The organism is Streptomyces sp. NPDC051976 (assembly GCF_040680795.1).
Lineage (GTDB): Bacteria > Actinomycetota > Actinomycetes > Streptomycetales > Streptomycetaceae > Actinacidiphila.
The window spans coordinates 1-53,124 of the sequence record NZ_JBFAXL010000060.1; the positions used below are offsets into that span (position 1 = coordinate 1).

47 protein-coding genes and 2 pseudogenes are annotated in these 53,124 nt (G+C 71.5%); 14 read left to right on the forward strand and 35 right to left on the reverse strand.

The window, feature by feature from the left end:
- Positions 1-205: 205 nt before the first annotated feature.
- From AB0M29_RS37070 to AB0M29_RS37080, 3 genes are read right to left on the reverse strand one after another with little or no spacing between them, the layout of a single operon-like run.
- Positions 206-1,396, reverse strand: coding sequence for a bifunctional RNase H/acid phosphatase (locus AB0M29_RS37070; protein WP_365391084.1), 1,191 nt, complete (start codon positions 1,394-1,396; stop codon positions 206-208).
- Positions 1,396-2,139 carry a C4-type zinc ribbon domain-containing protein gene (locus AB0M29_RS37075; RefSeq protein WP_365391166.1) on the reverse strand — a complete coding sequence of 248 codons (744 nt, stop codon included), beginning with the start codon at positions 2,137-2,139 and terminating at the stop codon, positions 1,396-1,398. The genes AB0M29_RS37070 and AB0M29_RS37075 overlap by 1 nt, the downstream gene beginning before the upstream one ends.
- Before the next feature lie 35 nt (positions 2,140-2,174).
- Entirely contained in the window at positions 2,175-3,017 is an 843-nt protein-coding gene (locus AB0M29_RS37080; protein ID WP_365391086.1) for a Nif3-like dinuclear metal center hexameric protein, read from the reverse strand.
- Between the two features lie 223 nt (positions 3,018-3,240).
- Here AB0M29_RS37080 and AB0M29_RS37085 point away from each other — a divergent pair, with 223 nt between their 5' ends.
- The 3 genes from AB0M29_RS37085 (at position 3,241) to AB0M29_RS37095 (ending at position 6,877) form a co-directional block, all read left to right on the forward strand.
- Positions 3,241-4,497: a hypothetical protein gene (locus tag AB0M29_RS37085; RefSeq protein WP_365391088.1), complete on the forward strand. Its 1,257-nt coding sequence runs from the start codon at positions 3,241-3,243 to the stop codon at positions 4,495-4,497.
- Between the two features lie 182 nt (positions 4,498-4,679).
- The gene (locus AB0M29_RS37090; protein ID WP_365391090.1) at positions 4,680-4,805 is read left to right on the forward strand and encodes a hypothetical protein; all 126 of its coding nucleotides are present in this window, start codon (positions 4,680-4,682) and stop codon (positions 4,803-4,805) included.
- A 251-nt stretch (positions 4,806-5,056) separates the two neighbouring features.
- Complete coding sequence (locus AB0M29_RS37095; RefSeq protein ID WP_365391092.1) at positions 5,057-6,877, forward strand: hypothetical protein; 1,821 nt, start codon at positions 5,057-5,059, stop codon at positions 6,875-6,877.
- A 39-nt stretch (positions 6,878-6,916) separates the two neighbouring features.
- Here the strand turns inward: AB0M29_RS37095 and AB0M29_RS37100 are convergent, their stop codons facing one another.
- From AB0M29_RS37100 to AB0M29_RS37110, 3 genes are all read right to left on the reverse strand, one after another.
- Positions 6,917-7,867, reverse strand: coding sequence for a 3-oxoacyl-ACP reductase (locus tag AB0M29_RS37100; RefSeq protein ID WP_365391094.1), 951 nt, complete (start codon positions 7,865-7,867; stop codon positions 6,917-6,919).
- A gap of 86 nt (positions 7,868-7,953) precedes the next feature.
- Positions 7,954-9,030, reverse strand: a complete 1,077-nt coding sequence (locus AB0M29_RS37105; RefSeq protein ID WP_365391096.1) for an alcohol dehydrogenase catalytic domain-containing protein — start codon at positions 9,028-9,030, stop codon at positions 7,954-7,956.
- 75 nt (positions 9,031-9,105) lie between these two features.
- Entirely contained in the window at positions 9,106-10,002 is an 897-nt protein-coding gene (locus AB0M29_RS37110; protein ID WP_365391098.1) for a MaoC/PaaZ C-terminal domain-containing protein, read from the reverse strand.
- A gap of 447 nt (positions 10,003-10,449) precedes the next feature.
- On the opposite strand from AB0M29_RS37110, the gene AB0M29_RS37115 reads away from it, so the two are divergent.
- Positions 10,450-11,655 (forward strand): sensor histidine kinase, encoded by a 1,206-nt coding sequence (locus AB0M29_RS37115; protein WP_365391099.1) that lies wholly within the window; start codon positions 10,450-10,452, stop codon positions 11,653-11,655.
- A 59-nt stretch (positions 11,656-11,714) separates the two neighbouring features.
- Here AB0M29_RS37115 and AB0M29_RS37120 read toward each other — a convergent pair whose 3' ends face one another.
- The 9 genes from AB0M29_RS37120 to AB0M29_RS37160 all read right to left on the reverse strand — a co-directional run bounded on the left by AB0M29_RS37120 (position 11,715) and on the right by AB0M29_RS37160 (position 17,116).
- On the reverse strand, positions 11,715-11,987 hold the full coding sequence (locus AB0M29_RS37120; protein WP_365391100.1) for a GlsB/YeaQ/YmgE family stress response membrane protein: 273 nt from the start codon (positions 11,985-11,987) through the stop codon (positions 11,715-11,717).
- Positions 11,988-12,046: 59 nt separating this feature from the next.
- On the reverse strand, positions 12,047-12,367 hold the full coding sequence (locus AB0M29_RS37125) for a YkvA family protein (RefSeq protein WP_365391101.1): 321 nt from the start codon (positions 12,365-12,367) through the stop codon (positions 12,047-12,049).
- Positions 12,368-12,595: 228 nt separating this feature from the next.
- Positions 12,596-13,426 carry a hypothetical protein gene (locus AB0M29_RS37130; RefSeq protein ID WP_365391103.1) on the reverse strand — a complete coding sequence of 277 codons (831 nt, stop codon included), beginning with the start codon at positions 13,424-13,426 and terminating at the stop codon, positions 12,596-12,598.
- 240 nt (positions 13,427-13,666) lie between these two features.
- Positions 13,667-14,362, reverse strand: a complete 696-nt coding sequence (locus AB0M29_RS37135; RefSeq protein ID WP_365391104.1) for a hypothetical protein — start codon at positions 14,360-14,362, stop codon at positions 13,667-13,669.
- Positions 14,362-15,231, reverse strand: coding sequence for an ABC transporter ATP-binding protein (locus tag AB0M29_RS37140; protein ID WP_365391106.1), 870 nt, complete (start codon positions 15,229-15,231; stop codon positions 14,362-14,364). The genes AB0M29_RS37135 and AB0M29_RS37140 overlap by 1 nt, the downstream gene beginning before the upstream one ends.
- A gap of 5 nt (positions 15,232-15,236) precedes the next feature.
- Complete coding sequence (locus AB0M29_RS37145; RefSeq protein ID WP_365391107.1) at positions 15,237-15,599, reverse strand: GntR family transcriptional regulator; 363 nt, start codon at positions 15,597-15,599, stop codon at positions 15,237-15,239.
- A 158-nt stretch (positions 15,600-15,757) separates the two neighbouring features.
- A complete protein-coding gene (locus AB0M29_RS37150; protein ID WP_365391109.1) occupies positions 15,758-15,976 on the reverse strand; it encodes a DUF397 domain-containing protein in 219 nt (72 codons plus the stop codon).
- Between the two features lie 22 nt (positions 15,977-15,998).
- Positions 15,999-16,217 (reverse strand): DUF397 domain-containing protein, encoded by a 219-nt coding sequence (locus AB0M29_RS37155; protein WP_365391111.1) that lies wholly within the window; start codon positions 16,215-16,217, stop codon positions 15,999-16,001.
- Positions 16,218-16,222: 5 nt separating this feature from the next.
- Positions 16,223-17,116: a helix-turn-helix transcriptional regulator gene (locus tag AB0M29_RS37160; protein WP_365391113.1), complete on the reverse strand. Its 894-nt coding sequence runs from the start codon at positions 17,114-17,116 to the stop codon at positions 16,223-16,225.
- 277 nt (positions 17,117-17,393) lie between these two features.
- On the opposite strand from AB0M29_RS37160, the pseudogene AB0M29_RS37165 reads away from it, so the two are divergent.
- Positions 17,394-17,669, forward strand: a pseudogene (locus AB0M29_RS37165) (ATP-binding protein); the annotation flags it as partial.
- A 117-nt stretch (positions 17,670-17,786) separates the two neighbouring features.
- Here the strand turns inward: AB0M29_RS37165 and AB0M29_RS37170 are convergent.
- Entirely contained in the window at positions 17,787-19,052 is a 1,266-nt protein-coding gene (locus AB0M29_RS37170; RefSeq protein ID WP_365391115.1) for an MFS transporter, read from the reverse strand.
- A gap of 145 nt (positions 19,053-19,197) precedes the next feature.
- On the opposite strand from AB0M29_RS37170, the gene AB0M29_RS37175 reads away from it, so the two are divergent.
- Positions 19,198-20,142, forward strand: a complete 945-nt coding sequence (locus AB0M29_RS37175) for a LysR family transcriptional regulator (RefSeq protein ID WP_365391117.1) — start codon at positions 19,198-19,200, stop codon at positions 20,140-20,142.
- Here the strand turns inward: AB0M29_RS37175 and AB0M29_RS37180 are convergent.
- A complete protein-coding gene (locus AB0M29_RS37180; protein WP_365391119.1) occupies positions 20,139-20,678 on the reverse strand; it encodes a hypothetical protein in 540 nt (179 codons plus the stop codon). The two genes, AB0M29_RS37175 and AB0M29_RS37180, sit on opposite strands and share 4 nt — an antisense overlap.
- A gap of 174 nt (positions 20,679-20,852) precedes the next feature.
- Here AB0M29_RS37180 and AB0M29_RS37185 point away from each other — a divergent pair, with 174 nt between their 5' ends.
- Entirely contained in the window at positions 20,853-21,488 is a 636-nt protein-coding gene (locus AB0M29_RS37185) for a response regulator transcription factor (protein WP_365391121.1), read from the forward strand.
- Positions 21,489-21,655: 167 nt separating this feature from the next.
- Here AB0M29_RS37185 and AB0M29_RS37190 read toward each other — a convergent pair whose 3' ends face one another.
- The gene (locus AB0M29_RS37190; protein WP_365391123.1) at positions 21,656-23,095 is read right to left on the reverse strand and encodes an MFS transporter; all 1,440 of its coding nucleotides are present in this window, start codon (positions 23,093-23,095) and stop codon (positions 21,656-21,658) included.
- 89 nt (positions 23,096-23,184) lie between these two features.
- A complete protein-coding gene (locus tag AB0M29_RS37195) occupies positions 23,185-24,384 on the reverse strand; it encodes a beta-ketoacyl synthase N-terminal-like domain-containing protein (RefSeq protein WP_365391125.1) in 1,200 nt (399 codons plus the stop codon).
- A 74-nt stretch (positions 24,385-24,458) separates the two neighbouring features.
- Here AB0M29_RS37195 and AB0M29_RS37200 point away from each other — a divergent pair, with 74 nt between their 5' ends.
- The 4 genes from AB0M29_RS37200 to AB0M29_RS37215 all read left to right on the forward strand — a co-directional run bounded on the left by AB0M29_RS37200 (position 24,459) and on the right by AB0M29_RS37215 (position 28,360).
- Complete coding sequence (locus AB0M29_RS37200; protein WP_365391127.1) at positions 24,459-25,094, forward strand: class I SAM-dependent methyltransferase; 636 nt, start codon at positions 24,459-24,461, stop codon at positions 25,092-25,094.
- Positions 25,095-25,156: 62 nt separating this feature from the next.
- Positions 25,157-26,149 (forward strand): N-acetylmuramoyl-L-alanine amidase, encoded by a 993-nt coding sequence (locus AB0M29_RS37205; protein WP_365391129.1) that lies wholly within the window; start codon positions 25,157-25,159, stop codon positions 26,147-26,149.
- A 167-nt stretch (positions 26,150-26,316) separates the two neighbouring features.
- Positions 26,317-27,186 carry a hypothetical protein gene (locus tag AB0M29_RS37210; protein WP_365391131.1) on the forward strand — a complete coding sequence of 290 codons (870 nt, stop codon included), beginning with the start codon at positions 26,317-26,319 and terminating at the stop codon, positions 27,184-27,186.
- Positions 27,187-27,349: 163 nt separating this feature from the next.
- Positions 27,350-28,360, forward strand: coding sequence for an LLM class F420-dependent oxidoreductase (locus AB0M29_RS37215; protein ID WP_365391133.1), 1,011 nt, complete (start codon positions 27,350-27,352; stop codon positions 28,358-28,360).
- A gap of 31 nt (positions 28,361-28,391) precedes the next feature.
- On the opposite strand, the gene AB0M29_RS37220 is transcribed toward AB0M29_RS37215, so the two are convergent.
- From AB0M29_RS37220 to AB0M29_RS37240, 5 genes are all read right to left on the reverse strand, one after another.
- Positions 28,392-30,926, reverse strand: a complete 2,535-nt coding sequence (locus AB0M29_RS37220; protein ID WP_365391135.1) for a PQQ-dependent sugar dehydrogenase — start codon at positions 30,924-30,926, stop codon at positions 28,392-28,394.
- Between the two features lie 13 nt (positions 30,927-30,939).
- A complete protein-coding gene (locus AB0M29_RS37225; RefSeq protein WP_365391137.1) occupies positions 30,940-32,697 on the reverse strand; it encodes an alpha-galactosidase in 1,758 nt (585 codons plus the stop codon).
- A complete protein-coding gene (locus AB0M29_RS37230) occupies positions 32,694-34,865 on the reverse strand; it encodes a discoidin domain-containing protein (RefSeq protein WP_365391139.1) in 2,172 nt (723 codons plus the stop codon). Before AB0M29_RS37230 ends, AB0M29_RS37225 begins: the two co-directional genes overlap by 4 nt.
- On the reverse strand, positions 34,862-37,585 hold the full coding sequence (locus AB0M29_RS37235) for a glycoside hydrolase family 88 protein (RefSeq protein ID WP_365391140.1): 2,724 nt from the start codon (positions 37,583-37,585) through the stop codon (positions 34,862-34,864). The genes AB0M29_RS37230 and AB0M29_RS37235 overlap by 4 nt, the downstream gene beginning before the upstream one ends.
- 233 nt (positions 37,586-37,818) lie before the next feature.
- Positions 37,819-38,619 carry a maleylpyruvate isomerase family mycothiol-dependent enzyme gene (locus AB0M29_RS37240; RefSeq protein ID WP_365391142.1) on the reverse strand — a complete coding sequence of 267 codons (801 nt, stop codon included), beginning with the start codon at positions 38,617-38,619 and terminating at the stop codon, positions 37,819-37,821.
- An 82-nt stretch (positions 38,620-38,701) separates the two neighbouring features.
- On the opposite strand from AB0M29_RS37240, the gene AB0M29_RS37245 reads away from it, so the two are divergent.
- Positions 38,702-38,989 (forward strand): hypothetical protein, encoded by a 288-nt coding sequence (locus AB0M29_RS37245; RefSeq protein WP_365391144.1) that lies wholly within the window; start codon positions 38,702-38,704, stop codon positions 38,987-38,989.
- Positions 38,990-38,992: 3 nt separating this feature from the next.
- Here AB0M29_RS37245 and AB0M29_RS37250 read toward each other — a convergent pair whose 3' ends face one another.
- From AB0M29_RS37250 to AB0M29_RS37260, 3 genes are read right to left on the reverse strand one after another with little or no spacing between them, the layout of a single operon-like run.
- Positions 38,993-40,105: a prenyltransferase gene (locus tag AB0M29_RS37250; RefSeq protein WP_365391146.1), complete on the reverse strand. Its 1,113-nt coding sequence runs from the start codon at positions 40,103-40,105 to the stop codon at positions 38,993-38,995.
- Positions 40,102-40,836 (reverse strand): class I SAM-dependent methyltransferase, encoded by a 735-nt coding sequence (locus tag AB0M29_RS37255; protein WP_365391148.1) that lies wholly within the window; start codon positions 40,834-40,836, stop codon positions 40,102-40,104. The genes AB0M29_RS37250 and AB0M29_RS37255 overlap by 4 nt, the downstream gene beginning before the upstream one ends.
- A complete protein-coding gene (locus AB0M29_RS37260) occupies positions 40,836-42,377 on the reverse strand; it encodes a glycosyltransferase family 4 protein (RefSeq protein ID WP_365391150.1) in 1,542 nt (513 codons plus the stop codon). The genes AB0M29_RS37255 and AB0M29_RS37260 overlap by 1 nt, the downstream gene beginning before the upstream one ends.
- Before the next feature lie 221 nt (positions 42,378-42,598).
- On the opposite strand from AB0M29_RS37260, the gene AB0M29_RS37265 reads away from it, so the two are divergent.
- On the forward strand, positions 42,599-43,213 hold the full coding sequence (locus tag AB0M29_RS37265) for a TetR family transcriptional regulator (protein ID WP_365391151.1): 615 nt from the start codon (positions 42,599-42,601) through the stop codon (positions 43,211-43,213).
- Positions 43,214-43,254: 41 nt separating this feature from the next.
- Here the strand turns inward: AB0M29_RS37265 and AB0M29_RS37270 are convergent, their stop codons facing one another.
- The 4 genes from AB0M29_RS37270 to AB0M29_RS37285 all read right to left on the reverse strand — a co-directional run bounded on the left by AB0M29_RS37270 (position 43,255) and on the right by AB0M29_RS37285 (position 45,318).
- Complete coding sequence (locus tag AB0M29_RS37270) at positions 43,255-43,629, reverse strand: hypothetical protein (protein ID WP_365391153.1); 375 nt, start codon at positions 43,627-43,629, stop codon at positions 43,255-43,257.
- Positions 43,630-43,718: 89 nt separating this feature from the next.
- Positions 43,719-44,111, reverse strand: coding sequence for a roadblock/LC7 domain-containing protein (locus AB0M29_RS37275; protein WP_365391155.1), 393 nt, complete (start codon positions 44,109-44,111; stop codon positions 43,719-43,721).
- Positions 44,112-44,152: 41 nt separating this feature from the next.
- Entirely contained in the window at positions 44,153-44,896 is a 744-nt protein-coding gene (locus tag AB0M29_RS37280; RefSeq protein ID WP_365391168.1) for a transcriptional regulator, read from the reverse strand.
- A 35-nt stretch (positions 44,897-44,931) separates the two neighbouring features.
- Positions 44,932-45,318, reverse strand: a complete 387-nt coding sequence (locus AB0M29_RS37285) for a hypothetical protein (RefSeq protein WP_365391157.1) — start codon at positions 45,316-45,318, stop codon at positions 44,932-44,934.
- Positions 45,319-45,840: 522 nt separating this feature from the next.
- On the opposite strand from AB0M29_RS37285, the pseudogene AB0M29_RS37290 reads away from it, so the two are divergent.
- A pseudogene (locus AB0M29_RS37290) lies at positions 45,841-46,233 on the forward strand (LuxR C-terminal-related transcriptional regulator); the annotation flags it as partial.
- Here the strand turns inward: AB0M29_RS37290 and AB0M29_RS37295 are convergent.
- The 4 genes from AB0M29_RS37295 to lanKC all read right to left on the reverse strand — a co-directional run bounded on the left by AB0M29_RS37295 (position 46,159) and on the right by lanKC (position 52,853).
- Positions 46,159-47,985, reverse strand: a complete 1,827-nt coding sequence (locus AB0M29_RS37295; RefSeq protein ID WP_365391158.1) for an ABC transporter ATP-binding protein — start codon at positions 47,983-47,985, stop codon at positions 46,159-46,161. The pseudogene AB0M29_RS37290 and the gene AB0M29_RS37295 sit on opposite strands and share 75 nt — an antisense overlap.
- Entirely contained in the window at positions 47,978-49,771 is a 1,794-nt protein-coding gene (locus AB0M29_RS37300; RefSeq protein WP_365391160.1) for an ABC transporter ATP-binding protein, read from the reverse strand. Before AB0M29_RS37300 ends, AB0M29_RS37295 begins: the two co-directional genes overlap by 8 nt.
- 231 nt (positions 49,772-50,002) lie before the next feature.
- Positions 50,003-50,128 (reverse strand): SapB/AmfS family lanthipeptide, encoded by a 126-nt coding sequence (locus tag AB0M29_RS37305; protein ID WP_365391162.1) that lies wholly within the window; start codon positions 50,126-50,128, stop codon positions 50,003-50,005.
- A 13-nt stretch (positions 50,129-50,141) separates the two neighbouring features.
- Positions 50,142-52,853, reverse strand: a complete 2,712-nt coding sequence (gene lanKC / locus AB0M29_RS37310) for a class III lanthionine synthetase LanKC (protein ID WP_365391164.1) — start codon at positions 52,851-52,853, stop codon at positions 50,142-50,144.
- Between the last annotated feature and the right edge of the window lie 271 nt (positions 52,854-53,124).

The following is a 53,124-nucleotide window of genomic DNA, read 5'->3' on the forward strand; positions in this document are numbered from 1 at the left end:
AACCGCGAACTCGGCGACGTCACCACCCTCACCGACTCCACCGTCATGGACCTCATCCAAAGCAAACTGCCCTCCGCACCCACCGAGGACTGACCCCAGCCAACCCGCCGGGCGGACCCACGGGGGCCCGCCCGGCGGGTTGACCAGAAACGAGTCACACGGAGCGGCAGCCCCACCACCAACGTCAGCCGTCAGCCGTCAGCCGTCAGCGCAAATGCCCGGTGTCGTTGAACACCCGCAAGGACGCGTTCCCGTCCGCGTAATAGGCGATGGCGGTCAGCGACGCCGCGGACAGCCCCATGCGGAAGAGCGACTCGGAAGGAGCGCCGAGCGCGAGCTGGACCAGCGTCTTGACGGGCGTGACGTGGGTGACCACCAGCACCGTACGCCCCGGGTAACGCGCCAGCAGGTCGTCACGCGCGCGCCCGACCCGCCCCGCCACCGCCTCGAAGCTCTCGCCGCCTGGCGGCGCGACTTCCGGAGAGGCGAGCCACGCGTCCAGCTCGGCGGGATACCGCTCCCGCACCTCGCCGAAGGTCAGCCCCTCCCACGCCCCGAAGTCCGTCTCGCGCAGCCCTTCGTCGACCCGCACCTCAAGGCCGAGCCGATCGGCGACGGCGCCCGCGGTCTGCCGACAGCGGGCCAGTGGTGAGCTGACGACGTCCTGCACGGTGCCGCGCGCGGCCAGCGCGGCCGCGACCCGCTGCGCCTGGAGGAGCCCCGTCTCGGACAGTTCGGGATCGGACCCACCGCTCCCGGAGAAGCGCTTCTGCGGCGTAAGGGCGGTCTCACCGTGCCGCAACAGCACCAGCGTGGTGGGCGCCCCCATGTCCGCGCTCCACCCGGCGCCACCCGAACCCGGGGCGGGCACAGAATCCGGAGCGGACGCGGAAGCCGGAACGGACACGGAAGCCGTCGGCTCCCACACCCTCCCGGCCAGCCCCGCGTCCATCGCCTCATTGGCCAGCCGGTCCGCGTGCTTGTTCTTCTCGCGCGGAATCCACTCGTAACTGACCCGCCCCGCGGGGAAGATCGTCCGCGCCTCGGCCGCCAGCGGCCGCATGTCGGGGTGCTTGATCTTCCAGCGCCCCGACATCTGCTCGACGACGAGCTTGGAGTCCATCCGGACCCGCACCTCGGCCCCGGGATCGAGCGCGTGGGCGGCGCGCAGCCCGGCGATCAGCCCGCGGTACTCGGCGACGTTGTTGGTGACGCGGCCGAGGTACTCGGCGGTCTCGGCGAGCGTCTCACCGGTGACCGGATCGAGCACGCAGGCACCGTAACCGGCGGGCCCGGGATTGCCCCGGGACCCACCGTCGGCCTCGACGACAAGGGACCGCGGCCCGTCGGAGGCCGAAGCCGACGCCGAACCCGAAGCCGACGCCGAGCCCGCCACTACAGCCCGGACTCGGCCGTACGCACCAGGATGCGCAAGCAGTTCTCGCAGCGCACGACCGTGTCGGCCGACGCCGCGCGGACGGCGTTCAGCTCAGTGATGTTCAGCTCCAGGCGGCAGCCCTCGCACCGCTTCTGGTAGAGCCGGGCGGCGCCGACGCCGCCCTGCTGCGCGCGCAGCTTGTCGTAGAGCTTCATGAGGTCGGCGGGGATCACGCCGGCGATGATCTCCCGCTCCTTGGCCGCGGTGAAGCCCTCCGCGTCGATGCCTTCGAGCGCGGCGGACTTGCGCGCCTCGGCCTCGGTGACCTTGGTCTGGACGGACTCGACCCGGCCGGTCAGCTCGGTGGCCCGCTGCTGGGCGTTCTCACGGCGCTCCATGACCTCGAGGACGACGTCCTCCAGGTCGCTCTGCCGCTTGGCCAGCGAGGTGATCTCGCGCTGGAGGTTCTCCAGGTCCTTGGGCGAGGTGACCACACCGGCGTCGAGGCGCTGCTGGTCGCGGGTGGCGCGCTGGCGGACCTGGTCGACGTCCTGCTCGGCCTTGGTCTGCTCGCGGGCGGTGTCGCTCTCCTCGGTCTGCGCGGCCACCAGCAGGTCGCGCAGCTGCGTGAGGTCGGCGCCCAGGCGCTCCAGCTCCGCGTGCTCCGGCAGGTTCCTGCTCTTGTGGTCGAGCTGCGCGATACGCGAGTCGAGTGCCTGGACTTCGAGGAGACGGATCTGGTCTGCGGGCTCGGCGTTCAGCGGGGGCTCCTGTGCTGCTGGAAGGGACGGGAGGACTAGGGGACAAGGGTGACAGCGTGCGCTGTCCACGGGTCGGTGACCGCGTACGAGACATGGGTGCGCAGCGCCCAGCCGTGCCGGTCGGAGATCTCGTCGAGCTGGCCCGCCGCCTGCTCGCACCAGGGCCACTCGGTGGCCCAGTGGGCGGCGTCCACGAGCGCGGGGCCGCCGGTCTGCTGCGCCTCGGAGGCCGGGTGGTGCCGCAGGTCGGCGGTGAGGTAGACGTCGACCCCGGCGGCGCGGACCTCGTCGAAGAGGCTGTCGCCGGAGCCGCCGCAGACCGCGACGGTACGGACCACGAGGTCCGGGTCGCCGGCGACCCGCAGCCCGGTGGCGGTACGGGGCAGCCCGCGGGCCGCCCGGTCGGCGAACTCGCCCAGGGTCAGTGGTACGTCCAGCTCGCCGATCCGGCCGAGGCCGCGGCGTCCCGCGGGGTCGGTCGGGTCGGGGACGAGGGGGCCGGTGATCCGCAGGCCCACCGCGCCCGCCAGCGCGTCGGAGACGCCGGGGTCGGCGCGGTCGGCGTTGGTGTGGGCCACGTGCAGCGCGATGCCGTTCCTGATCAGGTCGTGCACGACGCGGCCCTTGAAACCGGCGGGGCCCGTCGGTGCCACCGTCGTCGTACCGCGCAGGTAGAGCGGGTGGTGGGTGACCAGCAGGTCGGCGCCGATCCGTACCGCTTCGTCGACGACCTCGCGGACCGGGTCGACGGCGAACAGCACCCGGCTGACCTGGGCGTCCGGCTCACCGCAGACCAGGCCCACCGCGTCCCACCCCTCGGCCCGCTCCGGGGGCCAGAGAGCGTCGAGTGCGGCGAGGACATCGGACAGTGTGGGCACGCATGAAGGTTACCTGGCCGGTGGCGGCGGGCGGGATGCGGCGGGAGGGCGGTGGCCGGGACCGGACGGCCGCGGGCGGCGGCCCGGCGGGTGTGGAGCACAACTGCCCCACGGGCGGAGCCAAACGGGAAAACCGGCACCCTTACGTGTGAAACGTATCGAGCTTCGTTGATCGTCCGGAAGTACGAAAACTACGGTCCTGTGCCGGAGGTGGACATCCCACATGACCGTCAGCGCCATGGACATCCCCCCGGCCGCTCGCGTACTGCGCAGGTCGGGCTTCACGATCGCCGCCGACGGGTCGTACGCGGCCTGCCTGGCCGAGGCCGCGCCGGAGGAGACCTCAGCGGCGCAGGCCGCACCGGAAGGAGCCGGGGAGGCCGTCCCGGACAAGGGCGGGGTAGGAGCCCGGCCGTCGGGCCGCTGGTTCCCCGAGCGCTGGGCCCTCGACGGTCCCGAGCCGTACGCGGTGCCGCTGCCCGGCACCCAGCCGGAGGAGCCGGGCACCCAGGTGGTGCCGCTGTCCGACGGCCGGGTGCTGATCAGGCGCCGCGTCGCCGACCGCCACGACCTGGCGCTCCTCTACCCCACCGGGCCCGGCACCGGCGAGCTGCCGCTCGGCTCGCTCACCGGCTCCGAGGTGACCCTGCTGCCGCCCTCCCCCGCGCCCGGCACCGGCTTCGCGCTGGTGTACGTCAAGGACGGCGAGGCGGGCCCGGGCGCCGGCGGCACCTCCGCGGTGTGGCAGGTGCACGGTACGGGCGACGGGGCGCCGCGGCTGCTGATGACGGTGGCCGGGCGCTGCACGGGCGGGGTGTGGCTGGACCGTACGGGGCGGCTGCTGGCGCTCGACCGCGAGCTGGCGGGCCGTACCAAGGCGGTCGCCGTCGACCTGCGGGCCGGGGAGACCAGCCCGCTGCTGCAGCTCACCGAGGACAGCGACGACCGGCTGCTGCTGGCCGAGCCGGACAGCGGTCTGCTGCTGCTGCGCAGTGACGCCACGGGTGAGGCCCGGCTCGGCTGGGGCGTGCTGGGCAGCAGGCGGCCGGTACGGTTCCCCGACGCGCTGCGGGTGGCGGGCGCGCTGCTGACGCCGGTCGCGGCGCAGCCCGGTCAGATCCTGATGCCGGAGGCGTCGGTGGTCGCGCTGCGGGCGGAGGTGCCCGGCGGGGCGGAGTCGCTGGCGCTGTGGCGGCCGGGCGAGCGGCGGTTGCACTGGCGGGCGTCGCCCGCGGGCTGGCTGGGCGCGACCGGGATGTGGCTGCCGGGTGAGAACCTGCGCCTTCCGTGTGCGGCGCCGCAGTGGGCCTGCGGGCTCGCGGAGTACGCCGCGCCGGAGGCGGCGCCCGCGGACGCCGGGCGGATCGCGTTACCGGATCGGGCGGCGGCGCCGCTCGCCCGCGGGGGCGCGCGGGGCCGTCGGCGCTGGTCGGTACTGCCCCTGCAACAGGCTCCTCTTGGTGCTGTAACAGTCGTGTGACGACACGCGCCCCCATGATCCGCGGCGTTGGCCCGCCGCTAGTATCGACCGCAGTCGCGCGCCGGGGGGGCGCCTACCGTGACCGACGCCAATCGGCGTACCCAGCTCACGGATTCACTCTTCTCGCGCGCAACCGGCCCTGGCCGGTACGTCATTCCACGGGGATCACGGGGAGCACACAGATGTCTGACGCACGTTCGATCGACCACTCCGCCGAGGGGCCGGAGGGCCGCCACCGCGGGCCCGCGTCCTCCGACGACGCGGAGTCGGCACCGCGCGGCAAGCACCGGCGGCCGTCCGAGGACTGACCGCCACCGGGCGGCGGGGGCCCGTTCTCAGGCGGCGGTGGGGGCCGCTTCGCCCGAGGGCCGGGCCCCGCATACGTAGCGACCGTGGTCCCGCTACGTAGCTCCACGGATGCGGGCGGGGACGGAGCGCACCCAGACTCGGGTGCGTCGGCGATCGGCTGACCGGTCCGCGCGGCCGACGTCCGGCGCCGTGCGGCAGCACCCCTCCCTCCGCACTGGAGAGTGCCTTGCGACCACGATCGGCCTCCCGCGTGTCCTGGCGTACCAGCCGTACGAGATACGCGATCGCGCTCGCCGCCGCGGCGGCGCTGACCGGGGTGCTGGCAGCCCCGACACCCAGTGGTGCCGTCACGCCCGACGACGTGGTGGGCAGCCACTGGATCGGCTTCGGCTACAACCAGAACCCCCAACCGCCCAACGGCACCACCTGGTCCGGCGACGACTGGACCCTGATGACCAAGCGCGCCGGCTACCTCCAGCCCGGTGTGGTCCGGGTGATGTTCGATCTGCCGTGGTTCTGGACGGGCAGCGACACCTCGGACCACTACGACTTCACCAGCGACGCGTTCCAGAGCGCCGAGAAGGTGGTCAAGTACTACGTCGCCCAGGGCATTCCGGTGGTCAGCGGGCTCTTCGGCATCGGCGACCTGACGTACACGCTGCCGCACACCGCCACCGTCCAGGCGACGCTCGCCAAGCGCCTGCAGGACGACGGCGCCACCCCGACGTACTGGGTGGGCCTCAACGAGCCGAACGTGGCGACGGACACGAAGTCGTACTCCTACGCGGACTGGCTGACGGCGACGGGCAACCTGGCCGGCGCGTTCGCCACCGCGGGCGTCGACACCGCGAAGACCACGATCTCCGGCGCGGACACCGCCGAGGCCGGGATCTCCGGTTACGCGGGCGACCTGGGCCACGAGAGCGCGCCGACGTGCGGTGGCGGCGGATGCAACGCCGCGCTGGTGTGGAAGCTGGCGGCGCTCAACTCCTTCACCACGCAGGTGTACTCGGGCAGCGGCACCGACACGGCGGTCACCTTCCAGACCTCGCCCGACGGCGTCAACTGGAACAAGATCGGCGTGCCCGCGCCGGTGCCGGTCCAGATGGTCACCGGGGCGAACGGCGACGACTCGTACCGCTACACGTACACGGCCTCCGGGCTCACGAACGCCAAGTACCTGCGGCTGTCGGTGGCTTCGTCGAATCTTGAGCACACGGTCGGCTCGATGAGCGTCTCCAACAGCTCCACCACGCTCCTCGACCCGCTCGACGACCTGTCGAAGACGCAGAGCTCCCTGGACACCGGCGCCTGGAACGACAACAACAACTGGTGGCTGCGCTCCGCCCAGAGCGGTCTGCTGGGTGCCAGCGAGGCGCACTACTACGACCAGGAGCTGTACGGCGCGGCGCCGGAGTACGTGGAGCCGGTGCTGACCGAGGCCGTGTCGCAGCTCCGCGCCGCCCTGCCCGGCCGTCCGATCCTGCTCGGCGAGACGGGCATGAAGGCGCTCCAGGACGCGCACGGGAACAAGAACTACGACTTCGCGCTGGACACCACGCAGCCGCTGCGGATGGCCGACCTCGCCGTCCAAGAGGCGCGCGCCGGGATCGACGGCGCCGCGGCCTGGTGCCTGGACGGCTACGCCACGCAGACCTACTGCGGGATGTGGGGACGCGGCAGCGAGGATCCCTCCAAGGTGTCGGCGCACTCCACCGCGCTGCGGCCGTGGTTCTACACCTGGAGCCTGCTGAGCCGCTACCTGCCGCCGCGCGCGACGATCCACGCCCCCGCCGAACCCACCGGCGTCCGGGTGCTGGCCGCCCAACTGCCCGGAGGCGGCTGGACCTTCGTCCTGGTCAACCGCACCGACAGTACGCAGACGGTGTCGCTGACCGAGCCGACGGGACCGGTGGTCCTCAACAAGTACCTGTACAGCAGGGACACGCCCCCGGCCGTCGACGGCAACGGGTTCCCGAAGAAGGTCGGCACCCTGTCGGCGGACTTCACGGGCGGCCGCAACCTGACGATCGCCGCGAACTCCGTACAGGTGTTCACCACGGCCACCTGAGCGCCGCCTCCCCCCAGCCCGGAGCGACCCCCGGACGCGCTACTCGTGTGCCAGCCGCAGCACTTCGGCCGCCGCGAAGCCCGTCCGGGGGTCGCGGTCGGCGAAGTAGGGGGTGAGGAGGGCGTCGAGTTCGGGGTAGCCGAAGGCGTCCTTGGCGGTGTCGAACTTGGCGGCCACCTTGGGGCGTTCGAGGAGGGCCGCCATGCCGCCGTGGACGACGAAGACCTGGCCGGTGACGCGTTCGGCCGCCGGTGAGGCGAGATAGCCGACCAGCGGGGAGACATGGCCGGGGTCGAGCGGGTCGAGCCCGTCGGCCGGGACGGCGAACCCCGCGAAGACGTCGTCCGTCATACGGGTCCTGGCCCGCGGGCAGATGGCGTTGACGGTCACCCCGTAGCGCCGCAGGGCCTCGGCCGTCGACGTGGTCAGGCCGACGATGCCGCCTTTGGCGGCGGCGTAGTTGGGCTGGCCCGCGGAACCGGCGAGGAACGCCTCGGAGGAGGTGTTGACGATCCGGCCGAAGACCGGCCCGCCCGCCGCCTTGGAACGCTCGCGCCAGTGGGCGGCGGCGAAGCGGGTGGTGTTGAAGTGGCCCTTGAGGTGGACCCGGATCACCGAGTCCCACTCGTCCTCCGACATCGAGAAGACCATCCGGTCGCGCAGGATCCCGGCGTTGTTGACCAGGATGTCGAGCCGCCCGTAGCGGGCGACGGCCGACTCGACCAGCTCACGGGCCTGTTCGTGGTCGGCGACGTCACCGTGGTGGGCCACCGCGTCCCCGCCGGAGGCGGTGATCTCGTCCACCACCTCCTGTGCGGGAGTCGCGGACGCCTCGCCCGTACCGTCGCGGCCCGGCTGCCCGAAGTCGTTGACGACGACGTGCGCGCCGAGCCCGGCCAGTTCCAGCGCCTCGGCCCGGCCCAGGCCGCGCCCCGCGCCGGTGACGATCGCGGTCAGCCCGGACAGCGGCTGACTCTGCAACTCCCGCATGGATGTCCCCTCGGATGGTTCGGTCGGTGGGCCTCGGACGGCTCAGGTGGCTCGGACGGCTCCGTGGCTCAGGTGGCTGAGGTGGCTCAGATCGTGATCGAGGTGCGCAGCGCCACCCCCGTCCGCATCTGGTCGATGGCCTCGTTGATCTCCTCCAGGCGCACCCGGTGGGTGATCAGGCCCTCCAGGTCGATCCGCCCGGCCCGCCACAGCTTGATCACGCGGTCGTACGAGCGCAGGACGTCGCCGCCGCCGTAGAGGGACGGCAGGATCCGCTTCTCGTCGAAGAACAGCTCGAACATGTTGATCTGCAGGTTGTCGTCCATGGCGCCCGCGCCGACGACGCACAGGGTGCCGCCGCGGCGGGTGGTCTCGTACGCGGTGCGCGCGGTGGCGGACTTGCCGACGACCTCGAAGACGTAGTCGAAGCCCTCGCCCGCGGTGAGCCGGTTCTTTGCGTCGGCCAGCGCGTCGGGGGCGAGGGCCTCGGTGGCACCGAAGCGGAGGGCGGCCTCGCGGCGGGACTCGACCGGGTCGACGGCGACGATCTCGGCGGCGCCCAGCGCGCGGGCGCCCTGGATCACGCTGATGCCGACGCCGCCGCAGCCGATCACCACCACCGACGAACCGGCCTCCACCCGGGCGGTGTTGATCGCGGCGCCGATGCCGGTGGTGACGCCGCAGCCGATGAGCGCGGCGATCTCGTACGGCACGTCGTCGGGGATCGGTACGGCGCAGAGCGAGTCGACGACGACTTCCTCGGCGAAGGTGCCGGTACCGGCGAAGCCGAACACATCGCCGCCGGGGCGGCGGTAGTTGGGGGTTCCGGCATTGAGGAACCCGGCGATGCAGAGCTGGGTCTGGCCGCGTTTGCAGGAGGGGCACTGGCCGCAGGCGGGCAGCCAGCAGACCAGTACCCGGTCGCCCGCCTTGACGTTGGTGACGCCCTCGCCGACCTCGACGACCTCGCCCGCGCCCTCGTGGCCGGGGACGAACGGCGCGGGCTGCGGCAGCACGCCGTTCATCGCGGACAGGTCGGAGTGGCACAGTCCGGTGGCCTTGACGCGGATGCGCACCTTGCCGGGACCGAAGCCCGCGGCCTCGATGTCGTCGACCACTTCGAGCTTGTCCTGGCCGGTCTCCTGCTGGATGGCTGCGCGCACGGTACGGCTCCCCTCGGGTGGTTCAGTGCGTGGTGGGTGCGGTGGTTGGTGCTGTGCTGTCGGTTGTCGTGAGCGTTACGGGGTCGGCGGGCCGGGCGGGTTGACCTCGACGACCGTGTCGGCGAGGACCGGGGCGTCGTCCCGCTCCACCGCAGTCACCGCGACCCTGATCGCGGTGCCGGTGCCTTCCGTGTCGTCGGCGCCCGTCCACATGCGGACGCGCAGCGTCTCGCCGGGGAAGACGACCCCGGCGAAGCGGGTGCTGTAGGCCCTGATCCGGCCGACGTCGCCGCCGAGCAGCGTGTCGGTGACGCTCTTGAGCGCGATGCCGTACGAGCAGAGCCCGTGCAGGATCGGCCGGTCGAAGCCCGCGCGGGCGGCGAACTCGGGGTCGGCGTGCAGCGGGTTCCAGTCCCCGGACAGCCGGTAGAGCAGCGCCTGGTCCTCACGGGTGGGTACGTCGACGGTCTTGTCCGGGGCGCCGGACGGGGGTGTGCTGCGCTGCGACGGCCCGCGGTCGCCGCCGAAGCCGCCTTCGCCGCGTACGAAGATCTGTGTGTCGGAGGACCACAACGGCCCGTCGTCGTCGGCGACTTCGCCGCGCAGCACGATGACGGCCGCCTTGCCCTTGTCGTACACGGCGGCGACCCGGCTGGTCTGTACGGCCCGGCCGCGTACCGGCAGCGGGCGGTGCGGTTCGAGGCGCTGGCCGCCGTGCAGCACCGCGGCGAGGTCGACCTCGATACCGGGCGCGGTCAGTCCGCCCGCGGCGGCGAGGCCGCCTCCGGCGACGGTGGCGAAGGTGGGCAGCACATGGAGGCGGCTCTCCAGGGTGTAGCGCAGTTCGTCGGCCCCGGTGGCGGGCCGGCCGGCGCCGATGCCGAGGTGGTAGAGGAGAACGTCCTTGTGGTCCCAGGCGAGTTCGGTGCTGCGCGGCGGGGCGGCGAGCGCCTTCGCGACATCGATGGGCATGGTCCTCCTGGCTCTCCTGCGCGGGGTGGACGGGCCGACGGTTGGCGGGACCCCGGCGCGACTGTCCGCACCGTCGGCCGCGCCGGGGTCGCTCTCGGGTCTCCGACACCGGATAGAACGTGTTCTAGAGATGGCCCATGTATAACGCAAAGCCCGGGAGCTGAGAAGAGCTGAGCTGACACATCGTCAGACTTTGGTCGTGTGACATTTGTACCGGCCGCTCGCGGACATTCCCCTCTGCCGCCGCCGCGGGCCCGCTCGTACCGTCGTGACCATGGAGAACACCCCCGCTCCCACCGCCTCCCCGGCCGCCCCGGCGCTCACCGGAGGGCCGCTGACCTCCGCCGGTTACGCTGTGCTCTCGCACCGCCGTGGCGCGCACACCGCGTGAACGCCATGACACACGCGGTGCCGCGCGACCTGACGGGGACGGGGACGGGGACCGGCATGGGAATGACCAAGGACGTCGACGAGGACTGCCGCGGAGCGTGGTGGCGGCGGGAGCCCAAGGACTTCGCCGAGGAGATCGAGCATCTCAAGGGCCCGGACGGGGGCGCGCTGGTCCCCTGGCTGCTGATGGCCGTCGGCCCCGGCACCGACATCATCAAGGGCCAGATCCACCCGGCGTGGGCCGCCGCGACCGGCCTTGCGGTCTTCTGCGTGCTGTACGTGTGCACGGTCCGCTCGGCGTTCAGTGACCGGTGGCGCAACGGGCCGGTGCCGTTCCGGCTGCTGGGCGCGCTCGCCGCCACCACCGTCGCGCTGGCGATCGGCTTCGGGGACAACTTCCTGCTGCTGTTCGTGCTGGTCTCGCTCTGCGTGGGCAGCGTCGCCACCAGCCGCCGCCATCTGGGCGTGATGCTGATGCCGCTGAGCGCCACGGCGGGCACGATCGCCGGGGTGCAGCACCAGGGCTTCTGGAGCACCGCGAGCCTGGCCTACGGCACCTTCCTGTCCGGCCTGGTCGTCTCGGTGATCATCACCCTCTTCCACGCGGTCACCCAGCTCAAGGCGACCCGGCAGGAACTGGCGCGCAGCGCCGTGGCCGAGGAGCGGATGCGGTTCTCACGCGACCTGCACGATCTGCTCGGGCACACCATGTCGGTGATCGTCGTGAAGTCCGAGGCCGCGCGCAGGCTCGCCCCGCGCAACCTCGACGCGGCGCTGGCGCAGGTCGCGGACATCGAGGCGGTCGGCCGCCAGGCCCTCACCGAGATCCGCGAGGCCGTCACCGGCTACCGCGAGGGCAGCCTGTCCACCGAGCTGGACCGGGCCCGTTCCGCCCTGGCCGCCTCCGACATCGAGGTCGTCGTCCAGGAGACCGGCCCCCCGCTCCCCCCGCAGACCGAGGCCCTCCTCGGCTGGGTCGTCCGCGAGGGCGTCACCAACGTCGTCCGCCACAGCGGCGCGTCCCTCGCCCGTATCGAACTCCGCACCGACGGCGACCACGCCCACCTCACCATCACCGACAACGGCTCCGGCCCCCCACCCGCCTCCCCTACCTCCCCTTCCCCCCACCGCCTCGGCACCGGCCTCCGCGGCCTCACCGAACGCCTCGCCGCCGCCGGCGGCTCCCTCTCCTCCGGCCCCGCCCAAGGCGGCGGCTTCCGCGTCACCGCCACCCTCCCTGTGGAGGAGGACGCGATCGCCTGAAGCCGCCGCCGAGCGGTCCTCCGACGTCGGGGGCAGGTGGGATTCGTGGCCGGGCCGGGTCAACGCCGGGCGCGTGAGTCACCGAACAGCAGCCGGTAGAAGATCAGCAGCACCAGTGAGCCGCCGATCGCCGCCAGCCAGGTCTTGCCGTCGAAGAAGTCGTGCGGTATCGGCTTGTCCAGCAGCTTGGCGGACAGCCATCCGCCGAGGAATGCGCCGACAATGCCGATCAGTGTCGTCACGATCAGGCCGCCGGGGTCGCGCCCCGGAAGGATGACCTTGGCGATGGCGCCGGCGAGGAGTCCCAGAACGATCCATCCGATGATGCCCATGTCCGCCTTGTGCCCCGGAGTTGAGGTAACACGCCCGTTCGAACCGAGATGGTCCGGCGTCACCCGCGCCGGCGAGGATCGAGTTCGCCGGAACCGGCCGCTGCCCCGGAACGGCCTAGCGCCGCGTGCACCGAGCGCAGTGCGAGCATCAGGAAGCCGAGATCGTCCAGGTAGATCGGATCGGGCAGCAGGTCCACCGGCCAGATCAGGTAGGCGATCGACCCCCAGAACATGGCCTTGGTGGACAGCGGCATCCCGGTGGACTTCAGCAGCCGCCGCGCCCGCACCAGCTTCAGCAGGACCCGCACCGCGATCACCGCACTGAGCAGCGCGAGCACCGCGACGCCGGCCACCAGCCAGTACAGCTCCGTACGGTCCACTGCGCACCTCGCTCCTCCCGCCGCCGCAGAACCTGTCCCTCCGGCGGCCCGCCTCGAACCCCTTTCCCGGCTTCTGCCCCCGGACGGCGGTTTCGCGCCGCCCCGATCCGGCCATCCGCAGCCCTGGGTGGAAGGAGACGGGGAAGCGCCGCCCGGGTGGTCGGGCCGGGCGGCGCTTTTTGTTTCATGGTGCAGGGGAGAAGGCTTTTTTGGGGGGTGCGGGGAATGTCAGTCGATGTCCCAGGTGGCGCTGACGGTGCCGTTTCCGCGGCCGTATAGGTGGATCCAGGGGAAGTATTGGATCTGGCCTACGGGGACGCGGATGGGTGAGTAGTTGAACTGGCCCTCGCGCCAGGTGCGGACGCCGCCGTGGCTTTTACCGAGGGTGGTGTAGAACTCGGGGCCCTTGGTGCCGGAAAGGTCCTGACCGCCCCAGCTCCAGCCGGCCACCGAGGCCCAGCCGTATACGTGGTGGTGGATGGTGGGAGCGGAGTCGAAGCTGTGGACGGTCTGCTGGAATCCCTCCCGGCAGAAACCCTCGTGGAGGGAATAGCGGTAGATCTTGCGCCGGGCGACATTGAACGCGTAGACGGTGTAGGTCGGGTTGTCGCCGTGGGTGCAGATGTAGCCGCCGCTGTCGGGCGACGAGTCGGTCACCGGAGCGCCGCTGTTGGCCGAGTCGAAGCTGCCGTTGACCTGCGGTTCGATCGTCACGACGGACTGGACGCCGTTGATCGGCGAGGTCGCGTCGTCGTCATCGTCGGTGACGCCGTCGTCGATGGAGGTGGCGGCGTAGACCGGGTAGCTCGTCCACGTGCCGTTCTGCAGCATCTGCTGCTGGTCCGCGTCGGAGACACCGAAGGTGGTCGCCACCTCCTCGAACTTCTGCGCTTCCGGAGTTGCCGCCGATGCCAGCGGTATGGGAGCACCGCTGGAAAGCAGATCGGAATAGTTGGCGGGTACGGCCGAAGCGCTGGATTCCTGAGCCTGCGCGGACGCCTGCGGCAGCAGTACGGCCGCTGTGGCGAGAGAACCTGCCGCGAGCAGCAGGCTGCTCATTCTGTATTTCCCCCTGGTCAAGGGAGTTTCTCCTGTCTCTCGCATAAAAGCGAGACCCCGTAACCCCGTTCTCGGAGTTGCCATGCGCAGAACCTACGGAGCGGGCAGTGGCACGGTCAAGCGGTCTTCACCAAACTTGAGGTACCTCAGAGGTTGCGCAATTACGCCAACTACGCGGCGCCGCATTTGATGTGAAAAAGAGTCAGGAGCGCGGGGGCAATATTGCCTCTTTGGGGATGATCAGGGAGTCGCACGGCGAAGCACCAGCCACGCCGCACCGCCGAGTGCCAGCGCGAGAGCCAGCGGAAAGGCGGTGAAGACCGTGAGTGAGGGCCAGTCGTCGAAGAACCGCCCGATCGCGGGCCACCAGTTCTGGCTGGACGCCAGCGAACCGATCCCGGCCAGCAGTGCGGTGGTGCCGAAGACCGAGAGGTAGATCCCGGTCTGCCGCCACCGCTGGAACACCGTACCGACGAGCACGCAGAGCGCCGACGCGCCGATGATCAGACCGCTGTAGGAGAGCCACTGCGTGAACGGGTCGTCCGTGCGCAGCGCGCCGAGCCCGAAGATACGGGCTTCCCGGCCCCAGCCGCCGGTCGCCCGCTCGATGGCGGCGCACACCACCAGCCCCAGCCCGAGGAGCAGCGCCTGCGCCGTGACGACCAGCGCCGTCGCCGCGGCGAACCGGCGGCGCGTCACACCGAGCCCGAGCGCGAACGGGAAGACCTGGGTCATGGACTGCAAGTGCCCGCTCGCGACGACGCCCCACACCATCGGCAGCAGGAAGATCGCGTGCGGGGATCCGCCCGTTTCGCCGTTGGAGACGTCGATGCCCCAGCCCAGCAGGGGCATCGCGACCAGCAGGCCCAGCGGATAGGCGACCAGGGCGGGCCAGTTGACCAACTGGATCCGCGCGATGTCGAGCAGGCGTGTCATCAGGATTCCTTCCCGGCGGCGACCGGCACGTCGTGGCGTTGGGTGGTACGGACGACCAGTTGCTGCAACGAGACCGGCTCGAAGTCCAGCCCGGGTTCGTACCGGTCCCGGGCGCCGACGAGGGTGACGCGCAGCGAGCCGCCGATCCGCTCGCGGTGCAACTCCTCGTAGCCTGCGGCGAATCGCTCGACGGCGTCGGCCGGCCCGCTCACCGCGACGGCCTCGCCCCGCAGCGTCTCCGCGTCGGCGTCGATGAGCACCCGGCCCCGGTCGAGCAGGACGACATGCTCGATCAAGTCGCTGACCTCGTCGATCAGGTGGGTGGAGAGCACGATGGTGCGCGGGTGTTCGGCGAAGTCGGCCAGCAACCGGTCGTAGAACAACTGGCGCGCCACGGCGTCCAGGCCCAGGTACGGCTCGTCGAAAAGGGTCAGCGGAGCGCGCGCGGTCAGCCCGATGATCACCCCGACCGCCGAGAGCTGGCCCCGGGAGAGCTTGCCGATCAGCCGGTCGGCCGGTACGGCGAAGTCCGCGAGCAGCGCCGCGGCATACGCGCTGTCCCAGTTCTCGTAGAGCAGTTCGCCCGCCCGGAGCGCGTGCCGGACCCGGAACTTCTCCGGGTACTGCTGGCTCTCCTTGATGAAGCAGACCCGCGAGAGCACCTCGGCGTTCTCGTACGGGTGCTGCCCGAAGACCTCCACCGTGCCGCCGGTCTCGAAGTCCTGGCCGGTGAGGATACGCATCAGCGTGGTCTTGCCCGCGCCGTTGCGGCCCAGCAGGCCGTGGATGGTGTTCTCGGCGAGCTCCACGCTCACCCCGGCGAGCGCGGCGAGGGAACCGTACTGCTTGGTCACCCCGGATGTGCGCACCACGTTCATTGTTCGGGCTCCCAGAGGTCGATCAGCTTCTTGATCTCCTCGGCTTCCATGCCGAGCTTGCCCGCCTCCGCCATCAGCGGGGCGAGGAACTGCCGCGTGAAGTCCCCGCGCCGCCGCTCCAGCAGCTGGGCGCGGGCATCCGTGGCGACGAACATGCCGATGCCCCGCTTCTTGTAGAGGATCCCGTCGGCGACGAGCTGGTTGATGCCCTTCGCCGCCGTCGCCGGGTTGATCCGGTGGAAGGCCGCGAGCTCGTTCGTCGAGGGCGCCTGGGTGTCCGCGGCCAGGCTTCCGTCGACGATCGAGTTCTCGATCTTCTCGGCGATCTGGAGGAACAGCGGCCGCCCGTCGTCCTTCACGCCGACCACCGCGTCTCGCGGTTCGTCGGTTCATTACTCATGTAGCTAACCATGGAGGCTAGCCGGTACCCCCGTCAAGCGATCCGTTGTTTCCGGGTACGCCAACGGCCCCGCGGCCGAAGCCGCGGGGCCGCTGGGGGCGCCGAATCGGCCTTGCGTCAGGCCGCGGGGAACTCGCCGCTGCGCGCGGCGGCGGCGAAGGCGGACCACGCCTCCGGTGTGAAGACCAGGGCCGGGCCCTGGGGGTCCTTCGAGTCGCGGACGGCCATCGAGCCGGTGCCCAGGCGGGCGGCCTCAACGCAATTGCCGCCCTGGTCGTTGCTGTGGCTCGACTTGAACCATTCGGCGCCGCTGAGAGCGTCGGGCTTGAACATCATCAATGCTCCTTCACCGGCCCGTTCAACAGGCGGGGAATTCGCCCCCGCGAACCGCCGTCGCGAAGGCGGCCCACGCCTCGGCCGGGAAGACCAGGGCCGGGCCCTCGGGGTCCTTGGAGTCGCGCACGGCCATCGAGCCGGTGCCCAGGCGGGCGGCCTCAACGCAGGCGCCGCCGGAAGCGTTGCTGTAGCTGGACTTGAACCAGTCGGCGCCGCCGAGAGCTTCAGCTATGAAGGTCATCGCTATCAATGCTCCTTAATTGCTTCCTTGATCATGCTCAGGGACTCCTGCGGTCCCGGCGCGAGGGCTTGGAGGTCGGTGAACGCGTCTCGGTAGCGTTCGACCTCACTATCGCCCCGCTTGACCCATGCGTCCGACAGGTTTTCCAGGTAGACCATCGGCTTGAGGGCAAGCCGCTCCGGAAAGTGGAAAAGGAAGAACGACCCTTCCATGCCCGCGTGCGCGCCGACGCGGAACGGCACGACCTGTACGCGGACGTTGGGCCGGGACTCCACCACATCCACGATGTGGGCGAGTTGATCGCGCATGACCGGCGGCTGACCCACCGCCCTACGCAGCACCGCTTCGTTGATGATGGCGGTGAACTTCAGCGGTGTGTCAGGGCGGCTGAGCACCGCTGCCCGCGTTGTGCGAACGGTGGCCGTACGGTCCAGGTCCTGGGCTGACAGCGCCTCGCGTGCCCGCTGATGGATCTGGTGGATCGCGCGCACGTACGCCTCGGTCTGGAGTAGGCCCGGGACGAACTCGGACTCGTAGGTCTGGAGCGAGGTCGCGGTGGCCTCCAGGTCGAGGAAGGCCCTCAAACCCGGGTTGACCACCGGGCGGTACTCGCGGGAGAGCCACCAGTCCCGCTTGATACGGGTGACGACGGCGTATCCGTGCAGTCGTTCGCGCGCCTCGGCGTCAGCTTGGTAGATGTCGCACAGCGCCAGTACGTCATCCGGCTCCACGGAGGAGTTCTCGCCGGTTTCGAGCCGCGTGAGCTTCGACGGGCTCCACCGGAGCTTCTTGACCACCTGGGCGCCCTTGAGGCCGGAGGCCAGGCGCAGTTGGCGCAGTTCGCTCCCTAACTGGAGACGGCAGAGCGCGGGGGTCGCCGCCTCTACGTCCGTGATCATCTGCTTCTCCTCCGCGCTGTGTTCCAGTGTGTCGGTGAAGGTTCCAGGCGTGCAAGGAACCTTCTGCGCCGCAGCGGGAGGTGCCGACAAACGTCGTGAACTCGCCTATTGGGCGTGGAAATTCACGTCTGATTTTGACGAACAGAATTCCGCCGAGCGGTACCACCGTAGCTCCCCCGCTGCCACGCTGGCAGGCAGACGCTCACACAGCGCTGCGAACTCCTCACCCTCGGCGAGGACTTCGCCCTACCCCCACGCTCGCTTCGGAGGCAGCGCCATGCACGACGCACCACCCCGCTCGGCCGTACAGCTCTGGGCGGCGACGCCCAAGGAGATTCACCGGGCCCGGCATGTGCTGACGGAGACCGTCGCCGAGTGGGGACTCGGCCAGGAACTGCAAGAGGCGGCGGCGCTCGTGCTGGCGGAGTTGCTGACCAACGCGATGCAGCACGCGAGGGTGGCGGGGCGGTCGATCGGGACGCGGCTCGTACCGCGGGCGGGCGGGGTCAGGATCGAGGTGCATGACAGCCGGGGTGAGGGGCGGCCGCGGGTGCGGGAGGCGGGGGCGGACGAGGAGCGGGGGCGGGGGCTGGCGTTGGTGGACGCGCTGAGCGGGGGCCGGTGGGGGGTCGCCGACAGGGAGGGGCCGGGGAAGGTGGTGTGGGCGGAACTACGCCCGGGTCGGGGCGGGTTCGGGGCCGGGGTCTGCGTCGAGGAGGGGGGCGGGGGTGGGAGCGCGGCGCGGGAGGAGGAGCGGGGACGCGAGGAGCAGTACGCCCGCGGCGGCGATCGCGATGCGGGGGCTGGTGAGGGCGCCGAGCAGACCCCAGAGGGCGGTCAGGGCCGCGATGCTGGCGCTGGTGCTGACCGACCACGCGGTCAGGGTGCGCGCGACGCGGTCGGGGGCGGTGTGTTCGAGCCGGTAGGTGGCCAGCATCGGGTTGAACAGGCCGATGAAGGTCACCAGTCCGAGCTGGAGCACGATGATGAGGACCATCCCGGGGACACCGGGCCGGACGAACGCCAGGCCGAGCGGCCAGCACGCCCGCAGTATCCCGGCGGTACGCATCACCTTGTGCCGTCCGAACCGCGCCGCGAGGGGGCGCGCGAGGCGTGAGCCGACGAGACCGCCGACGCACGGGGCCGCGAACACCAGACCGTACTGCCAGGGCGCGAATCCGAGGTGGCCCAGCAGGAGTACGGCGAGCAGCGGCTCGGAGGCCATGATCAGGCCGTTGACCATGAGCACGTTGAAGAACAGCGGGCGCAGGGTGGGGTGGGTGAGGATGTGGCGCCAGCCGTCGAGCAGATCGCCTGCCCGCAGCCGCTGCGCGCCGCTCCGGACGGGCGGCGACTCCGTCCCGCCGATGGCGCGGATACCCAGGGCCGACAGCAGGTAGCTGACCGCGTCGGCCACCACGGTCGTCACCGGGCCGAAGATCCCGACCGCGGCGCCGCCGAGCGGGGGGCCGAGCACCGTCGACGTCCACATCGTCGACTCGAACCGGGCGTTCGCGACGAGCAGGTCCTCCGGCGGGACGAGTGATTTCAGAAACGCGCCGCTGGCCGCGTTGAAGGCGATGTTGGCCGCGGCGACGACGACGGAGACGAGGAGGAGCTGGGCGAAGCTGAGCAGGCCGAGCGCGAACGCGGCCGGGACGCTCAGCAGCGCCGCGCACCGCGTCAGGTCCATCGCCACCATGACCGGCCGCTTGTGGCGGAACTCCACCCAGGGACCGAGCGGCACCGCCAGCACGGCCCCCACCGCCCGCCCGGCGGCGGCCAGCGCCGCCACCTGCGTCGGCCCGGAGTGCAGTACGAGGATCGCGATCAGCGGGAACGCGCCGAACCCGAGCCCGGTGCCGTACGAGCTGACCGCGTACGCCGCCCACAGCCACCCGAACCGCCGCCCCAGCGCCCGCCGCCTACCCGGCATGCCCACCGCACCTCTCGCCGACCCGCACCCGCACCTACACCGCACCCGCTGACCACCGGCATCCAAGCGCGCGGTGCGCGGCGGGAGCAAACAACCGGTTGACCTCGGAGCCACAACCGTTCGTTGTGCACGTACGATCACCGGCGTGGATCTCGATGCCGTGCGTACGTTCGTGGCCGCCGCGGACGCAGGGCGGTTCCAGGACGCGGCGGCGGAGTTGTCGATCACCCAGCAGGCGGTCTCCAAACGCATCGCCGCGTTGGAGAGGAGCCTCGGTGTGCGGCTGTTCACCCGCACCGCGCGGGGAGCGAAGCCCACCGTCGACGGACAGGCGTTCCTGCCCCACGCCCGCGATCTGCTGCGGGCCGAGGAGCGGGCGGTCGCTTCCGTACGTCCGGGGCGCCGCGCACTGCGCGTCGACGTGATCGGCCGGCGGCTCGCTCCTGCCGCCGTGCTGGGCGACTTCCATCGCGCGTATCCCGAGGTCGAACTCGATGTCGTGACCCTCTTCGACGCCGACGCGGCCGTCGACGCCCTCCGGTCCGGCGCGATCGACGCGTCCTTCCGCGCCGTCACCATGCCCGGCAGGCGGCTCCCCGACGGCATCGGGGCCGTCCGGGCCTTCGACGAGCCGATCCAGTTCCTCACCGGACCCGTCCACGAACTGGCCACCGCCCGCGCGGTCACACCGGCCCAGCTCGCCGGGCACCGGATCTGGATGCCGGGCATCGTGCCCGGAACCGAGTGGGCCGCGTACTACGACGACCTCGCCGCCGCGTTCGGGCTCGTCATCGAGGTCACCGGCCCCGACTTCGGCACCCAGCCCCTGCTCGACACCCTCGCCGAATCCCCGTCACTGGCGACCTTCGTCGGCGAGCAGACGCACCTCGTCTGGCCCGCCGAGCACGACCTGCGCCGGATCGCCGTCCACGACCCGACCCCCGTCTACCCGCACTCACTCCTCTGGCACCGCGACAACCCGCACCCGGCACTCGCCGCCCTCCTCGCCCACTTCAGCGCCGGACGTTCCGACCGCTCGGGCCGCTCCGGCCGCTCCGCCGGGGAGACCTGGACACCGGCCTGGGCCTAGGCGGCCAGGGCGCCCGCCCGGCGGCGGCGGGCGTAGGCGACGGTGAGGGCGGCGACGAGCGGCCCCCAGAGCAGCAGGGGCGCGTAGCAGAGGTCCATGATCATGCCCGCCGCGCCCTGCGGGAAGTCGGGGTTGTCCAGCGGCCCGCCGGGCACCAGTGTGACCGCGGCGCACAGCGCCGTCACCGCCACGGCGCCCAGGGCCGCGGGTATGACCGCCGCCGGTGGCGGGATGCGGCGGCCGCCCAGCCGCGGGACCCAGCGCGGGATCCGCTCGCCCCACGGCCGTACCAGTCCGAGCGTGAGGCAGGCCGCCGCCTGCGAGGCCACCGACAGGATCAGCACGTAGACCATGATGTCGGTCCCCTTGTACATCGAGCCCAGTCGGCCGGTGAAGCCGACGTCCACCCCGAAGCCGAGGGAGAGCCGCCACACGCACGAGGGGACGGTGCACAGCACGGTCGCCCAGGCGGCGAGGACCGCCCAGCGCGGGGCGGTGGTCATCCGGCTTTCGGGCGACGGGAACTGACGGGACATCAAGGACTCCGGTGAGGCGAGGCGAACCGACCGCTCGACGATGTCACCGCGCGGCACACGGCGTCGTCATCCGCCGGGCCGGTGGTCGCTCCCCCTCGCGACTGACCGGGAGTACGTCCACAGGTTGATCTCCGTGGGGCCTGGGGCGGAGGGCCGAGTGTCTAGGGTGGACCCATGACAGAGTCCGCCGGTGAGCAGTCCGCGTCGATCAGAGTCCTTCTCGCGGAGGACCAGGGGATGATGCGGGGCGCGTTGGCGCTGCTGCTGGATCTGGAGGACGACATCGAGGTCGTCGCGCAGGTCGGGGCCGGGGACCGGATCGTGGAGGAGGCGCTGGCGGCGCGGCCTGACATCGCGTTGCTGGACATCGAGCTGCCGGGGCGCAGCGGGCTGGACGCGGCCGCGGAGCTGCGGGAGAAGCTGCCGTCGTGCCGGGTGCTGATTCTCACGACCTTCGGGCGGCCGGGGTATCTGCGGCGGGCGATGGAGGCGGGGGCCGGGGGGTTCCTGGTCAAGGACGGGCCGGTGGAGGATCTGGCGGACGCGATTCGGCGCGTGCTGCGGGGGGAGCGGGTGATTGATCCCGCTCTGGCCGCGGCGGCGCTGAGTGCGGGGCCGAGTCCGCTCACGCCGCGCGAGCAGGACGTGTTGAACGCGGCGTCCGACGGCGCGACCGTCGCCGATATCGCGGGGCGGGTCTTTCTGTCGGAGTCGACGGTGCGGAATTATTTGTCGGCGGCGATTGGGAAGACGGGGACCCGTAATCGGATGGAGGCCGTCAGGACGGCCAGGCAGAACGGGTGGCTTTAGGGCCCCCCGGGCCCCCGGGTGAGGCGGCCACCGGGGTGCGGCGGCCTCCGGGGTGCCGCGCTGGGGGCGGTGGCCGAGTGCCGGTCTCGTACCAACTGGGCGCGCAGTTCCCCGCGCCCCTTCGGGGCACGTCCGCCTCCGCCCGACGCGCGCAGTTCCCCGCGCCCCTAGCGGGGCACTGGCTTGGGGAGGAGGGCGGTGAGGGCGGTGCCGATGAGGAGGCAGGTGGCGCCCAGGAGGAAGGCGAGGGAGTAGCCGGAGGCGAGGGCGTGGGGGGCGGGGGTGCCGGCGGCGGTGCGGGTGGAGATGCGGTCGGCGGCGGCGGTGGCGAGGATGGTGAGGCCGAGGGCGCCGCCGAGCTGGCGGGAGGTGTTGAGGAGGCCGGAGACGAGGCCCTGTTCACCGATGCCCACGCCGGAGGTGGCCGCGGCGGCGATCGGGGTGAGCATCAGGCCCGCGCCGAACATGGTGCAGACGCCGGGGCCGAGGATCGAGGTCAGGAAGTGGCCGTCGACGGAAAGGCGGCTCTGCCAGGCGAGGCCCGCGGCGGACAGCAGGCCGCCCACGGCGCCGACGATCCGGCCGTCGATCCGGCTCATCAGCCGGGGCGCCAGCTTGGAGCCGACGATGATGGCGATGGTGTGCGGCAGGAAGGACAGTCCGGCCCGCACCGGGCTGTAGTGCAGCACGTTCTGCATATAGAGGGACAGGAAGTACCAGGTGGCGAAGGTCGCGGCGCCGCACGCCAGCAGGACGGTGTTGGCCGCGGACACCGACCGGATCCGGAACAGCCGTAGCGGCATCAGCGGTTGGGCGGTCCTGGCCTCGACGGCGACGAAGACCGCGAGCAGCAGCAGTCCGCCGAGCACCGGCAGCCCCGAGGCGGCGGACGTCCAGGAGTGCGACTCGCTCTGCGCGATGCCGTAGGCGAGGGACGCGACGCCGCTGGTGACGAGGACGGCGCCGGGAATGTCGAGGCGCTGGACGGCGCCGCTGCGGCTCTCGCGCAGCCACAGGGTGGCGCCGACGATGACGAGGACGCCGATCGGCACGTTGACCAGCAGCACCCAGCGCCAGGACAGATAGTCGGTGAGCAGGCCGCCGACCAGGCCGCCCGCCGCGCCGCCGCCCGCGCCGACGGCGGTCCAGGTGCCGATCGCGCGGGTGCGTTCCGGGCCCTCCGGGAAGGACGTGGTGAGGATCGCCAGGGTGGTGGGGGCGAGGACCGCCGCGCCGAGGCCCTGGAGGGTGCGGGCGCCGATGAGCATGCCCCCGGACTGGGCGAGGCCGCCCGCCAGGCTCGCCACGGTGAAGAGGGCGAGGCCGGTGAGGAAGGTGCGCTTGCGCCCGAAGAGGTCGGCGGCCCGGCCGCCGAGCAGCAGGAATCCGGCGAAGGTCAGGGCGTAGGCGTTGACCACCCACTGCTGTCCGGTCTCGCCGAGGCCGAGGGCGGTCCGCATGGACGGCAGCGCCACATTGACCACGGAGACGTCGAGGACCACCAGGAACTGCCCGGCGCAGACGGCCATCAGCACCGCCCACGCGGGTGGCGTCGAGCGCGGGGAGCTGCCGTCTATTCGCTCGCGTTGTCCCAGGAGATCGCTCATGGGGTCCATGCTGCCGTGCGGACTGTCACGGAAGCATCGGGATTTCGACCTACGCCTCCGGTGCCGCCCGACCCCCGACCCGCGGCCCGCTACCGCCGCAGCATCGTGACGACCGCCGCGCCGCCCAGGCCGATGTTGTGGGCCAGGCCGACCCGCGCGTCCGGCACCTGGCGCGGGCCCGCCTCGCCGCGCAGCTGCCTGACCAGCTCGGTGACCTGGGCCAGCCCGGTGGCGCCCAGCGGATGGCCCTTGGAGATCAGCCCGCCGGACGGGTTGACGACCCACCGGCCGCCGTACGTGGTGGCGCCGTCGGCGACGAGCTTGCCGGACTCGCCGGGCGCGCACATGCCCAGCGCCTCGTAGGTGAGCAGTTCGTTGACGGAGAAGCAGTCGTGCAGCTCGATGACGTCCACGTCGCCGATCCCGAGCCCGGACCTCTCGTAGACCTGGCGGGCGGCGTCGCGGGACATCGGCTGCCCGACGACGTCGATGCACGATCCCGAGGCGAAGGACTCGCCGGTGTCGGTGGTCATGGCCTGCCCGGCGATCTCCACCGCCCGGTCGGCGAGGCCGTGCGCGGCGACGAAGCGGGCCGAGGCCACGACGGCGGCCGCGGCGCCGTCGGAGGTCGGTGAGCACTGGAGTTTGGTGAGCGGGGCGTGCACGGTGCGGGAGGCGAGGACGGCGTCGAGGTCGTAGACGTCCCGGAACTGCGCGTCGGGGTTGTCGGCGGAGTGCCGGTGGTTCTTCTCGGCGACGGCGGCGAGCTGCTGCGGGGTGGTGCCGTACCGCTCCATGTGCTCGCGGGCGGCGTTGCCGAAGAGCTGGGCGGTGGGTGGGGTCGCCTCGAAGCCGTGCCGGGCGGCCATCACGCCGTAGTGCCGGGCGACGGGCGAGGTCGCGAAGTCCCCGCCGCCCGCGCCGCCGCCCAGCGCGCCGCGCTTCATCTGCTCGAAGCCGAGCGCGAGGACGCAGTCGGCGATGCCGCCCTGGACGAGCTGGCGGGCGAGCATGAGGGCGGTGGCGCCGGTGGCGCAGTTGTTGTTGACGTTGTAGACGGGCACGCCGGTCAGGCCGAGTTCGTAGACGGCCCGCTGGCCCGCCGTCGAGGTCTGGAAGCAGTAGCCCACCGGCACCTGCTCGACCAGGTCGTACGGGATCGCGGCGTCGTCGAGCGCCGCCGTCCCCGCCTCCCTGGCCATGTCCCAGTACGCCCACTCGCGCGTCTCTGGCTTCTCGAACCTGGTCATGCCCACACCGACGACATACGCCTGAAGACCTGTGTCCATGGCCGCGCATACTAGAACGTGTTCCATTAAGGGGGAAGAGTCATGAGGTCAGCGGCAGGCCCTAGGGTGTGCGCATGACTGATGTGGTCGCGGCGTTCGAGGCCGCCAAGGGGTTCATGCCGCTCGACGAGGGGCTCGCCCTGCACGACGCCGCCAAGGAGGCCGCACTGCTGGGGCTGCCGCTGCTGGAGGTCGGGACGTACTGCGGGCGCTCCACGATCCTGCTGGCCGACGCCGCGAGGAACGCGGGCACGGTGGCCGTCACCGTCGACCACCACCGCGGCAGCGAGGAGCAGCAGCCGGGCTGGGAGTACCACGACACCTCGCTGGTCGACCCCGAGGTCGGTCTGATGGACACCCTGCCGACCTTCCGCAGGACGCTGCACGCGGCGGGCCTGGAGGAGTACGTCATCGCCGTCGTCGGCCGGTCGCCGCAGGTGGCGAAGGTGTGGCGGCAGCCGCTCGGGCTGGTCTTCATCGACGGCGGGCACACCGACGCGCACGCGTCCGGCGACTACGAGGGCTGGGCGCCGCTGGTCGCCGAGGGCGGTCTGCTGCTGATCCACGACGTCTTCCCGGACCCCGAGGACGGCGGGCAGGCGCCGTACCGGGTGTACCGGCGGGCGCTGGATTCCGGGGTCTTCGAGGAGGTCTCCGCGACCCGGTCACTGCGCGTACTGCGGCGCGTACCGGGCGTGTTCACGGCGTAGCGAAGGCGCCCGCGACCTGGGGCCGATGCGATGTGCATGACGGTGCCGATAGAGTCGCGGGCGTGTTCAGGAACGAGTCTCGCGGGGGCGGACGACGGCGGCCCCTGGTCATCGCACTCGCCGTCGCGGCTCCGCTCTGCCTCGCGGGCGGGCTGGCATACCGGGCGACGAACGGTTCCGGCCCCGCCGCCGACTCCAGCGTGCGGGCCGACAAGGGCGCGTCGGCCGACCCCTGGACGCCCGGCTCCGGCACCTCCGCGGACGGCGCGGACAGCACCGGCGCCGACACCACGAGCACCGGTTCACCCACCGCGCGGTCGACCGCCAAGGCGCCGCCGCCGACCCGCCCGGCGCCGACCTTCACGCACCCGCCGAAGCCGCTGGCGGGCAAGGTCGTCGTCATCGACCCGGGCCACAACCTGACCAACGCGCAGCACACCACCGAGATCAACCGGCTGGTGAACATCGGGACGAACTACAAGGAGTGCGACACCACGGGGACGGCCACCAACGCCGGTTACCCGGAGGCGTCGTACACCCTGGACGTCTCCCGCCGGGTGCGGACGCTGCTGACCGCGCTCGGCGCGAAGGTGGTGTTCACCCAGGACGGCAACCGGCCGTACGGCCCGTGCGTCGACGAGCGCGCCCGGATCGGGAACAACGCGCACGCGGACGCCGCGTTGTCGATCCACGCCGACGGCGGGCCCTCGACCGGTTACGGCTTCCATGTGATCGCGCCGAAGTCGCTGCACGCGGGCATCGCGGACACCCGCAAGATCGCGGCGCCTTCATATCTGCTGGCCACCACACTGCGTACGCACTTCCATTCGGCGACCGGCGAGCCCTTCGCGAACTATCTCGGCGGCGGTACGGGGTTGATGGTCCGCGACGATCTCGGCGGGCTCAACCTCTCCCTCGTGCCGAAGGTGTTCATCGAATGCGGCAACATGCGCAACGCGCGTGACGCGAAGTCGTTGACGGATCCCGCCTGGCGGCAGCACGCTGCTCAGGGCATCGCCGACGGACTCACCGCCTTCCTCGAAGGGAAGAGGTGACAGGGCTGTAGCAGTCCGGTATGGATCGTGCACCATTGGCCATACCCGGTCCCGAGCCCAAGATCACACCCGTACGATGGGGCACCGCAAATGCGCGCCGCCCCGCGTTTCACCACTGAAACACCGAACCACCGAACCACCGAATCTGACAAAGGACAGGACCTGACGTGAACATCCGCTCCCTGACCCGAGGAGACGGCGCGGTGATCGGAGCAGCGGTGCTGCTGCTGATCTCCTCGTTCCTGCCGTACTTCTCCTTCAAGACCGGCGATGGCGACAAGTCGGCCAGCTCGTGGAGCCCGGCCCTGTTCCCCCTGCTTCCCACCGTGACCCTGGCCGCGCTGGCGTCCGCGGCGCTGTTCGTGTTCGCGCGCAGCCAGCCCGCGGGCCGGCAGCTGATCGGTCTCACCCTGCCGCAGTGGGGCACCGCGCTGGCGGTGTTCGTCGGCTGGTCGGCTCTGTGGTCGACGTTCTCCACCATCGTCCCGTCCGCGGCCGGCAACGGAGCGAACGACGGCATCAGCAAGGGCGCGGGGGCTTGGCTGACGCTGATCTTCGGTCTGGGTATGGCTGCCGCCGCGGTCCTCGCGGACCGGCTGCCCGCGCTCAAGGCCCCGCTGATGGGCGCTCCCAGGCCCGCGCAGGCGCCGTACGGCGTCGGCGGTCCCGCGGGTGCGCAGCCCTACGCGGCCGGTCCGCCGCAGGCCGGTTACGGCTACCCCGGTGGCCCGCAGTCGGTGGACCCGTTCGGCCAGGGCGGCCAGCCGGCCCAGGGCCAGCAGCAGCCGTACGGTGCCCAGGCGCCGCAGCCGGCCGCCGCGGCGCCCGCGCCTGCCGGGGACTTCACCGCGTTCTGGTTCGCGGTGCCGGTGCCGCGTCCGCTGTTCGACGAGAACAACCCGGGCGCGCAGATCGCCGAACTCACCCCGGGTACCTGGTACCTCGCGGTGGAGCAGCGCGGCGCCCAGCTCATCGCCCAGACACAGGACGGCCGTCGCGGCGTCCTGCAGGACAGCAGCGGCATCCAGCGCGGCTGACCCCGGCCCGCTGGGGCCATGCAGCACCACGGCAGCGGCCGGTGTCTCCGACAGGGGGCACCGGCCGCTTCGCTCTTCTCGGGCCCCGCCCGCCCGCGTTACCCTCGACTTCTCTCTGACGCACCGTCAGATTCGTTGGATCCGCCGATTCCAGGAGGCGTTCATGCGGCTCGGACTCGCTCTCGGCTACTGGGGCCGCGGCCCCGACCCGGGCCATGTCGGGCTCGCCCAGGAGGCGGAGCGCCTCGGGTACGACTCGGTGTGGACCGCGGAGGCGTGGGGCTCCGACGCCTTCACCCCGCTGACCTGGATCGCCGCGCAGACCACGCGGATCCGGCTGGGCACCGGTATCGCGCAGATGGCGGCCCGCTCCCCCACCGCCACCGCGATGCAGGCGCTCACCCTCGACCATCTGTCCGGCGGCCGGATGATGCTCGGCCTCGGGCTGTCGGGACCGCAGGTCGTCGAGGGCTGGTACGGCCGCCCGTTCCCGGCCAGCCCGCTCACCGCGACCCGTGAGTACGTCGAGGTGATCCGCCAGGTGCTGCGCCGCGAGGCACCGGTCCGGCTGGACGGGCGCTTCCACAGCCACCCGTACACCGGGGACGACGGCACCGGGCTGGGCCGCCCGCTGAAGTCCATCACCCACCCGCTCCGGTCGGACCTGCCGGTCCTGCTGGGCGCCGAGGGACCGAAGAACATCGCCCAGACCGCCAGGATCGCCGACGGCTGGCTGCCGCTGTACTGGTCCCCGTACCGCGGTGACGTCTACGAGGCGTCGCTCACCGAGGCGCCCAAGGAGTTCATGGTGGCGCCGCTGGTCCGCGCCCACCTGTGCGACGACCCGGCCGAGGGGCTGCTCGCGGTGAAGGCGATGCTCGGCTTCTACATCGGCGGGATGGGCGCCCGCGGCCGCAACTTCCACGCCGAACTGATGGCCAGGATGGGGTACGAGGAGCAGGCCGAGCGGATCCAGGGCCTCTTCGCCGAGGGCCGCCGCGAGGAGGCGGTGCTCGCCGTGCCCGACGCCTTCGCCGACGAGATCTCGCTGGTCGGCCCGCGCGAGCGGATCGCCGACCGGCTGGCGGCATGGCGGTCGGGCCCGGTCACCGACCTGCTGGTGACCGGGCCCGACCTGGACACGCTACGGCTGCTGGCGGAGCTGAACTCCTGATCCGAACTCCTCAGCCGCGCGGGGAGGTCGGCTAACTGATCGACACCCGCAGGATCTTGTCGCTGCCGTCCGCCGCCTTCCCGTTGTTGTCGGCGTTGGTGGTGGTCAGCCAGAGCTGGTCCGCGCCCGGCACCTTGGAGACGGTGCGCAGCCGGCCGTAGGTGCCGACGTAGTACGAGCTGGCGGCGCCGACGTTCTCGGTGTCGCCGTTGATCGGGATACGCCACAGCCGCTCACCGCGCAGCGCCGCCATGTAGATGACGTTGCGGACGATGGTGATGCCGCTGGGCGACGCCTGGGAGACCGGCCAGGTGGCCTTGGGGTTGGTCATGCCGGAGGTGGAGCAAGTGCCCTCGCAGGTCGGCCAGCCGTAGTTGTTGCCCGGCTTGATGAGGTTCAGCTCGTCGTAGGAGCTGTTGCCGAACTCGGCCTCCCACAGCCGTCCGCTGCGGTCGAAGACCAGGCCCTGCGGGTTGCGGTGGCCGTAGCTGTAGACGTAGTTGCCGAACGGGTTGCCGGGTGCGGGCTGGCCGGTGGTGGTCATCCGCAGGATCTTGCCGTTGAGCGAGTTCTTGTCCTGGGCGAGGTTGGGGGTCTCCGCCTCGCCGGTGGCGGCGTAGAGGTAGCCGTCGGGGCCGAAGGCCAGCCGTCCGCCGTTGTGGTACTGGTTCTTCTTGATCCCCTGGAGCAGGATCGTGTAGCCGCTGAGCGTGGTGCCGTTGTAGGTCATCCGGACCACCCGGTTGCCCTCGGAGGCGGTGTGCATGAAGTAGACGTAGTGGTTGGTGGTCCAGTTCGGGTCGATGGCGACGCCGAGCAGTCCGCCCTCGCCGTTGGTGCCCACCACGTTCGGCACGCTGCCGACGCTGGTCCTGGCCCCGCTGAGGGTGACCTTCCAGACCTTGCCGTCCTCCTTGCCGGTGTCGGTGTAGTCACCGCGCTCGGTGACCAGCGCGGTCTGCCCGTCGGGCAGCCAGCCGATGCCCCACGGGATCGTCCAGCCGGTGGACAGGGTGGTGACGGAGGACGGGGCGCCGCCGTCGGTGGAGCAGGACGGCGTGGTGAAGCTGACGGTGTTGCTCTGCGCCGAGGTGTTGCCCGCCTGGTCCCTGGCCACCGCGTTGAGGGTGTACGGGGTGTTGCAGGCGAGTCCGGTGAGCGTGGTGGAGGTGGCGGGCGGGGTGCCGGTCACCGTGGTGTAGACGGTGTCCGCGCTGCGGATGTCGTACGCGGTGACGCCCTTGTTGTCGGTGGACGCGCCCCAGGTCAGCTTGACGCTGGTGCCCGTCAGGCCGGAGTACGCCAGGGTGGTCGGCGCGCTCGGCGCGGTGGTGTCGGAGCTGGGCAGGGTGGTGCAGACGATCGGGGTGGTGGCCGTGGAGGTGTTGCCCGAGGCGTCGCGGGCGATCACCGACAGGCTGTAGGCGGTGTTGGCGGTCAGCCCGGTGATCGTCTTGCTGGTGGCCGTCCCGTCGGTCTCGCCGAGCTTGTTGCCGTGCTCGTAGAGGTCGTAGGCGGCGACCCCGATGTTGTCAGTGGCCGGGCCCCAGTTGAGGGTGATGCTGTCCTCGGTGATCGCCGTGCAGCTGGTGGCGCCGGGGGTGGTGGGCGGCTGGGTGTCGGCCGACGCGCCGACGGTCAGCTTGTCGAGGTTGGGGCCGCCGTTGGCCGTGGTGGCGGTGGCCCGCACGGTGTTGCTGCCCGCGTTCAGCGGGGCGTTGAGCGTCTTGGTGGCCCAGGTGTTCCAGTCGGTGGTGGCCGGGAAGGAGACGCCGGTGGCGACCACGGCGCCGTTGACGGTGATCGTCATCGGCCGGTCGACCGTGGTGCCGTTGGAGTAGCGCAGGGCCAGGCTGGCGCTGCCCGCGGTGGCCGCGCTCACGCTGAACTGCACGTAGGAACCGGTGATGTTGGTGTAGTCGACGAAGCCGGTGCCGGTGAAACCGGTGTGGTTGGTGGCGACGGCGGCCTGCGAGAGCGTGGCGTCCTCGGCCTGGTAGTCGGTGCTCGGCGCGGACGCGCTGACGGTCACGTCGAGGTAGTCGAGGTTGGGCAGGCCGTTGGCGGTGGTCGAGGTGAGCCGGATCTTGTTGGTGCCCGCGGCGACCGTGGCGGTCAGCGTCGAGGTGGCCCAGGTGTTCCAGTCGGTGGTGGCGGGGAACGAACGGGCGGCGGAGACCACCGCGCCGTTGACCGAGACGTCCGCGGGACGGTCGACGGCGGTGCCGTTGGCGTACCTGATCGCGACCGTCGCGGTCCCGGCGGAGGCGGCGTTGACCGTGAACTCCACCGAGGAGCCGGAGACGTTGTCGCCGTTGACGTAGCCGGTGCCGGAGTAGCCGGTGTGCGTGGTCTCCAGCACGCCCTGCGAGATGGCGGCGTTCTCCGCCTCGTAGCGGGTGGCCGCGGCGGAGGCGGAGGGCGCCGCGACCGCGGTGACGCCGAGCGCCAGGGTCGCGGCGGCGACCGCGCCCGCGACGAGCGTACGGGCGCGGCGGGCCGCCCCGGGCAGGCCGCGGACTCTTCGCGTGCGGTGTTCGGGGTTACGGGTGCGCGTCGGTGTCATCGGGCAGTCCCTCTCAGGGCTGGGTCAGGTCGAGGTAGTCCAGGTTCGCCGCGCCGTTGGCGGTGGTCGCGGTGACCCGGAAGGTGTTGGCGCCGGCGTTCAGCGGCACCGTGAGCGTGGCGTCCGCCCAGGTGTCCCAGGAGCCGGTGCCGGGGAAGGAGCGCCCCGCGGAGACCACCGTGCCGTTCACGGTGAGGTCGGCGGGCCGGTCGGTGGTGGTGCCGTTGGCGTAGCGCAGCGTCAGCGTGGCGTTCCCGGCCGCGGCCGCGTCCACCGTGAACTGCGCGTAGGCGCCCACCGCGTTGGCGGTGTTGACGAACCCGGTGCCGGAGAAGTTCAGGTGGTTGGAGTCCACCGTGCCTCCCGTGGACCAGGTGCCGTTCTCCGCCTCGTACCGCACTGCCGGGGAACTCGCCGGTCTGGCCCGGATCAGCCGGGTCTCGCCGGGGCGCAGGGTCGCGCTGTACGAGCCGCTGACATTGCCCAGGTCGGCGCCCGACCACAGGTCGGTGACCCGGGCGCTGCCGGAGAAGCCGACCTGCGACCAGTTCACGCTCACCGTGGAACTGCCCGAGGTGCCGGTGTTGAACAGCGCCACCACGTAGTCGCCGTTGGCCTCGCGCTTGCGCCAGACCTGGTTGACTCCGCTGCTGACGATCCGGGCGGCGGCCACCCCGTCCTGGTCGACCGCGATCAGCCGGTCGTTGGTGAGCATCGCCTTGTCGGTGGCGTCCAGCGCCGTCAGGTCGGTGCCGAGCAGCAGCGGCGAGGACGCCATCGACCACAGGGTGAAGGCGGAGCGCCGCTGGTCGGCGGTGAGCCCCGCCTTGTCCCCGTTGCCGATCTCCAGCGAGTCCAGGTCGTTCCAGCCGCCGGGGCCCGCGTACTGCTGCCAGGTGGCCGCGGTGGTGAACCGGCTGGAGACATGCGACCAGTCGGTCAGCGGATAGCCGCTGCCGTTCGGTCCCGGACCGCAGTAGCACTCGACATCGCCCTGGGTCCGCCAGCTGTTGGCCAGCTTCTTCCAGGTGGTGGCGTCGGCGACCGGCAGGTTGTTGGACAGCGCGAAGTTGATCGGCCGTCCGGTGGCCCGCAGCGCGGTGTCCCACGCCTGGACGTCCGGGATGTCCGCGGCGCCGACGCCGTCGATCTTGAGGTAGTCCACCCCCCACGAAGCGAACTGCCTCGCCCAGGAGTTCACGAAGTCCTGGGCTCCCGGCTTGCTGTAGTCGAGGTAGTACATGTTCTTGCAGTTGTAGTTCTTCTCGGTCTTGGTGGTGTCCGCTATGTCCTTGGCGTGATACGACGTCCCTTCTATCGGTGTGTTCTTGGTGACGGCGTTCTTGGCGATGCCCGGCGTGACGTAGAAGCCGAACTTCAGCCCCTTGGAGTGGACGTAGTCCGCCAGCGCCTTGATGCCGTCGGGGAACTTGGCCGTGTCCACGGCCCAGCGGCCGTAGGAGTCGACGACGAATCCATTGGAGTCGCACTTCTGCCAGAAGTCGTCCAGGTTGATGTAGACGAATCCATGGGCGCTCAGCCCGCTGCTGGCCATGGCGTCGGCCTGGGCCTTGACCGCGGCCTCGGTCGGCGTGCGGCGTACGAAGCTCCAGGTGCTCCAGCCCATGGCGGGCCGCAGCGACTGGCCGTTGTCCGAGGCGTACGAGGCGGGCGCCCCGGCCGTGGACAGGGCGGCGAGTCCCGCGGTGGCCAGTGCCAGGCCGGTCGCGGCGGAGACCAGCGCCCTCAGGCGCCGTGGACGGCCGGTCACTGGGCCACCTCCAGGTAGTCGAGGTTGGCGTCGCCGTTCGCGGTGGTGGAGGCGACCCGGACGGTGTTGGCGCCGGCCTTCAGCGGCACCGTGAGGGTGGAGTCCGCCCAGGTGTCCCAGCTCCCGGTGCCGGGGAAGGAGCGCCCCGCCGAGACGGTGGCGCCGTTGACGAGCACATCGGCGGGGCGGTCGGTGGTCGTGCCGTTGGCGTAGCGCAGGGTGAGTGCCGCGTTCCCCTCCGAGGCGGCGTTCACCGTCCACTCCTCGTACGCGCCCACCGCGTTGCCGGTGTTCACAAATCCGGAGCCGGAGTAGTTCAGGTGGTTGGTGTCCACCGTGCTGCCTGCCGAGTACGTGCCCGCCTCCGCCTCGTAGCGCACCGCGGGATTGCCGGTGGAGGCGGTGGGATAGGCCGAGCCGAGCCAGCTCTCGTCCATCCGCAGCAGCTTGTAGTGGGCGGTGTCGGTGGAGGCCGCGTAGGTGGAGTCCACCTCCAGCCGGACATAGCGGGTGGACGCCGACGGCAGGTCGACGAAGGCCACCCCGCGCCGGTTCGGCAGGGTGCCGGTCTTCACCGAGGTCCAGGTGGAGCCGTCGTTGCTCTCCAGCACCTTGTACGCGTTGATCCTGGCCGAGGTCTCGGTCGCGGAGCGCGCGTAACTGACCGAGTCCTCCCGCTGGTTGAGACCGAGGTAGCGCACGGTCTTCGCCGAGCCGAGATCGTAGGTGAGGGTGACCGGCAGCTTCTTGTTGTTGTCCCAGTACGTCAGATAGCTGCCGTCGGCGGCCGCGGTCGCGGGGTGCCCGCTCGCCGCGGCACTGGCCGTCACGGTGTACGAGGACGGCGGGTAGATCCCGGTGCGGCCGGCGGTGACGACCTTGAAGACGGTGTCGTACGGGTCCCAGCCGCTGAGCCCGGTCAGGGTCAGCGTGCCGCCGGACTGGCTGAAGGCGATGGGCGCCCCGGTGCGCAGGTTGGTGACCGCCGACACCCGGTAGCCGTTGTCGCGGACCTTGAGCGTGCCGGTGCTCGGCGGGGTGATGACATGGAGGTAGTTGAGGTCGGGGTCGGTCTTGCTGATCGTGGTGACGCCGTAGGCGCCGTCGTTCCAGGCCCCGGGCTTGAGGCCGCCGTACATGTAGCCGCCGCCCTCGGTGCCGTTGATCGACGGCCAGATCTGGTTGAGGTAGCCGTTGGCGAAGTTGTTGAACGCCTCCTGGTTGGACGGGAATGTGCCGTTGACCTGCGCGGTCTCGGCCATCAGCGCCTTCACCGAGGACCCGGCGTTGGTGATCAGCCGCCCCAGGGTGAGCAGTTTGTCGACGCTCGGGTTGGTGCCGTCGTACCACCAGGCCCCGGTGGAGGGCAGCTTGAAGTCCGCCTCGGTGAGCCGGGGTTGGGCGGTGTAGAGGGCCTGCGGGTAGTCGTACGACGGCGTCATGCCGGTCTTCTGCTCGTTGCTGATCATGTCCATGATCGGCGTGTCTTCGTTGTTGTTGCTGAGCGTGTAGTTGGGGCGCTGCTGGTAGATCTGCTGGTAGAGGTTGTGGTCGAGCCAGTACTGGTTGTCGTTGTCGATCCAGAAGCCGCCCAGGGTCGGGTAGCGCTTCATAACCTCGAAGAAGTTGTCGTAGCTGAACTCCCCGAAGCCGTCACGGGTGGTCAGGTCCACCGTGTGCCCGGCGTAGGTCGAGAAGCCCGCCGAGTCCAGCCACTCATGGCCGCCGTCGTCGTGCCACTGGGGGTCGTCGGTCATGTAGAGGATGACCTTCAGGCCCTTGGCACTGGCGGCGTTGATCAGCTCGCCCAGGAAGTCGCGCTTGGTGTGGCAGCTGCCGGGGATCGCCGACGGCCAGGGCCTGGCGTAGCCGAGACGGCTGTGGAAGGTGGCCAGCACCAGGTACTGGACGTGCAGCTTCTGGGCCTCCTGCACCCAGTAGTCGGGCGTCCAGCCGCCGCTGGTGACATCGCTCTCCCACTGGCTGCAACTGGTGTGCGCGGGCGCGGTGCGCTCGCCCCAGTGCAGGAACAGACCGCCGGTGGAGGCGCGCAGGAAGTCCTGGCGCGGGTTGGTGAGGTCGGCGCGCGCGGTGCCCGGCAGCAGCAGGGCGGTGCCCAGCAGCAGCGAGACCAGCGCGAGCCAGCGCAGTGGGCGGGTGTGCCTCATGCCGGTCCGTCCAGGGAGTCGAGGGGGGCGGCGGTGGCGCAGCTCTGGCTGGAGCCGCTGGTGTTGACGCGCAGGGCGCCGCCGGTGGTGTTGGCGCTGGCGCTGACGCAGTAGCCGCTGACCGTCTGGAATCCGACGTCGTAGGCGCTGCCGCTGCCGCGCTGGGCGGTGAAGTGGTCGAAGGTCACCGAGCTGCCGCTGTTGGCGATGACGGCCGGGCGCTTGTCGTTGGCGGCGAACCGTACCGAGGAGTCGATGAAGTGGATGTTGTTCGCGTTGTGCAGGTACCAGCCGAACGCGGGCCGGGTGCCGATGCTGTTGGGGTTGTAGTCGGTGGCGTTGTTGCTCGGCACGGCGGTGGAGATCGCCGCGCTGCCGCCGGGGACGGTGATGTCGACACCGGTGAAGGTGACGTCGCTGATGCGGTTGCCGCCGGACTCGCCCCACAGCGTCGGGCTGAAGTTCGGGCTGACGCCGGTCGCGGTGATGTGGTCGTAGGTGATGCCGCTGATGTGGCCGACGCCGGGACTGTTGCCGCAGCGTTTTCTGGTACCGATCTTCAGCATGATCGGCGAGTGGACGCCGGTCATGGTGATGTCCTTGTAGTGGACGTCGGTGATGTTCGCGCCGTCCATCGACACCATGCCCAGACCGGACTTGGAGGCGCCGGTGATGATGATCCCCTGGAACTGGTAGTCGGTGAAGTCGCCGCAGGTCTCCGAACCGAACATCAGCGCGTTGCAGCACTTCGCCGACAGCGTCGAACCCGTCACCGTGACATGCCCGTTGGGCAGTTTGGCGCCGAGCGCGTAGTCGCTCTTGAAGACCAGCGCGTCGTCGTTGGCCGCGATGTGCGCGTTGGTGATCGTGGCGTTGGTGGTGCTGATGACGTTCCAGCCGTCACGGTCGCCGGCGGTGTCGATGGTGAGGTGGTCGGAGACCACGTGGTCGCAGCCGTTGATGAGCGCCGCGAAGTGGCCGCCGCGCCGCAGGGTGATCCCGCTGAGGGTGAGGTTCTGGCAGTGCGTCAGCGAGATGATCTTGTCGGCCTGCCCGGCGCCCGGGTTGCCGGTGATGAGGTTGCCGGCGCCGTCGATGGTGCCGGAGCCGGTGAATCCGATGTTGGTGAGGTGGTCGCCCCAGAACATGGCGTCGTGGAAGTGGCTGTGGCCGTAGTCCTGGTAGGCGTCGTTGGGGTTGGACTCGGCCGCGTCGTACGTCTTGGCGCTGGACCCCAGCACGGTCGCGCCCGTGTCGAGTTGCAGGGTCACATTGCTCTTGAGGTGGACGGTGTTCTTGGACTTGTAGCTGCCCGCGGGGAACTCCACGGTCCCGCCGCCGGCCGCACTGGCCGCGTTGACCGCCTTGGTGATGGCGGGGCTGTCGTTGGTGGAGCCGTCGCCCTTCGCGCCGTACGACCTGACGTCGAAGACGGCGGCGGGCGCCGCCGGGGTGCGGACCGCGGCGGTGCGGGCGGGTGCGGACGGGGTGCCCGCCGCCGCGGTGAGCTGCTCGTTCATGATGAGGAAGGCGCCGAGGCCGTGGAAGTCGTTGGTGGCCTTGGTGCGCCCGACGTAGTAGGCGTAGTCGCCGACGTTGGTGCCGATGGAGATGTTCGTCAGGTTGGTGCGGCCGTCACTGCCGGTCGACAGCCGGGCGAGCACGCCCTGGTAGCCCTTGGCGGCGACGCCCGCGTAGTGCGCGTCGAGGTAGCCCTGCTGGACACCGCGGGACAGCGCGTAGGTGAACATGCTGGAGCAGGACGTCTCGGTCCAGTTGTCGGACCTGCTGCCCTTGTCGATCACCTGGAACCAGCGCCCGGTGGCCGGGTCCTGGTAGTGCTCGAGACCCGCCGCGAGCCGCTGGAAGGCGCCGAGCAGGGTGTCGCGCTGCGGCTGGCCCGCCGGGGTCGCGTCCAGGACGTTGACCGAGGCCATCGCGTACCAGCCGACCGCACGGCACCAGGACTCGGGGGCGAGACCGGTCTTCGGGTCGGCCCAGCTCACCGACTTCGACTCGTCGTAGGCGTGCTTGAGCAGACCGCTGGGCTGCTGCAAGTGGCTGCCGTAGACGACAAGTTGCTTGACCGCCTCGGCGTTGGTGTACGTGGAGTCGTTGAACTCCCTGCCGTACTCGACGAGGAACGGGTTGACCATGTAGACGCCGTCCGCCCACAGCTGGTGGGCGCGGCTGCTGCTGTCGGCGTGCCAGAAGCCGCCGTCGGAGGTGCGCGGGTAGGTGTTGAGCCGGGTGCGGATCTTCTTCGCGGCGGTGGCGTACTTCGCCTGCCCGGTCTCGTGGTGCAGGATCACCAGCAGCCGTCCGGCCTGCATGCTGTCCAGGCTGTTGAAGCTCTGGCTGATGTTGCCCCTGCTGTCGACGAACCGGTCGACGTAACTCTTGATGTACGACAGGTACGTGGCGTTGTGGGTGCGCAGATAGACCTGGTACTGGCCGTACAGGTACAGCCCCACCGGATACGACCAGCCGCCGATGCTGGTCGGCGTGTAGCGGGCCATGGTCGAGTTGACTACCGCCACCGACCAGTCGGTGGCCGCCGCGGGCGGGGTCCCGGGCGCCGCGTTCCGCTGCGCGACGGCCGCCCGGCCGGGCGCGGCGAAGGCGAGGCAGGACAGGACGGCGGAGAGAAGGACGACCAGAGCACGTCGCAGGATGCGGTTTTCTGTTCCAGGGCCACCGTGGGGATGGACGTGGATCATGTTCCTCCTTGCCTGATGCAGAGTCAGTGGTGCTGGAGGGGCTGAAACGTCGGATCTCTCACGGGAATGTAATGAAAGTTTCCTAACTGTCAACGGCTAGAGACAGAGAAAAAACATCACGCGAAGGTAACGGCACCTGCACACGTAGGAGGTGTTTGTATCTGATGGGAAATGTCGGACACGGCCCCGCGTGCTGCTCCGGCGGGGCCGTCAGTCCGGAAGGGACAGTGGTATCAGAAGGCGGTGTGGGTAAGCCAGTGGTCGAACAGCGCCCGGTCGCCGAAGAGTTCGAGCCGCTCGCTGTCCAGCGGCAGCCGCCGCTGGAACGCCAGCAGCAGATCGGTGAGCGGGGCGCGCAGCGCCACATCGCCCTTGGCGTGCTCGCGCCGCCAGTGCGGCCCGTCCGGATCCCGTACGATCACCCACTCCGCGGGCGGGCCGGACAGCTCCGGGCTGTCGGTGGCGTGCAGATGGAGGATCTGGCCGGTGCCGCGCAACCGCGCCAGGTCCGGGTCCTCCGCGACGGCGGCCGGATCGGTGACGATCTCCAGCCACTCGTCGATCCCGTCGGCCGCGAGGTCGGGGGCCGCGGTGAAGTCCCGCCCGGCGGCGAACGCCGCGTCGGCGCGGTGCACCAGCGTCTCGATCGTCATCCGCCGGGCCCAGAACCCGGCGCGCTGCGGCCGCGCCCAGGTCCACACCGGCAGGTCGGGGCCGGCTTCGCGCAGGGTGGCGGCCAGCAGTGCGGCGCCCTCGGCGAGCCAGGTGTCGAGGGCATCGGCGCCGGGCGCGGGGGCGTAGCCGGGGATGTGCTCGGCGTCCTCGGGGACGTCCTCGGTCGCCCGGGTCCGCACGATCGTCTCGGCCCAGCGGTGCGCCTGGCCGACGTGCACGGCGAGGTCGCCGAGCGTCCAGTCGGGGCAGGTCGGCACCTGCCGCCCGAGATCGGCACCGCGCACCGCGGCGCGCAGCGCGTCCGTCTCCGTACCGATCGCCTCGCAGTACCGCTCGTGTGCCAGCCATGCCGTGGACACGCCAACTCTCCCCGTTCGTCACTTCCGTACCACCCCTGAACCAGGGGGGTTTCGCTCACACTATCGGGGCAATGCGGAGACCATGGCCAGACGGTATGGCGGTAACCCCGCCGCGGTGATCATCCTCATCGCCGCAGACATCGCTGCACTGATCCTGATTCTGTGGATCATGTTCTTCGTCTTCGACGCGAACCGGGCGAACGACCTCGTCAACTGGGTGCACCACTCGGCTGACTGGCTCGCGGGCTGGTCGAAGGACCTGTTCACCCCGGACAACGCCAAGTGGCGCACCGTGCTCAACTACGGTCTGCCCGCTGTGATCTACCTGCTGCTGGCACACGCCATCGCGGGCCGGGTCAACAGGGCATAACCCCTACGGCCTGTCGTGCGACAGGTCGGCGCAACAGTCCGGAGCGAGGCCGAGCGGAAGCCGGTCGGCCCCGAAGACCGCGGTGGTCGCCTCGTCCCCCCCGAGCGCGGCCACCGCGAGGAGCAGTGCGCCCGCGGTCCACGCGGTGCGCTCCACCGGCCAGTAGGCGTCGTCGTCGAAGACATAGCCGGTCCAGTACAGACCGTCGTCCGCGCGCAGATGCTGCATGTCCGCCAGGATCCGTATCGCCCGGTCGGACTCCCCCACCGCCCAGAGGGCCAGGGCGAGTTCGGCGCTCTCGCCGCCGGTCACCCATGGGTTGGGCACCACGCAGCGCACCCCGAGGCCGGGGACGACGAAGCGCGACCAGCCCTCCTCGATGCGGGCCAGGGCCCGCGGTCCGCGCAGCGCGCCGGAGAGCACCGGGTAGTACCAGTCCATCGAGTAGCGGCTCTTGTCCAGGAACCGCTCCGGGTGGCGGCGGATCGCGTGGCCGAGCGCGCCGGTGGCCAACTCCCAGTCGGGCTGCGGCTCTTCGCGGTGCTCGGCGATGGCCAGCGCGCAACGCAGCGCCTGGTGGATCGAGGCGCTGCCGGTGAGCAGCGCGTCGGTGACGACGGCTCCGCCGTCCTCGTCCGCCTCGCGCTTCCAGCCGATCTGCCCGCCGGGCTGCTGGAGTGTCAGCACGAACTCCACCGCGGCGAAGACGGTGGGCCACAGCCGCTCGATGAACGCGTCGTCGCCGGTGGCCAGGTAGTGGTGCCAGACGCCGACGGCCACATAGGCGCAGAAGTTGGACTCCCGGCCCCGGTCGGTGGGGCGGTCCGCGTCGCCGTCCTGGTAGGCGGCGTACCAGGACCCGTCGCTGTTCTGGTGCCGGGCCAGCCAGGTGTACGCGGCCTCGGCGTGCGCGTGCTCGCCCGCCGCGTCCAGCGCCATCGCGGCCTCGACATGGTCCCAGGGGTCGAGGTGGTGACCGCGGAACCACGGGATGGCGCCGTCCTCGCGCTGCCCGGCGAGGATCCCGTCGACGGTCGCGGCGGCCTGCCCGGCGGTGAGCACACCGGGCAGCGCCAGCCGCTCGGTACGGCCGGGACCACGGCTGGCAGGGGTCACTTGGCGGCGTCCACGGGCAGGTGCGGCTTGGTCGCGTAGGCCACGAAGCTCTTGCCGATCACCGGGTTGAGCGCCTGCTCGGCGACCCGGGTGGCCAGCGGTTTCTTCATGATGTCCCACACCAGGAGCTTGTGGTACAGCTTCACCGGCAGGGCCTTGTCGTTGTCCACGCCGACCGCGCACTTGATCCACCAGTACGGCGCGTGCAGCCCGTGCGCGTGGTGGGTGCCGTACGGCTCCAGGCCCGACTCCCGCATCTTGCCGAGGAGTTCGTCGGCCTTGTAGATCCTGATGTGGCCGCCCTCGACCTCGTGGTACGCGTCGGAGAGCGCCCAGCAGATCTTCTCCGGGCCGTAGCGCGGCACGGTGATCGCGATCCGGCCGCCGGGGCGCAGCACCCGGACCATCTCGGCGAGCACGCCCTTGTCGTCGGGGATGTGCTCCATCACCTCGGAGATGATGACGACGTCGAAGCTCTCGTCGGGGAACGGGAGTTGGAGGGCGTTGCCCTCCATGGCGACGGCCGAGGCACCGGCCGGTGCCTCGCCCTCCTGCTTCATCGCCGCGAACCAGCGGGCGACCTCGCGGATCTCCTCGCCGTTGCGGTCCAGCGCCACGACGTGCGCTCCGCGCCGGTAGCACTCGAACGCGTGGCGGCCGGCGCCGCAGCCCAGGTCCAGCACGCGGTCGCCTGCGGCGAGCGGGAAGCGGGTGAAGTCGACGGTCAGCATCAGTGGTTGCTCCCCACGGTTCCGGCTGCGCCGGGTGCGTTTCCGGCTGCGCCGGGTGCTTCTGCGGTCTCTGCCTCAGCTCCGGAGTGCCCCGCAGGGGCGCGGGGAACTGCGCGCTCAGCCCCCACCGGCCGGTGGTCCGAAGACAACGCGTCTGCCCCATTGGGGCCGGTGGTGACGTGCAACCCGTCGACGGCTGGTCGCGCAGTTCCCCGCGCCCCTACGGGGCGCACGTCTTCCGCGAGCGCCGCGCGAGGCGCAGTTCCCCGCGCCCCTACGGGGCGCACGTCTTCCGCGATCGCTGCGCGATAAAGCTCGGCGGTGGTGGTGGCGGCACGGGACCAGGTGAAGTGGGCGAGAACACGTTCTCGTCCTGCCCGGCCGAGCCTGCGGCGCAGCCGCCCGTCGGAGAGGGCGAGTTCGAGGGCGGCGGCGAGGGCGCCGGCGTCGCCCGGGGGCACGGCGAGGCACGTCTCGCCGTCGGGGCCGGCGACTTCGGGGATGGCGCCGCCGGTGGTGGCGACCAGCGCGGTGCCGGTGGCCATCGCCTCGGCGGCCGGGAGCGAGAAGCCCTCGTAGAGCGACGGGACGCAGGCCACCTCGGCGCTGCGGATCAGGTCGACGAGTTCGGCGTCGCTGATGCCCTTGACGAAGTCGACGGCGCCTTCGAGGCCGAACCGGCTGAGCGCGTCGGCCACCGGCCCCTTCGCGGGGCGGGTGCCGACGACCACGAGGTGGGCGTCGGGGCGGGCGGCCCGTACCTTGGCCAGCGCTTCCACCAGGAAGACCAGGCCCTTGAGCGGCACGTCGGCGCTGGAGGTGGTGACGATCCGGCCCGGCACCTCGGCCACCGCGGGGTCCGGCGAGAACAGCCGGGTGTCGGCGCCGATCGGCACGGTGTGGATGCGCTCGGGCCGCACCCCGAGGTCCTCGGTGATCTCGTCTCGGGACGACCCGGAGACGGTGAGCACGGACGGCAGCCTGCGGGCGACCCGCTTCTGCATCTGCGTGAAGCCGTACCAGCGGCGTACCGACAGCCGCCGCTTCCAGTCCTGCGCGGCGTCCAGCTCCAGCCGGCGGTCCACGGTGATCGGGTGGTGGATCGTGGTGACCAGCGGCAACGGCAGGCCGAGCAGCCCGTAGCCGAGCGTCTGGTTGTCGTGCACGACGTCGAACTCGGCGCGGCGGGCGATCAGATGGCGGCGGGCGCGCAGGCTGAAGGTGAGCGGTTCGGGGAAGCCGCCGGTCCACATGGTGGCGACCTCGAGGGCGTCGATCCAGTCGCGGTACTCGCCGCGCTTCGGCGTACGGAACGGGTCCGGCTGCCGGTAGAGGTCGAGGCTGGGCAGCTCGGTGAGGGTGACACCCTCGCCCACCGCGTCGAGTACGGGGTACGGCTGGGCGCCGATCACCTCGACCTGGTGGCCGAGCGCGGCCAGCTCCCTGGACAGGTGCCGGACGTACACGCCCTGGCCTCCGCAGAAGGGGTTCCCCTTGTAACTGAGCAGGGCAATCCGTAGCGGCCTGGCCTCTGAGGTCACTCCCGGCCCCCTTCTCACTGCGATAGAGCCGGAGCGTAACCGGTCGCGCTAATCTAGAACAAGTTTCAGACTCGATGGTACAGAAGGCGAATCTACCGGCAGCCGGGCGGTCCGGCGGAGGCGTGCCAGGTGATTCGCACCACGGCATCCGCCCTGCCATCATGCACTCGCAGCGCCTCAGCGGCCGTGGAAGACGGATGGAACGTCACGGGATGGGACATATGAGCACAGACCCCAGGCCGTCCAGCCCGCACTCACCGCCGTTGACCGAGCGCCAGGAGGCGCGGCGCCGCCGGATCCTGCACACCACCGCGCAGCTCGCCTGCCGGGGCGGGTTCGACGCCGTCCAGATGCGGGAGGTCGCCGAGACCTCGGAGGTCGCGCTCGGCACCCTCTACCGCTATTTCCCGTCCAAGATCCATCTGCTGGTCGCCACGATGCAGGACCAGCTCGGGCAGCTCCACGAGACGCTGCGCAAGCGCCCGCCGGTGGCGGCGGAGCCGTCCGAGCGGGTCGCTGAAACGTTGATGCGGGCGTTCCGCGCCATGCAGCGCGAACCGCACCTCGCCGACGCGATGGTGCGGGCGCTGACCTTCGCCGACCGCTCGGTGAGCGCCGAGGTCGACACCGTGTCGCGGCTGACCACCGCGATCATCCTGGACGCGATGGGGCTGGACGCGCCGCCGAATCCCGACCAGCTCTCGGCCGTCCGGGTGATCGAGCACACCTGGCACTCCGCGCTGGTCACCTGGCTGTCGGGGCGCGCGTCGATCGCCCAGGTGAAGATCGACATCCAGACCGTCTGCCGCCTGATCGACTTGACCTCGCCCGCCTAGCGGACGAGGTCAGGTCGGACGGCGTCGCGCGCCGGTTCCCGTCAGACGTCCAGGTCGTTCTCGATGGACTTCAGCTGGTGGCGGGCCATCGCCAGGTTGGCGCGGCCCTTGTCGAGGGCCAGGTAGAGGAACAGCCCCGACTTGCCGCGGCCGCGCAGCAGCCGGATGAGGTGGTACTGCGAGCCGAGGGTGATGAGGATGTCCTCGATCTCCTCCTTGAGGCCCAGCATCTCCATGGTGCGGGCCTTGGCGCGGACCACGTCGGTATTGCCCGCCGCGGCCACGTTGAGATCGAGCTCCTTCCCGCCGCCGAGCGTGCCCAAGGCCATGCCGCTGGTGTAGTCGACAAGGGCGACGCCGATGACGCCCTCGATCGAGGTCATCGCATCCTTGAGCGCGGTCTCCGTGTTGGCCATGATCGTGTGGTTTCCTTTCGTGGTTTCTGCTGATGGGGTTGTTCTGGCCTGGGCGCTGCGCGTCCTCGGCTGGCGAGTGGTCATGACGGTCAGGCGTCCTCCGGTCGGTCAAGGTCGCCGTCGAGCAGGTGCGCGAGCTGTGTGCCGCAGCGGCGTGCCTCCATGTGGAGCCGGCCCACGTTGACCCTGGGCCGGGCGAGCACCGCCAGTACGCCCACGGCACCGGCCGTGTAGAGGGCGATGTAGCCGTGCTCGCTGCGGATCAACAGCTCGCGGAAGTTCCGCTGCCCGGCGGCGTCGGTCAGCCGCAGGCCCACTCCGAGGGCCGCGGCGGTGAGTGCCGCGAAGCCGTCCGACTCCACCGCGGGGGCGTCCTCGGCCAGTACCAGGCCGTCCACGCTCGCGGCCAGTACACCGGTCACCTCGGGCAGTCGCGCGCGCAACCGCCCCAGCTCCCCGCGTACTTCGGCTTCGTGCACCATCAACTTCCTCCTCTCGGCGCGCTGTCTCACCGACCGCCGCCTCACAGGTGCTCCAGCGCGTCACGCAGCCTGTGCAGCAGCGCGTCGTCCGCGTCCCGGGCGATGTCCCGGAACCACGGGACCGCCGGGCCCGGCCCCGCGGCGGCCTCCACGGGCGTCTCGACGTATCCGCGGGCGGCCAGCCGCCGGAGGTCGACCAGGGTGTGGAAGGCCGGGCGGCCCAGCAGCCCGCTGATCACCGACGCGGTGCGTACGCCGTCCGCCAGGTCCAGTACGGCGGCCTGGCGGCGTGGTGCCGGCGGCAGCCGGGCGACCGCACCGCGGCGTACGACGACCGGCGCGGTGTCCAGCCGCGGGCACGGCCACAGCGCCTCCAGCAGCGCCCTGCGGCGGCGGGTCTCCCGCTCCAGGGCGGGCACGGGGACGCTGCGCAGGCTGCCGAACCAGTGCCGTACGCCGTGCCGGAAGCGGCTCGGGCCGCCGCTGGGGGCGAGGACGAAGAAGGCGGCGTCGTAGACCGCGCCGAGCTGGCTGATCTCCAACTCGCCCGCGCCCAGCCGGTGGTGGTCCACCAGCCAGCGGGCGATCCGGCAGTCGGCGCCCGCGGCCTCCACGGCCTCCTGCCAGATCCGCACGGGCAGTCTGCCGCCGCCGGTGAGCAGGCTCTCCATGCCGGGGGTGGCCGGGCTCTCGGCGTGGACGACGGCGCCGTTCGCCAGGTAGAGGGTGCCGGTGTCGCGGAGCAGCGCGCCGGTCGCCTTCTGTTCCGCGAGCCGCACCAGCATCGGCGAGAGGGTGGGCGCGTGGGCGGGGACGGGACTCACACCAGCACCAGCCGCTCGGCGAGGTCGCGCAGCCGTAACAGGGCGAGCGCGAGATTGGCCTGGGCCCGGTCGAGCCACAGGTGGAGGAACACACCGCCCTCGTACGGGGCTTCGAGGAACCTGAGCAGGTGGTAGTCGGAGGCGGTGACCACCACGACGTCCTCGATCGGTGGTCCGCCGTCGGTGTTCCCCGCGGTGAACACCGCGTGTTCCGCGGTGGATCGGGCGTACTCCGCGGTCTGCGCCGCCACCTCCTCGTGGTCGCCGCCGGGCGCCTCGCCGATGACGCCCAGCGTGAGCCCGCTGATCCACTCCACCAGGGCGGCGCCACGCGCGCCGGGTAGCGTCATCGCCTCCAGCAGGCACTCGTCGATCCCGGACACACCTCTCCCCTCGGAGCGGACCCGTGCGGGCCGCCCACCGTTCGGTCGGTGACGAAGAAGTTACGCACCGTGCCGTCCGTTGGGGGGAGTTCTGGCATTTTCCTGCGGTACATGCCCAGCCCTGCCCTAGGATGCCCCTCGGCCCCGAGGGAACGGGCGGATGGACGGCTGCGGGGAGCACGGCGCTCCGCCGAGACCGGCGCGCGGCGGCGTTTCGCACGCCGGGGGCGCATCCATGTCGCCCCCTCTTGCCTCCGTCTGGCCGGAATCAGCCCCCATTGGCGTGGCATCACCGGGTAGGAATGCAATCGCGCTCGGGGGGGCGCATCGCCCGCAGGCTCTCCTGCGGCCTCCCACGCCCTGGTGCGTGGACACGACGCGAGGTGATGACGAGTGATACGCGTGCTGGTTGCTCATGACACCTCCCTGCTGCGTTCGGCGCTGTCCGCGCTGATCGGCAGGGAACCGGACTTCGAGGTGGCGGACACCGAATGGCACCGATTGTGCGAGAGAAACCGGGACATGGTTCCACAAGTGTGCGTGGCGGACGCGGACTGCCAGGGCTGGCGGCAGCGGGCCGGGGAGTTGGCCAAGTGCAACAGCGCGTACCGGCGCAGATGCGGGCTGATCGTGCTCACCAACGCGGGAAAGCCCGGCAATCTGCTGCGCGCCTTCGAGGCGCGGGCGCTGGGATTCGTGAACAAGGACCGCTCGGCCGACCGGCTGCCGGCCGCGATACGGCAGGTCGCCCAGGGGAAACGGTTCGTCGACGAGTCGCTGGCCATCGAGTTCCTCCAGGCCGCGGACATGCCGCTGACCCGGCGGGAGTTGAGTGTGCTGTCACTGAGCGCCGAGGGTGCCTCCGTCTCGGAGATCGCCCGCAGCCTGCATCTGTGCAACGGCACGGTGCGCAACTACCTGGCCTCGATCACCCGTAAGACCGGGGCCCGCAACCGGGTGGACGCCATCAGGATCTCCCGCGGCGCCGGCTGGGTGTGACGACCAGCCGCCCACCAGGTCGCGGTAGAGCGGTGACCGGTCGAGCAGCTCCTCGTGGGTGCCGCAGGTCGCGTGGGCGCCGTCCATCACCAGGATGCGGTCGGCCCGCAGTGCCGAGCTGATCCGGTGGGCGATGACGACGAGGGTTCCGCCGGGACGGCGGGCGAAGGCGCGCTCGGCGCGCTCCTCGGCGGCCGGGTCGAGATGGCAGGTCGCCTCGTCGAGCAGCACCAAGGGCGCCGGGGACAGGTATGTCCTGGTCAGCGCGAGGAGTTGGCGCTCGCCCGCCGACAGGGTGCCCGGGTCCACCCGCCCCTCGGCCCCGCCGAGCCCGGCGATGAGTCCGGCGGACCCGACCTGCTCGGCCGCCGCGTCCGCGGCCAGGTCCTCGTCTCCGGGTGAACTCGCCTTCGTCCGCAGATAGTTGAGGTTCTCGGCGACGGTCCCGGTGAAGACGTACGCCTCCTGCGGGACGAGGGCGAGGTCGGGCGTACGGCGGATGTCGCCGTGGGACGGGGCGAGCAGACCGGCGGCGAGGGCGGCGAGGGTCGACTTGCCGATCCCGCTGGGGCCGACGACGGCCAGGTGCTCGCCCTCGGCCACCGTCAGATGGAGGTCGCGCAGTACGGGCTCGGCGGCCGGACCGTAGGCGAAGGTGACGCCGCGCAGCTCCAGCGCGGCGCCCGGGGTGCGGGCCGGGCCGGGTGCGGGCGGCCGCGGGCGGCCCGGCGCGGGGGGCGCCGAGAGGCGGCCGAGGACGACGCCGAGGCGGGTGCCCGCGGTGCTCAGCGCGTGCACCAGGTTCTGCAGCGCGGGCTGCAGCGACTGCGTCAGGTAGGTGAGCGCGCCGAGCAGCGCGCCCGGGGTGACATGCCGGGAGAGCAGCCAAGGGGTGGTCAACAGCAGCAGTACGACGGGGAGTTGGCCGCCGACGGCGATCGAGGTGGCGCGCAGGACGCCCCAGCGGGCGAGCGAGCGGGCGGCGCGCAGTTCGGCGTCTACCCGGGCGGAGGCGCGGTCGGCCATCCGCTGCTGGGCGCCGCAGGCGGTGATGTCCCGCAGGCCCGCGGTGAGGGCGCCGAGCTCCTCGGCGACCGCTTCGTCCGCGGCCAGGAAGCGGTGCTGGCGGGCCGCCATCGGCCGCAGCACCAGCGCGAAGCCCGCCACCCCGACGAGCAGGGGAGGGCCGACGACCAGCAGCAGGTCGGGCGAGAGCGCGAGGAGTCCGGCGAGCGCGCCGATCGCCGTGAACACGAACGACCGCAGCACCATGACCAGTCCGCCGAGCGCGTCGCGGGCGATCTCCACCTGGTGGGTCAGCCGCGACACCACCCCGCTGTCGCCCTGGGCTCCGCCGCCGACGGCCTCGCGCAGCCCGCGGCCCACCACCCGCCGTACCAGCAGGTCCCGCAGCGGCTCCACCAGCGCGGCGACCCCCCGGTACACCCGCCCGGTCCCGTACGCGCCCACCGGCACCGCCACCGCGGCCAGCGCCAGCCACCCCAGCCCGACCCCCTGCCGCCCCCGCAGAAACCCCTGGTCCATCGCCCGCGCCAGCGCGAACCCGACCAGAAACGTCTCCCCCGCCTCCAGCACCGACCACCCGCCCAGCACCACCAGCACCCGCCACCGCTCACGGAGATAGCCCCGCAGCTTGAGGTCATGCATGGAGATCGCTCCCCTCTGCCGCCAGGTCGCCGCCTGCCGCGAACACCTCGCGGTACTCCGGGGTCTGCCACAGGTCCTCGTGGGGGCCCAGGGCGCGGAGGTGGCCGTGGGTGAGCCAGGCGACGAGGTCGGCGCGGGCTGCGGTGGAGGCGCGGTGGGCGACGACGAGGCGGGTGCGGTGGCGGGGGTCCTGGGAGAGGGCCTGGGTCACGCGGAGTTCGGTGACGGTGTCGAGGCTGGAGGTGGCGTCGTCGAGGACGAGGAGGCGGCCGGCGTGGGCGAACGCGCGGGCCAGGCCCAGGCGTTGGACCTCGCCGCCGGACATCGGGGCGGCGGCGCGCGGGGTGTCGTACGCGTCGGGCAGGAGGTGGACGAAGCCGTCGGCCCCGGCGGCGCGGGCGGCCTCGGTGACGGTGTCGGGCGGGGGTTCGCGCAGGCCGAAGCGGAGGGCGTCACCGATGGTGTCGCCGAGCAGCACGGGCCGTTCGAATGCGTAGCCGACCGCGTCCCGCAGCGCGTCCGCGCGCAGTTCCGGCAGCGGCACGCCGTCCAGCAGGACCTGGCCGTCGTCCGGGTCGGCGAGCCTGCCCGCGAGGGCGGCCAGCACCGACTTGCCCGCGCCGGAGTGCCCGACGACCGCCACGCACGCACCGCCCGGCACGGTGAGGTCGAGCCGGTCGAGTACGGTCGCGCCGCCGCGCAGCACGGTGACGCCGCGCAGTTCCAGCGTCCCGTCGCCGGGCGGCAGCGACCGCTCGCCGTACCGCGCGGCGGGGACGCCGAGAACCGCGGCCAGCCTGTGGGCCGCCGCCCGCCCGCGGACCAGGCCGTTCAACTGGCCCACCACCAGGCCGATTCCGGTGGCCATGGACGCGTAGCGGGTGGCGGCCAGGAGTTCGCCGAGGCTGATGCCGCCCTGCCGCAGCCGGATGCCGCCGACCGCGAGCACCACGATCTGCAGCAGCGGCACCAGCACCGCCGCCTGCGCGGTGGCCCGGCCCTGGACCCGCCACATGCGGTGGCCCTGGGCGCTGAGTTCGGGCAGCGGCTCCAGCACGCGGGCGTTCTCGCGCTCCTCGGTGCGGGCGGCGGCGATCGTACGGGCGCCGCCGAGCGCTTCGACCAGCCGTCCGGCGATGGCGCCCTGCGCCTCCAGGTAGCGGGCCACGCAGTCGGAGGAGGAGCGGGCGTACCGCCGTACCAGCAGGGCCAGCGGGGGCCCACCGGCGAGGAACGCCGCCGCGAGCCAGGGGTCGGTCAGCCCGAGCGCCACGATCCCGCCGACCGGCAGGGCGAGCGCGGCGGGCAGCGCGGCAACGGCCGGCGGCACGGCCCCCGCGTCGGCCGCGTTGCCGACGAGCCGCGTCACGAGATCCCCGGCCCCCGCGCCCGAAGTGGCTTTGCCGGAAGCGCCGTTGGCCGCCTGCGGACCCGCGTCCAGTACGTGCCGTACCAGCCGCAGCCGCAGCCAGGCGGTGGCGCGGGCGGCGGTGACGGCGCCGAGGACGTCGTCGGCGGCGCCGAGCAGGATTTGGGCGCCGATCAGTGCGGCGCAGCGGGTGACCCAGGCGCCCGCGGGCCGCCCGGTGAGGAGCATGTCGAGGGCGCGGCCGAGCGCGAAGGGCAGCAGCAGGGCGATGCCGATCCCGGTGAGGCCGAGCAGGCAGAGCGCGACGGCCCGGCCCGCGCTGTGCCGGGTCGCGTCCCGCAGGATCCGGTCGGCGGCCAGGTCGGGCGCCCGGTGCTCCGGCGTCTGCGGGTCCGCCACCTGCGTGCTGCCGGCCATGGGCGAGTCCAGTCCTCGTCGGGGAGGGAAGTCGGGGATGTAGGAGAGGCCCCGGGGTCCCGTGACCGGGACCGTCCGGGGCCTCTCCGCGCGCTGTACGGATCAGGACAGGCGGTCGGCTGCCGCTCCGACCGCTGCCGGCACTGGTATCTGGAGTGAAGTCGTCGCCGCCACGCGCCGCGCGGCTACGCCGAGTTCAGAGCCGGATGTCCGCTCGGAGTATGTCGCCGCTCAGAGGCAGACGAGGAAGCTCGCGGAGCTGACGCAGCTGAGCAGGCTCAGCGAGCTCGCGGGGCCTCCGCCGCCACCGTGTCCACGCTCGGCGGTTTCCATGTTCTGCAGGTCGAGAAGAGCCATCTCGGTTTTCCCTTCACTTGTGGGGACGGGGTGTTGCCACGGCGCCGGACTCGGCCGGTACCGGTTCTGGGGCCGCCCCGCGGGGGCGGCGGTACGGGAGGAACGGGAGCTGCGCCGGGGTGTCGCCCAGTGCCGCGCCGAGCGCGAGCAGGCAGCCCGCCGTTCCGGTGTTGAGGTCCATCGACAGCCGCATCATCTGGTTGCCGGGGAAGGCGAGCCCGCCCCGGTAGTCCATGCCGTACCAGCCGAGGCTGTCGATCTGCGCGGCCAGCGCGCCCTCGGGCACGTCGGGCGAGGTGGTACGGGCGAGGTGCAGGATCATTCCCGCGCGGCCCCCGAAGAGTGCGGGCTGTGCGTAGAGCCGTGAGGTGGCGGCGCGCAGGATGCCGGTCCTGGCCTCGGCGAACCCCTCGTCGGGGCGGTGCTCGAGGAAGTCGTCGAGGACCGCGGCGATCCCCGCGCTGCCGTCGCCGAGGTAGGGCATGGTGCGCCAGCCCTCGTCCACCTCCAGGCTGCCGCTCGCGGTGCGCACACACCGGTCGAGGTCGAGCCGCAGGGCCAGCGCCGCGTCGTCGAGCAGGGCGGGGTCGCCGGTGTGCTCGTACAGCCGCAGGAAGAGCAGGGCGGGGCCGGTGGCACCGCGCATCAGCCCGGCCCGGCGCTTCGCGGCGGCCGCGCTGTCGTCCTGTGCCGCCTCGCGCAGCCGTCCCGCCACGGTACAGGCCGCGGCGAGCGCGGCAGCGGACAGCTGGGTGTCGCCGGTGGCGGCGGCGAGGTGGTCGAGGACCAGCCCGACACCCGCCAGCCCGCCGGAGAGGTCGGAGGCGAGCCGCAGCCAGTTCTCGGCGAGCACGCCGCGGACGATGTCGAGCGCGCGGTCGGTGTGGCCGAGCCGGTCGAGGACGTACGCGATGCCGGCGGCGCCGTCGTACAGGCCGAAGGGGGTGCCGCCGGGCAGCGGGTCCGTACGGTCGAGCAGCCAGCGCTCGCCCTCCTCGTAGCGGGGCAGCCCGGTCTCGGCGAAGGCGTACAGCACACCGGCGGCGCCGTGTCCGAGGCCGAGTCCGCCGCCGTCGGAGAACTGGGCGATGTCGCCGGGGAAGAGCCGGTCCTCGCGGTCGGGGGTGGCCGAGGCGAGCACGGACACCGCCATCGAGGTGCGCAGCCCGGGCCAGCGGTCCCGGTCGGCGGTGCCGCTTCCCGCGGCGGGTGCGGCGGTGTCCACGGGCAGGAACCGGCCGCCGCGGGACGGCGGCCGCTCCATGCCCCGGGTGATCTCGGCGACCGCGTCGTCGAGGAACTCACCGGGTACGTCGGGGAACTCACCGGCGATCACCTCGGCGAGGTGCGCGGCCTTGGCGCGGTCGATCGCGAAGAGCGTGGTGACGGGCAGGAACAGGGCGATCCGCAGACAGGCCAGCGCGTACTTGTCGACGTCGTAGCCGCGCCGGTCGGGCGGTGCCATGAAGCCCGGATGGGCCACCGACTGACGGCCGTTGCTCTCCCCCGGGGCCGCGGCCTCGAAGTCGAGCAGCTTCACGGACCGCTCGTCGGGCGCCACCATGATGTTGAACATGTGCAGGTCGTTGAAGACCACTCCCCGGTTGTGCACGGCGGCCACCGCCCGCTCCACGTCCGCGTGGACGCGCAGCGCCCAGGCGGTGTACGAGGCGACGTCCGCCGGATCGGGATCGGGCACCAGCAGCGGATGGCGGTGGCCGAAGAAGGAGTTGAGGGTGCGGCCCTCCAGGAAGTCCATCACCAGGAAGCGGTGGTCGCCGAGGGTGAACCAGTCGCGCACCTCGGGTGCCACACCGAGCCCCGACAGCTTTTCCAGCGCGTCCCGTTCGCGTTCCAGCCGGGCGACCGCGTCGGCCCCGTCGGACGCCAGCCCGGCCATCGGGCGGCCCTCCTTGAGGACGACCTTCTCGCCGGTCCTGGTGTCGGTGCCGGTGTACACACCGCCGCCGTTGGAGAAGTGCAGCGCCTGCTCGATGCGGTACGGCAGGTCGCCGACCGTGGTGGCGTTGCGGGCGGCCAGGTGCGGCGCGAGGAACTCCGGCAGCGTGACCCACGCCGGCACCTGGAACGCGGGCGTCCTGGGGTCGGGGACCAGCCGCCCCTGCCCGTCCTCGATGGCGGAGACCAGCGTGCCGCTCTCCCCCACGCAGAAGCGCTTGGCGAACGCGCCGTAGCGCACGTACAGCGGCCCCTGGCGCCACCGCAGATCGGTGAGGATGTACGGTCCCGGCTCTCCGTCGAGGAGTTCACCGAGTTCCGTGAGGACCACACGCAGATGTTCCTCGTCGGACGGATAGATGGTGACGAATTTGCCGCTGGTGTCCCGCCGGGCGTATTTGGAGTTCCGCAGGTGGAGCAGTTGCGGGCTCGGCACAAATTTGAACGGGATATGACGCGGGACGCAGTAGTCCCAGACCTTCGCGGCCACCTTGTCGGCGTTGTCCAGGCCCGCCGTCACATGGACCTTCCAGCCCTGCTTGGGTGCGGCCGTGGTGCCGTCGACGCTGGTCAGCGGGTCGATGTGCAGCCAGTCCGCGCTGCGCTGGCGGCGCCAGCCGGCCGGTGTCGCACGCTGTGCCGTCTCGAACATCGGTACGGCACCGGCCGGTTCCACCGCTCCCCCCGAGGCACGGCCGGACAAACGGTCGAGGCTCTCGTAGAAGTACCGGTCCGCGATACAGAAAACCTCGTAGCGATTGTCCATCAGACCCCCTCAGGCGGTGATGGACAGAGATTTTCATGTTCCGGAAACATAATGAAGTCACGGCTGTCATGTCCTGACTGTGCGGAACGCACGGTTTCCCGGCCGCGGCGGCCGGGGCGATCCGCCCCGGTTCACGGACACGCCCCTCACCCGGGCCGTGACCTAGAGTTCGCGATCTAGTGTCGTGTGAATGAAGTCCTTGGACGTTTGGGGGTGGCGTGTTCGAGGATGTCGTCGGCGGTTTTGGTCCATGTGAAGGGCTGGCAGCGGT

What these genes read in the sequence shown, in the direction of transcription:
- AB0M29_RS37085 (WP_365391088.1), top strand. Translation starts at nt 3,241, where the DNA reads ATGACCGTCAGCGCCATGGACATCCCCCCGGCCGCTCGCGTACTGCGC.
- AB0M29_RS37090 (WP_365391090.1), top strand. Translation starts at nt 4,680, where the DNA reads ATGTCTGACGCACGTTCGATCGACCACTCCGCCGAGGGGCCGGAGGGC.
- AB0M29_RS37100 (WP_365391094.1), bottom strand. Translation starts at nt 7,867, where the DNA reads ATGCGGGAGTTGCAGAGTCAGCCGCTGTCCGGGCTGACCGCGATCGTC.
- AB0M29_RS37110 (WP_365391098.1), bottom strand. Translation starts at nt 10,002, where the DNA reads ATGCCCATCGATGTCGCGAAGGCGCTCGCCGCCCCGCCGCGCAGCACC.
- AB0M29_RS37115 (WP_365391099.1), top strand. Translation starts at nt 10,450, where the DNA reads ATGGGAATGACCAAGGACGTCGACGAGGACTGCCGCGGAGCGTGGTGG.
- AB0M29_RS37120 (WP_365391100.1), bottom strand. Translation starts at nt 11,987, where the DNA reads ATGGGCATCATCGGATGGATCGTTCTGGGACTCCTCGCCGGCGCCATC.
- AB0M29_RS37130 (WP_365391103.1), bottom strand. Translation starts at nt 13,426, where the DNA reads ATGAGCAGCCTGCTGCTCGCGGCAGGTTCTCTCGCCACAGCGGCCGTA.
- AB0M29_RS37135 (WP_365391104.1), bottom strand. Translation starts at nt 14,362, where the DNA reads ATGACACGCCTGCTCGACATCGCGCGGATCCAGTTGGTCAACTGGCCC.
- AB0M29_RS37150 (WP_365391109.1), bottom strand. Translation starts at nt 15,976, where the DNA reads ATGATGTTCAAGCCCGACGCTCTCAGCGGCGCCGAATGGTTCAAGTCG.
- AB0M29_RS37155 (WP_365391111.1), bottom strand. Translation starts at nt 16,217, where the DNA reads ATGACCTTCATAGCTGAAGCTCTCGGCGGCGCCGACTGGTTCAAGTCC.
- AB0M29_RS37160 (WP_365391113.1), bottom strand. Translation starts at nt 17,116, where the DNA reads ATGATCACGGACGTAGAGGCGGCGACCCCCGCGCTCTGCCGTCTCCAG.
- AB0M29_RS37170 (WP_365391115.1), bottom strand. Translation starts at nt 19,052, where the DNA reads ATGCCGGGTAGGCGGCGGGCGCTGGGGCGGCGGTTCGGGTGGCTGTGG.
- AB0M29_RS37180 (WP_365391119.1), bottom strand. Translation starts at nt 20,678, where the DNA reads ATGTCCCGTCAGTTCCCGTCGCCCGAAAGCCGGATGACCACCGCCCCG.
- AB0M29_RS37185 (WP_365391121.1), top strand. Translation starts at nt 20,853, where the DNA reads ATGACAGAGTCCGCCGGTGAGCAGTCCGCGTCGATCAGAGTCCTTCTC.
- AB0M29_RS37190 (WP_365391123.1), bottom strand. Translation starts at nt 23,095, where the DNA reads ATGAGCGATCTCCTGGGACAACGCGAGCGAATAGACGGCAGCTCCCCG.
- AB0M29_RS37195 (WP_365391125.1), bottom strand. Translation starts at nt 24,384, where the DNA reads ATGGACACAGGTCTTCAGGCGTATGTCGTCGGTGTGGGCATGACCAGG.
- AB0M29_RS37200 (WP_365391127.1), top strand. Translation starts at nt 24,459, where the DNA reads ATGACTGATGTGGTCGCGGCGTTCGAGGCCGCCAAGGGGTTCATGCCG.
- AB0M29_RS37215 (WP_365391133.1), top strand. Translation starts at nt 27,350, where the DNA reads ATGCGGCTCGGACTCGCTCTCGGCTACTGGGGCCGCGGCCCCGACCCG.
- AB0M29_RS37220 (WP_365391135.1), bottom strand. Translation starts at nt 30,926, where the DNA reads ATGACACCGACGCGCACCCGTAACCCCGAACACCGCACGCGAAGAGTC.
- AB0M29_RS37230 (WP_365391139.1), bottom strand. Translation starts at nt 34,865, where the DNA reads ATGAGGCACACCCGCCCACTGCGCTGGCTCGCGCTGGTCTCGCTGCTG.
- AB0M29_RS37235 (WP_365391140.1), bottom strand. Translation starts at nt 37,585, where the DNA reads ATGATCCACGTCCATCCCCACGGTGGCCCTGGAACAGAAAACCGCATC.
- AB0M29_RS37245 (WP_365391144.1), top strand. Translation starts at nt 38,702, where the DNA reads ATGGCCAGACGGTATGGCGGTAACCCCGCCGCGGTGATCATCCTCATC.
- AB0M29_RS37255 (WP_365391148.1), bottom strand. Translation starts at nt 40,836, where the DNA reads ATGCTGACCGTCGACTTCACCCGCTTCCCGCTCGCCGCAGGCGACCGC.
- AB0M29_RS37265 (WP_365391151.1), top strand. Translation starts at nt 42,599, where the DNA reads ATGAGCACAGACCCCAGGCCGTCCAGCCCGCACTCACCGCCGTTGACC.
- AB0M29_RS37270 (WP_365391153.1), bottom strand. Translation starts at nt 43,629, where the DNA reads ATGGCCAACACGGAGACCGCGCTCAAGGATGCGATGACCTCGATCGAG.
- AB0M29_RS37275 (WP_365391155.1), bottom strand. Translation starts at nt 44,111, where the DNA reads ATGGTGCACGAAGCCGAAGTACGCGGGGAGCTGGGGCGGTTGCGCGCG.
- AB0M29_RS37280 (WP_365391168.1), bottom strand. Translation starts at nt 44,896, where the DNA reads ATGCTGGTGCGGCTCGCGGAACAGAAGGCGACCGGCGCGCTGCTCCGC.
- AB0M29_RS37295 (WP_365391158.1), bottom strand. Translation starts at nt 47,985, where the DNA reads ATGCATGACCTCAAGCTGCGGGGCTATCTCCGTGAGCGGTGGCGGGTG.
- AB0M29_RS37300 (WP_365391160.1), bottom strand. Translation starts at nt 49,771, where the DNA reads ATGGCCGGCAGCACGCAGGTGGCGGACCCGCAGACGCCGGAGCACCGG.
- AB0M29_RS37305 (WP_365391162.1), bottom strand. Translation starts at nt 50,128, where the DNA reads ATGGCTCTTCTCGACCTGCAGAACATGGAAACCGCCGAGCGTGGACAC.
- lanKC (WP_365391164.1), bottom strand. Translation starts at nt 52,853, where the DNA reads ATGGACAATCGCTACGAGGTTTTCTGTATCGCGGACCGGTACTTCTAC.